General features: G+C 69.4%; 29 protein-coding genes and 2 pseudogenes (1 of these 31 cut by a window edge). 15 read left to right on the top strand and 16 right to left on the bottom strand.

The genetic code is table 11. The features are described from left to right. The 5 genes and pseudogenes from HUA75_RS21690 to HUA75_RS21670 all read left to right on the top strand — a co-directional run. A pseudogene (locus HUA75_RS21690) lies at positions 1-1,752 on the top strand (hypothetical protein); the annotation flags it as partial. Between the two features lie 38 nt (positions 1,753-1,790). Then, positions 1,791-2,663, top strand: a complete 873-nt coding sequence (locus HUA75_RS21685; protein WP_174487437.1) for a peptidylprolyl isomerase — start codon at positions 1,791-1,793, stop codon at positions 2,661-2,663. A gap of 101 nt (positions 2,664-2,764) precedes the next feature. After that, positions 2,765-17,509 carry a nucleic acid/nucleotide deaminase domain-containing protein gene (locus HUA75_RS21680; RefSeq protein WP_174487436.1) on the top strand — a complete coding sequence of 4,915 codons (14,745 nt, stop codon included), beginning with the start codon at positions 2,765-2,767 and terminating at the stop codon, positions 17,507-17,509. Positions 17,510-17,517: 8 nt separating this feature from the next. Further along, positions 17,518-17,865, top strand: a complete 348-nt coding sequence (locus HUA75_RS21675) for a hypothetical protein (protein ID WP_141642552.1) — start codon at positions 17,518-17,520, stop codon at positions 17,863-17,865. Between the two features lie 136 nt (positions 17,866-18,001). Further along, positions 18,002-18,355, top strand: a pseudogene (locus tag HUA75_RS21670) (ISNCY family transposase); the annotation flags it as partial. Here the strand turns inward: HUA75_RS21670 and HUA75_RS47955 are convergent. The 3 genes from HUA75_RS47955 to HUA75_RS21655 form a co-directional block, all read right to left on the bottom strand. Continuing rightward, positions 18,333-18,548, bottom strand: coding sequence for a winged helix-turn-helix domain-containing protein (locus HUA75_RS47955; protein ID WP_141642553.1), 216 nt, complete (start codon positions 18,546-18,548; stop codon positions 18,333-18,335). The pseudogene HUA75_RS21670 and the gene HUA75_RS47955 overlap by 23 nt on opposite strands. An 18-nt stretch (positions 18,549-18,566) precedes the next feature. Continuing rightward, complete coding sequence (locus HUA75_RS21660) at positions 18,567-18,782, bottom strand: helix-turn-helix domain-containing protein (protein WP_141642554.1); 216 nt, start codon at positions 18,780-18,782, stop codon at positions 18,567-18,569. A gap of 739 nt (positions 18,783-19,521) precedes the next feature. Beyond that, positions 19,522-19,896 (bottom strand): DUF423 domain-containing protein, encoded by a 375-nt coding sequence (locus HUA75_RS21655; protein WP_141642555.1) that lies wholly within the window; start codon positions 19,894-19,896, stop codon positions 19,522-19,524. A gap of 94 nt (positions 19,897-19,990) precedes the next feature. On the opposite strand from HUA75_RS21655, the gene HUA75_RS21650 reads away from it, so the two are divergent. Together HUA75_RS21650 and HUA75_RS21645 are read left to right on the top strand one after the other, a co-directional pair. After that, a complete protein-coding gene (locus HUA75_RS21650) occupies positions 19,991-20,602 on the top strand; it encodes an SET domain-containing protein (RefSeq protein ID WP_174487433.1) in 612 nt (203 codons plus the stop codon). A gap of 510 nt (positions 20,603-21,112) precedes the next feature. Beyond that, the gene (locus HUA75_RS21645) at positions 21,113-22,054 is read left to right on the top strand and encodes an acyl-CoA dehydrogenase family protein (protein ID WP_174487432.1); all 942 of its coding nucleotides are present in this window, start codon (positions 21,113-21,115) and stop codon (positions 22,052-22,054) included. A gap of 290 nt (positions 22,055-22,344) precedes the next feature. Here HUA75_RS21645 and HUA75_RS21640 read toward each other — a convergent pair whose 3' ends face one another. Further along, positions 22,345-23,070: a hypothetical protein gene (locus tag HUA75_RS21640; protein ID WP_174487431.1), complete on the bottom strand. Its 726-nt coding sequence runs from the start codon at positions 23,068-23,070 to the stop codon at positions 22,345-22,347. Between the two features lie 208 nt (positions 23,071-23,278). On the opposite strand from HUA75_RS21640, the gene HUA75_RS21635 reads away from it, so the two are divergent. The 3 genes from HUA75_RS21635 to HUA75_RS46870 are packed head-to-tail and all read left to right on the top strand — an operon-like array spanning position 23,279 to position 26,459. Next, positions 23,279-24,082, top strand: a complete 804-nt coding sequence (locus tag HUA75_RS21635; protein WP_141642559.1) for a hypothetical protein — start codon at positions 23,279-23,281, stop codon at positions 24,080-24,082. A 45-nt stretch (positions 24,083-24,127) separates the two neighbouring features. Next, a complete protein-coding gene (locus tag HUA75_RS21630; RefSeq protein ID WP_174476847.1) occupies positions 24,128-25,438 on the top strand; it encodes a M18 family aminopeptidase in 1,311 nt (436 codons plus the stop codon). A gap of 46 nt (positions 25,439-25,484) precedes the next feature. Then, on the top strand, positions 25,485-26,459 hold the full coding sequence (locus tag HUA75_RS46870) for a fused MFS/spermidine synthase (RefSeq protein ID WP_174461770.1): 975 nt from the start codon (positions 25,485-25,487) through the stop codon (positions 26,457-26,459). A gap of 13 nt (positions 26,460-26,472) precedes the next feature. On the opposite strand, the gene mdoH is transcribed toward HUA75_RS46870, so the two are convergent. The 4 genes from mdoH to HUA75_RS21605 all read right to left on the bottom strand — a co-directional run bounded on the left by mdoH (position 26,473) and on the right by HUA75_RS21605 (position 33,227). Next, positions 26,473-28,515, bottom strand: a complete 2,043-nt coding sequence (gene mdoH / locus HUA75_RS21620) for a glucans biosynthesis glucosyltransferase MdoH (RefSeq protein WP_371746164.1) — start codon at positions 28,513-28,515, stop codon at positions 26,473-26,475. Positions 28,516-28,521: 6 nt separating this feature from the next. After that, positions 28,522-29,016, bottom strand: a complete 495-nt coding sequence (locus HUA75_RS21615; protein WP_246137158.1) for a hypothetical protein — start codon at positions 29,014-29,016, stop codon at positions 28,522-28,524. After that, positions 29,013-30,605, bottom strand: a complete 1,593-nt coding sequence (locus HUA75_RS21610) for a glucan biosynthesis protein (protein WP_371746163.1) — start codon at positions 30,603-30,605, stop codon at positions 29,013-29,015. Before HUA75_RS21610 ends, HUA75_RS21615 begins: the two co-directional genes overlap by 4 nt. 330 nt (positions 30,606-30,935) lie before the next feature. Continuing rightward, positions 30,936-33,227: a PAS domain S-box protein gene (locus tag HUA75_RS21605; RefSeq protein WP_174487429.1), complete on the bottom strand. Its 2,292-nt coding sequence runs from the start codon at positions 33,225-33,227 to the stop codon at positions 30,936-30,938. 160 nt (positions 33,228-33,387) lie between these two features. On the opposite strand from HUA75_RS21605, the gene HUA75_RS21600 reads away from it, so the two are divergent. Further along, the gene (locus HUA75_RS21600; RefSeq protein ID WP_174487428.1) at positions 33,388-33,981 is read left to right on the top strand and encodes a DUF2378 family protein; all 594 of its coding nucleotides are present in this window, start codon (positions 33,388-33,390) and stop codon (positions 33,979-33,981) included. A 9-nt stretch (positions 33,982-33,990) separates the two neighbouring features. Here HUA75_RS21600 and HUA75_RS21595 read toward each other — a convergent pair whose 3' ends face one another. After that, on the bottom strand, positions 33,991-35,001 hold the full coding sequence (locus HUA75_RS21595) for a serine protease (RefSeq protein WP_141642567.1): 1,011 nt from the start codon (positions 34,999-35,001) through the stop codon (positions 33,991-33,993). 182 nt (positions 35,002-35,183) lie between these two features. Between HUA75_RS21595 and uvrA the strand changes: the two genes are divergently transcribed. The 3 genes from uvrA (at position 35,184) to HUA75_RS21580 (ending at position 42,367) form a co-directional block, all read left to right on the top strand. Further along, complete coding sequence (uvrA, locus tag HUA75_RS21590; RefSeq protein ID WP_174487427.1) at positions 35,184-40,490, top strand: excinuclease ABC subunit UvrA; 5,307 nt, start codon at positions 35,184-35,186, stop codon at positions 40,488-40,490. A 70-nt stretch (positions 40,491-40,560) separates the two neighbouring features. Next, positions 40,561-41,157, top strand: coding sequence for a glutathione peroxidase (locus HUA75_RS21585; RefSeq protein ID WP_141642569.1), 597 nt, complete (start codon positions 40,561-40,563; stop codon positions 41,155-41,157). 199 nt (positions 41,158-41,356) lie between these two features. Next, complete coding sequence (locus HUA75_RS21580) at positions 41,357-42,367, top strand: DUF5996 family protein (protein ID WP_174487426.1); 1,011 nt, start codon at positions 41,357-41,359, stop codon at positions 42,365-42,367. A 66-nt stretch (positions 42,368-42,433) separates the two neighbouring features. Here HUA75_RS21580 and HUA75_RS21575 read toward each other — a convergent pair whose 3' ends face one another. From HUA75_RS21575 to HUA75_RS21550, 6 genes are all read right to left on the bottom strand, one after another. Continuing rightward, on the bottom strand, positions 42,434-43,540 hold the full coding sequence (locus HUA75_RS21575; RefSeq protein ID WP_371746162.1) for an ADP-ribosylglycohydrolase family protein: 1,107 nt from the start codon (positions 43,538-43,540) through the stop codon (positions 42,434-42,436). A gap of 246 nt (positions 43,541-43,786) precedes the next feature. Then, entirely contained in the window at positions 43,787-44,929 is a 1,143-nt protein-coding gene (locus tag HUA75_RS21570) for a chemotaxis protein (protein ID WP_174487424.1), read from the bottom strand. A gap of 115 nt (positions 44,930-45,044) precedes the next feature. After that, positions 45,045-45,635 (bottom strand): DUF4136 domain-containing protein, encoded by a 591-nt coding sequence (locus HUA75_RS21565; RefSeq protein WP_141642572.1) that lies wholly within the window; start codon positions 45,633-45,635, stop codon positions 45,045-45,047. A gap of 127 nt (positions 45,636-45,762) precedes the next feature. Further along, positions 45,763-46,278, bottom strand: coding sequence for a hypothetical protein (locus HUA75_RS21560; protein ID WP_141642580.1), 516 nt, complete (start codon positions 46,276-46,278; stop codon positions 45,763-45,765). Positions 46,279-46,283: 5 nt separating this feature from the next. Then, positions 46,284-46,811, bottom strand: a complete 528-nt coding sequence (locus HUA75_RS21555) for a zf-HC2 domain-containing protein (RefSeq protein ID WP_174464712.1) — start codon at positions 46,809-46,811, stop codon at positions 46,284-46,286. Beyond that, a complete protein-coding gene (locus HUA75_RS21550) occupies positions 46,811-47,446 on the bottom strand; it encodes an RNA polymerase sigma factor (protein WP_371746161.1) in 636 nt (211 codons plus the stop codon). The genes HUA75_RS21555 and HUA75_RS21550 overlap by 1 nt, the downstream gene beginning before the upstream one ends. 180 nt (positions 47,447-47,626) lie before the next feature. Here HUA75_RS21550 and HUA75_RS21545 point away from each other — a divergent pair, with 180 nt between their 5' ends. Further along, on the top strand, positions 47,627-48,205 hold the full coding sequence (locus HUA75_RS21545; RefSeq protein ID WP_174457236.1) for a TIGR02265 family protein: 579 nt from the start codon (positions 47,627-47,629) through the stop codon (positions 48,203-48,205). A 10-nt stretch (positions 48,206-48,215) separates the two neighbouring features. On the opposite strand, the gene HUA75_RS21540 is transcribed toward HUA75_RS21545, so the two are convergent. Further along, positions 48,216-48,223: the 3' portion of a peroxiredoxin gene (locus HUA75_RS21540; protein ID WP_174461779.1), read on the bottom strand. 469 nt of this gene lie beyond the right edge of the window; only the last 8 of its 477 coding nucleotides appear in the window; its start codon lies beyond the right edge, outside the window — the gene reads right to left on this strand; the stop codon is at positions 48,216-48,218.

Raw genomic sequence — 48,223 nt, 5'->3', positions numbered from 1 at the left:
GCCCAAATCGACGTGAGTGAGAGGGGGTACCTGGGAGGGTACCGGGAGGGGAATGCGCAGAGGGCGGGGCGGACGTTGGGGAATGTGACGAGCGGGCTGGAGAACGCGGGTGGCAGTCACGGAGGCCATGGTGGGCACAACTCCGGTGTCGTCGAGAACATGCCGGTGTACGGGGACTACCGTGAGCCCGCGACGGCCGGCTCGGGAGGAGCGGCGGCGGATAGCACCTACGTAGGTGGAACGGGAGGCGGCTTGCTGAAGTTGAAGGCAGGCAGCCTGAAGCTGGATGGGCGGCTGAGCGCCAGCGGCCAGAGTGGCTGGTTTGGAGGCGCGGGCGGAGGAATCCGGGTGGAGGTGGGGGCCTTTACGGGCACGGGCTCCATCGACGCGAATGGAGGCGAGGGCAACCCGTTCGGTGGTGGTGGTGGACGCGTGGCGGTGTACTACGACACGGCCACCAGCAGCTTCGACTGGAGCAAGGTGCTTGCCCGAGGTGGAAGCAACGGGGGCGTGGGCTCGGTGTACCTGAAGGGCAGTCTGCAGGAGTACGGTGACCTCGTCTTCGACCAGGCCAACTACGCCTTCAACACCGCCTTCGCGAAGTCCACTCCAGTGGAGGGCGGGACGTATGACCGCTTCGCGGTGCGCAGAAACGCCAACATCGAGGTGCAGCAGGACCTCGTCACGCCGTGGCTCCAGGTGGATGGAGGGACGCTGCTGGCACGTGGACAAGTCAGTGGCGCGATACCGGTCTTGGCCGTGCTCAATGGGGGCCAACTGTCACTCAGTCACCCGTGGGCCTTCCCGGAAGGAATCCCCGTGGAGCTTGGGAACAGCTCCAAGTTGAACATCGCGGGAGGCGCTCCGTTGAAGCTGAGCAGCCTGAAGCTGGGCAGCTCTGCGCTGGTGAAGCTGTCGGATGTGACCTTGCTCCAGGCGCCTGCGTTGGAATTGGAAGTCAGCGGCGCGGTCGAGGTGGGCTACGCGGCCCAAATCGACGTGAGTGAGAGGGGGTACCTGGGAGGGTACCGGGAGGGGAATGCGCAGAGGGCGGGGCGGACGTTGGGGAATGTGACGAGCGGGCTGGAGAACGCGGGTGGCAGTCACGGAGGCCATGGTGGGCACAACTCCGGTGTCGTCGAGAACATGCCGGTGTACGGGGACTACCGTGAGCCCGCGACGGCCGGCTCGGGAGGAGCGGCGGCGGATAGCACCTACGTAGGTGGAACGGGAGGCGGCTTGCTGAAGTTGAAGGCAGGCAGCCTGAAGCTGGATGGGCGGCTGAGCGCCAGCGGCCAGAGTGGCTGGTTTGGAGGCGCGGGCGGAGGAATCCGGGTGGAGGTGGGGGCCTTTACGGGCACGGGCTCCATCGACGCGAATGGAGGCGAGGGCAACCCGTTCGGTGGTGGTGGTGGACGCGTGGCGGTGTACTACGACACGGCCACCAGCAGCTTCGACTGGAGCAAGGTGCTTGCCCGAGGTGGAAGCAACGGGGGCGTGGGCTCGGTGTACCTGAAGGGCAGTCTGCAGGAGTACGGTGACCTCGTCTTCGACCAGGCCAACTACGCCTTCAACACCGCCTTCGCGAAGCCTACGACGCTGCTACCTTCTCCCGGAGGACAGCAGGTGTTCAGGAACCTCACGGTCACCAGAAACGCCCAGGTGTTCACCACGGACACCCTCGTCATCACTGGCACGCTGACCGTGTCGCCAGGGTCACGCCTTCAATCACAGAACTACAACCTGCCATGACCCCCCCATCGCGCGACCGGACCGCCTCGATCTCCTCCATGTCTATTCACAGAGCGCTCGCCGTGGGTGTGCTGGTTCTCGCCGTGCAGGCGACAGCGTGTCGCGACCCCGAGGTCGTGGCGCGGGTGGGGCACACCGACCTCCGGAACGAGGACCTCCAGGACTTCACATCACGCCGTGCGCCCGGTGCTGGCGAAATGAACGCCCAGCTCGACGCGCTGATCTCACGGGCCCGGCTCGCCGAGCATGCGACCGGACTCGGCCTCCGAACTCGTCCCGACATCCGCGCGAGGCTCGCCGCAGCCCAGCGAGAAGTCCTGGCACAGGCCGCGCTGGAGGAGGCGCTGCGAGGGGCGACAGACGAGACGGCCTTGCGTGAGCGTTATGCGGCCGGCCGCGACACGCTGGCGCGACGGCAGGTCCAGGTGCGCCATCTCCTGGTGCGCCTGTCACCCGGCGCGGATGACGCGGAGCGAAGGAGGGCACGGGACAGGGCCAGTCTGCTTCATGCCCGCATCACGGGCGGCGAGAGCTTCGAGGCCGTCGCTCGTGAGGCGAGCCAGGACGAGGCCTCCAGCCAGCGCGGAGGGAGCCTCGGGATTGTCCGGGAAGGACAGGTCCACCCCTCCTTCTTCGAGGCTGTCGCCGCGCTTGGCAAGGACGAGCTCAGCAAGCCCTTCGAGACACCCTTCGGTGTCCATGTGGCGCAAGCGCTTGCACCTGTGGAGTCCGTGGTGCCGTCCTTCGATGAGCTTCGTGGGGTGCTTGCCGCGCAGGCCCGGCGTGAGGCCGAGGCCCGTCTGAGCAAGGAATTGGAAGAACGCATCAAAGTGACGCGCTTCCCTGAGGCGCTGGGCTCCCAGGGGAAGTCCGCGCAGGATGCGGCTGTCAAGCGAGGGGATGAGGGATGAGGCGGGGAGTCAGAAGCATCGGGTCGGGGCCTGTTGTCCTCGCGCTCGCGGTCGCCGTGGCGTTCGCTGGCTGTCGCACGAAGTCGGAGCCCCAGGAGCCTGTGCCCCAGTCACCCGGGGCCACCTCGGGCACGGCGCGCGCGAAGCTCTCCGCCGAGGAACTCGAGCCCGCCTGCAATGGCGTGGTTCCCGAGACGGTCAACACGACCTGGCGCCTCGGAGGGCTCACCGTGGCCGGAGGCTCCTCTCGCACGGAGAGCTTTGCGGCGTCCGACGGCGTGGAGGCCCTGGTCGTCATCCAGAACGGCAATGGGCGAGGGACTGGCGAGGCGCAAGCCGCGACGGTATCGCTCAATGGCGTCCCGGTAGGAGCCATCGCCGCGGGACAGCGGTTGAACGTCTCGCGCGTCGCGCTCCAGGTGGCCAACCAGCTCACGGTCGAGGCGCAAGATGGGGGACAGGTGCGTGTCTCGGTCGCGACCCTGGGCTCTCTTCCGTGCGTGATGGCGGATACAGGCTACCTCGCCCCAGGGCACCAGCCGGCTCTGGCTGTGTTCGACTTCGAGCCGAAGGGGGAGGGGACGCTCGGCGTCCTGCTGGTGGACATGGTGGGCGCGACCGCCGATGCCCAGGTCCTCCTGAATGGGGTCAACGTGCTGGCGGGCATCGCCCCAGCGCAACGTCGTGCGTTCGCGACCGCCATTCCCCTGAATGCGACCAACCACCTGGAGGTCTCGGTGCAGGGGGGCGTGGACTCCAACGTTCGCGTCGCTGTCTTCGATGCGGACACCCTCCCTACGGAGCTCTCCATCACCGAGCCGGAGCACGGCGCCTACTTCATCGGATCTCCCGTCGTTGTCGCCGGTCGCTACGGCCGTGACGGCAAGTCGCTGACAATCAATGGCGTTCCGGCCTGGCTCGTTGGCTTCGATGGCTTCAGGTCGGACGTGCCGCTCGTGGACGGAGTGAACTCCATCACCGCCGTCATGGCGGACTCCTGTGGCAACGTCTCCCGCGTCTGTCGAGCCGTCGTGCTGGACACCCATGCTCCAACCCTCACGATCCAGGGCGTGTCCGATGGTGACGTGACGCAGGGCCCGGTCACGGTGGCATGGCAGGCCGCGAGCCCGTACGTGGTCACCACCTCCGCTACGCTCAACGGAGCTCCCTTCCAGAACAACACGACGGTATCCGCGGAGGGGGAGTACGACCTGCTGGTCACCGCCGAGGATCTGGAGGGTCGCGTGGCCATGAAGCGGGTGCGCTTCACCCTCTTGCTGAGAGCGCCACTCATCGAGGTGACGGGCGTCTCCGAAGGGGAGTTCGCGCCGGGCTGGGTGACGCCGTCCATCAAGGTCACCAGCCCCTATCTCGAGGTGCTCAACATCACCTTGAATGGCATGGGGCACGAGAACAACACACCAGTCACCCAGGAGAGGACACACACGCTCTTCGTCGTGGCCAAGGACCGGGCCGCCAACTACGGCTTCGCCACGGTGAACTTCACAATCGACTGGACCTATCCGGTGGTGGCGTTGTCGGGCGTCGTCGATGGGGCCCACGTCAAGGAGCCCGTGGTGGTGAGCTACACCGCCACCGACATCCACATGGCGCCGGAGGGAGTCGAGGCCCTGCTGGATGGCCAGCCCTATCTCGGTGGCGACACCATCGCCGCCGAAGGGCCTCACACGGTGGAGGTCCGCGCTCGCGACAAGGCCAACAACCGGACCACCTCCCGGGTGTCCTTCACCCTCGACTACACGCCTCCGGTGCTCTCGGTGGGAGGTGTTCCCGCGGCAGGCCCCGTGGCCGTGACGGTGACACCGACGTTCAGCGCGACCGACACGAACCTCGGGGTCGTGGGCGCGACGCTGAATGGCGCGCCTTTCAGCTCGGGCACCGAGGTGGTCGAGGACGGTGCCTACTTCCTGGAGGTTCGAGCGGAAGACCTCGCGGGAAACGCGACGACCTCCCTCAAACATTTCGTCATCGACCGCACGGCGCCCATCATCACCGTCTCCGGCGTCCGGGATGGCGAGCAGCGCAGGACTCCGGCGACGATCTCCTGGACCGTGGAGGACGCGCATCCCGGCACGGACAGCGCGACGCTGGATGACGCGCCGTTCACGAGCGGGAGCACCGTCGCGTCGGGGGGAACGCACCTCCTCGTCATCACGGCAACGGACAGCGTCGGAAATACCCGGGTGGAGCAACGAAGCTTCTCCATCGACGTGGGGCCTCCAAGTGTCACCATCCATGCGCCCTCGAACGGCCTGGTCACGCGCGAGGCCCAGGTGGAACTCGAGGTGGAGGTGGTGGATGGCAGTCCAGTCGACCACGTGGAGGTTGGCGGGGAGCTGCTGAGCCAGGGCGCGGATGGTCGTTGGCGGCGCACGATTTCGCTGCTCGAGGGTGTGAACCAGCTCGTGGTCCAGGTGTTGGACACGGCGGGCAACACCACCACTCGAAGCGTGTCGGTCGTCCGTGACTCCACCCCCCCGACGCTCACCCTCACGGGGCCGTCGGAGGGCGCGCGCATTGGGGCGCTCACGGTGACGGTGCATGGGTCCGTCTCGGACGCGACGCCCGTCATCCTCACCATCAACGGAGGCCCGGCGGCGCTGTCCGCGGACGGCACCTTCGAAGTGAATCGGTCCCTCGTCCAGGGCGCGAATACGCTGGAACTCCGAGCGACCGATGCGGCCAGCAATGAAGTCCGCAAGACCTTGCATGTGCGGGCCAACGCAACGCCTCCGACCCTCTCCATCAGCGAGCCCCTCGACGGCCTCGTGACAGAGGAAGCCTCCATTACGGTGCGCGGCACGGCCGTGCCCGCGGATGGCACCGACACCGTCACGGTGGTGGTGGCCGGCGTGCTGGCCACGACGACGTCCGAGGGAGGCTTCTCCCGGAAGGCGCCGCTCTCCCCCGGTGGACAGACCCTCCTGGTCGTCGCGATGGACGGCTACGGCCTTCGCTCCGAGGCCTCGGTCAGCGTCACTCGCGGCGGTGCCTCGACCGATGGAGGCCCGGCTCCGGACGCTGGAGGTGGCGTGGATGCGGGTGGGCCGCCTGGTGGGGACGCAGGCGTCCCGACCCAGGACGCGGGCCACGTGGAGCCCTCGCCTTCCCTGTCGCTCGACCAGCCATCCCCTGGCGCCGTGCTCGGAGGCCCCAGCGTGGCGGTGTCCGGTCAGGTCCGAGGAGGAACCCTCCCGCTGACCGTCACCATCAACGGAGTCAATGCCTCCGTCTCGGTGCGCAGCTTCAGCATGGCGCTCGCGCTCACGGAAGGAGACCACTCGCTCTCCATCGTCGTGACGGACGCGGAGGGGCGCACCGCAAGCACCACCCGAGACCTCGCGGTGGACCGGACCCCGCCGTACCTGACGGTGACCCGTCCCTCGACGAGTCCCGTGACGGTGAATGAGTCGCCGTACCTCATCCAGGGAGAGGTGGGCGATCTCCATCTGGCGGGAGTCTCCGTTGGTGGACAACCCGCGACCATCCTGGGCGGGACCTTCAGTGCCTCCATCGCGCTCCAGTCGGGCGAATCCCGGGTGGATGTGACGGCGATCGACGAGGCCGGGAACACGCGGACCGAGTCGCTTCGCCTGACGGTGGATGGTGCGCCACCTCGGGTGACGATGCTCCTGCCCGTTGATGGCAGCGCTTCTGATTCACCGCTGGTGCTCGTGAGGGCCCGTGTGGAGGCGTTCGCGGAGCTGGCCGAGGTGCTCATCGGCACCGGCCCCGCGTCCGAGGTGTCGCCGGGCGTCTACGAAGCGCAGCTCGCCGTCCCCCTGGGGGAGAGCACGATCCAGGTGACAGCGCGGGATGTGCAGGGACTCATCGGGCGCGGAGCCGTCACGGTGCGCTACCGGGACCCGGCCACGGAGCCCTTGGTGGTCACCGGTGTTCAGCCGGCCGCCGGGGCGGCGGAGGTCAAGCCCGACGCGTTGATCAGCGTCTCCTTCAACAAGGCGGCGACGCTCGAATCGGTGCGCGCGGGCTTCGATGTGCTGTACCAGGGGACCGCGCTCGAGGGAGGACACTCGCTCGCGCCAGGAGGGCAGACAGCGAGCTTCATCGCCCGTTCGCCCTTGCCCGAGGGAGCGGTCCTCCGGGTGCGCGTGCGGAGTGTCGCGGCCGAGGTCGGTCCCGGTCAGGCCAGCGAGTTCGTGAGCGAGCTCACCGTCCGCCGTCCGCTCACGCGGGTGCGCGGGTATGTGATGGACAGCACGTTCCAGCCACTGCCTGGGGTGCGAGTGGTGCTGGAAGGGACGGAGGACTCGGCTCGCACGAGCGCCGATGGAAACTGGTCCCTCCTCTCCTCCGTGTCCGGGCCCCGGGTGCTGCGCTTCGAGGGCGGAGCCAGCGCTGACGGCAAGCCCTTGCCCACCGTTCGTCGCCTGCTGACGGTGACGCCGGAGGCCGAGACGCTGGATGCGCCCCTCGTGTTGACCGAGGTGGACACGGGCAGCGCGACCCGGGTGGACACCTCCGCCGCGCTCCACATGGACTTCGCGAACCGCCACGGAGCCCTGGCGATTGACGGCCCGCCTGGAGCGCTGCTGTTCGAGGACGGGCAGTCCCAGGGCATGTTGACGGCCACCCGGATCGCGCCCATCGCGCTGCCCCTCAAGCTGGAGAGCAACGCGTCTCCCACGGCCGTCTGGCAGGTGGGGCCCGTGGGCGTGCGTGTCCAGAAGCCCGTGCTGCTGACGTTCCCCAACGTCACCCACCTCGAGGCCGGTCGCTATGCCGTGGTGCTGGCGCATGATCCCCGCAGCCACATGCTCGCGAGGATGGGGCTCGCCCGGGTGGCGGACGGAGGAGACTCGGTGGTGGCGGAGTCGCTCCTGGACCTCCGGTCCGTGGAACTCGTGGGCTACATGGCGCTCACCGACGAGCAGGACGCCATCGTCCGGCAGGCGCTGTCCACCCTGGATGGGCAGGGTGGCACGTCGACCGATGGTGGAGTCGAAGGCTCCCTGCCTCGCGTCCCGCTTCCGCTGGGGCCGCCGGTGCCGCTCTGGAAGCGGGCGCTGGATGCGCTGCTGCTCGGCGAGGCGCACGCCCAGGCCTTCGTGGGCCTCTTCCCGTTCCTGGACCAGCACATCCAGGCGATGGTGCCCGCCGTCGTGAGCGGCGCGCTGCGAGCCCAGCAGGACCGCCAGCTCGCTGTCGGGCCCACGCAGGAACTCTCCGAGCTGATCTCCGTGCCTCGGCAGGTGTCGTTCCCCTATTCCCTCCCGGTCTCGCTGCTGGCGTCACGAGTCGCCACGAGCGCCGCCGGAGAGCCCATCGAGGCCTTCATCTCCGCGAAGTCCGGCACGGGGGGAGTGCTGCTGCCTCCCCAGGGTGAGACGTGGAGCGCGACCACGCAGAGCGCCTCGGCTGGCGAGCTGCGTCTCGCGGGCAACGTCGAGCTCTCCCGTGGAACGACGGTCATCACCCTCGGTGGGCGGTTGGGCACCGAGCTGAGGACGTACACCCTGACGGTTCAGGCCTCGCCCGTGGGGGACGCGGGCACGAATGGCTATCGGCTCACCTTCACGCGGGACGAGCAGTCCCTTGCGAGCGGTGTGGCGGTCCAGTCCGTGGTGCGATTCCCCGACATGCGCGTCACCGTCACCGGGCCTGGGCCCACGATGAGTGGCGCCACGGGGCCGACGGGTGAGTACGGCATTCCGGTGATGGTCGCGGGAGGGGAGGCCGAGGGAATCGCCTGCGCGGACGTCCCCCTGGGCCCTCGGCCCATCCTGGGCAGGGATCCCCTGACAGGCGCCGCCGTCGTCCAGTCGATGGTCATGGCGAGCTATCCCACGTGCTCGACTCCGTTCCAGGTGACCTCCGGACGGCAGACCCGCGCGGACATCCTCGTCGACGCCCGGCTCCTCCACGGCGCCCTCCACTTCGTGGACCGCGAGGGACGCTCGCTGCGTCGCGACTGCGCGGCCGGCGGTCACAGCCAGTTCGACACGGATGGTGGCTCGTTCGCCTCCATCGCCGACGAAGACATCACCAAGACGGAGGTCCACTTCTTCAGGGCGGATGACCTGGAGCACCCCATTGCCCAGTTCACGGTGGGCGTCGCCAAGGAGCAGTGTGAGCAGCCTCAACCCGGCCAGCGGCTCGCCCAGGGACACTATGCGCGCGTGCGCGTGGGACCGACGGCGCCCTTCAAGCGAGCCATTCGAGAGCGCTGCCGGGAGCTCAATCCCGCCATCCTGGACGATTCCAGCGCCCCGCCGCCCATCAACCTGGGTGACGCGGACCGGGCGTTCTATGAGACGGAGTGTCGCGACAATCGGAACAACTTCCTCAGGCTGAGCGCCGGGGAGCCCCTGGTCGTCGTGGCCGTCAATCACGCTACGGGCCATACGGGGATGACACGCGCCAGCGTACCCCCCATCTCGAAGTGGAGTCCGGGCCCTGACGGTCGTTGCCTGCTGGATGAGCAGCAAGGCCCGTTGAAGGTGGTGGACTCGGGGCAGGAGGTCTCCCTCTCCCGCTGCTCGGTGCAGGCGCTGGGCATCGACGTGCCCGTGGCGCTCTATCCTCCGGAGATCGACGTCCGGGTATGGCGCAGCGCCGAGGCGGGAGGGGTGCGGCAGGACCAGGCCCCCACGCTGGTGCGCCACGGCGGCGCGGCCACGACGCGGGACACCTACGTTCATGTGGACACGCACTGGCGCGTCCGGACCTCGGCTCCCGAGGAGTGGCGTGCGGAAGACGGAGGGGTGCGACAGACGCCGCTGGATGCGGGCTTCCCGCCGGAGTGGTTCGACGGGGGCGTGTCCCCGTGCCGGGAGGCGTCCCGTGCCGATGGCGGCACGCCCGATGGAGGCGCGCCGTGCCTTCCCGACATGCTGAGGGATGAGGGCGTCTCCGGGCGGATCCTGGAGACCTGCTCCGAGTACGGAGAGGGCGCGAACAGCTCGGCCAAGAAGCTCCTGGCGTGCCGACGCAACCAGGACCTGGAGGATGTGCCCAAGGGCGTTCCCCCGCTCGCGGGGCGGGTGGTGCGGGTGACGAGCTCCGCGGCGGAGGAGCCCGCGGTGGCTCAGTTCGCCGTGGTTCCAGGTCGTGGCTCGGCGGCCCTGCAGGCCGCGATGCGCGTGGTGACTCCGAGCGGCCAGCGCCTGACGCTCGGCAGCCTGCCCAGCGCCAACTACTACCTGCATGTCGTGGGACATGAGGTGTTTCCGCGCGACCTCGATGGCGACGGGGCCCTGACGCCCGCGGAGCGGAACGCGAGGCCACCGGACTTCAGTGAACCGCTGGGCACGCATCCGGCGGGCCTGCCCCAGCGCGCGGTGGGACTGAAGAACGTCTACGCCAGCATGGACCCGGACGGGTTCCGGGTGCTCCGGTACGACCGGGACCGCGAGCACGAGTTCCGGGTCCTGGGGCTCACGAACCCGCATGTCACGGCGACGACTTCCACGGGGACGAGGCCGCTGGAGGGCTCGACCGCGGAGGCGGACTCCGACGACCTGGCCTACTCCTTCCTGAGCGGACTGCTGGAGCCAGAGCGGGAGGGACGCGCGCCGACGCCGGTGGGTGACTACGTCGTACGCTTTGGTGGGGATGCCTTCGGAATCGAGTGTGATGTCAGCATCAAGAGCCAGGCCATCACAGGCAGCTGCGACGGCGAGTTCATCGACGACGTCCTGAGCGCCAATGACCTGCTCTATGTGGAGCTGTACCTCAGCGGCAACGCCGAGAACGTGCTCTATCGCTTCAACCTGATGGGCTTGTCGCCGCGCACGGACCTGCTCAAGGCGGGCAGTGCCTTCACCGCGCGACGCTCGGTCGAGGTGGCCGCCAACGGAGGGGCCGTCAAGGACAGGCCGGTTTCCATCCCGGCCGCGGCCCGCTTCGCGCTGGACCCAGATGTCATCCGCAGGGGAAGGGTGAAGGTCTGCACCTCCGACACTTGTGCGGCCGGCAGCCTCGTGAAACAGGCGGACGTGGAGCTCCTTCCGAATGGCGCGTATCGCGTCCAGGAGTCGGGGGGAGGGTTGGGAGAGGACGCCCTCGAGCAGCTCTCACAGACAGGGCTCAACGGCGCCCGGCACTTCGCGCTGCCCATTCCCGCGCAGTTGGTGCCGATGCCGGGCTCGGGCGGGGAAGCCCGGCGCTTCTTCCTGGTCCAGGAGATTCTCGAGCCCGAGGTCCGTCGTCTCGTTCAAACGCTGGGGCGCCCGCGCGGCGTCTTCGAGGGGCTCAATGCCCGCGCTCCCGGCCAGCTCACCGTCCAGGGAATCAACGTGGCGGATGGACACCTGTCCTTCGAGCACGAGGACTTCTCGGTGCCGCAGCTCGCCGAGGCCGTTCGCTTCTCCCGGACCTACAACAACCAGAGCAGTCTGGTGAGCACCACGGGCGTGGGCTGGACGAACAACCTCGACGGCTTCGTGCAGGAGGAGAAGCTCGGACGCTACGCGGTGGTCGTCGCGGGCCAGTCCTACGACTTCCCGACCTGCGGCAGCGTCAGCGACGCAGAGCGCACCGCCACGGACTGCACCACGGACCGCTCGCATGGACTGACGCTGCGCATCGAGAAGCGGGCCGGGAGTGCCCTCGCGGTCGTACAGACGGCCGAGGGCGCCGTCTATGAGTTTGGGATGCGCGCTCGGGGCCACGCGCTGGAGGAGCGGCGCCGATGGCTGCTCGACCGCTACCATGACGGGCACGGGCGCGGTGATGGGTCGGGCTGGACGGTGCTGACGTACCGGGCTGGCACCAACCTGGTGGAGCGGGTGGAGCGCGCGCCAGGACGGCTCCAGCTCGTCCTCGACTACGAGCCCATCGATCTGGACGACGAGTCCATCGCGAACCGGCTGCGCAATCAGGCACGAAACCAGGGCTTCGCCCTGCTCGCCACGGTGGAGCTGCGCCTCAAGTCGGATGGCTCCGTCATCCACGCGCTGCGGCTCACGCATGACAAGCAAGGCAATCTGCTGAGCGTGGCGCGGACGTCGGCGCTGCCCGCGACCCAGGTGTGGGAGTACGACTACGCGGCGCCGCCCGAGGACCTGAGCGGGAGCAAGCTGTGGTCCGCCTCCAACGAGGTCGCGAAGGCGAAGCTGAAGCTCAGTCCTCCCGAAGGTGGAACGCCTGTCATTCAGTGGGTGGCCACCTATGGGCGGGAGGCGCAGCCAGGAATGTATGCGCACGTGAGCGCGGCGGAGGCTGTCACCTCCGTGGTTGGCACCGGCATGCCAGCGCCGGGGTGGCGCATCCAGGCGACCGACACCGTCAAGCGGACCCTCACGCGTCCGGATGGCGTCACTGTCTCGCTCGACCTCAACGAGTACGGAAACGCCAGCGCCACCACGCTTCCTGGCCTGGGACCGAGCACCGCGGCCTGGGGGAGCGATGTCCGGGGAGGACCCGTGCAGGTGGATCGCACGGTGTCTTCGACGGGACGCGCCTTGAGTCATGCGGTCAATGACCGGATGCAGGTGGATGGCGTGTCACTCAGCGCCGCGCCTCCGGAGAGCCTGCCGGTGCCTGGAGCCGGGAGCGGACGGCTCTGGTCGGTGTCCGCGCGACAGCCGACGACGGGGCGCGCCGTGGAGATGAAGCTGGCCACGGGGCACGGCGAGGCGAACGTGAGCCAGCCGCGCAACGCGGCGGGTGACTCGACGGGGTTGTCGGTTCAAGACCCGCTGCATGGCGTCGTGTTCTCGGCCCAGCAGCTCCCGGATGTGGACGGAGTGGTCCAGCAAGGCGTGGACCCCACTGGCAACACGTTGACCTTCCTCGGGCACGAAGAGCAGGCGCTGGGCCTCCCGGGCTCCGCGGAGGTCTCGCGTGTCCTGACGGGCGCTGGTGGGCTCGACAAGTACACCGTGGAGTACGAGTACGACGTCCTCGGCAATCGCATCTCCGAGCTCAACCGAGCCACGGGGGCGCGTGTGCAGTTGACATATGACGCCGTGGGCCGGCTCCTCTCCCGGACAGTCTCCGGGCGCCCACCCCAGGTGTGGACGTACAGCTACCTGCTGGGGGACGACACGCTGGTCGTCACGGAGAGCGTGGCGCTGGGGCGGTGGTCCCGCAGCCAGTCGCGGACGACGGAACTTCGTGAGGGATTGGTCCGGAACGAGCGCTACACGTATGGGGCCCAGGGCCTCCCGGCCACCATCCAGTACGACACCTACCAGGGGTCGCGGCTCCAGTCGTTCCTGGATGCGCGAGGGCAGCGGCACACCCTGACCTACGATTCCGCTGGACGACAGACGGGCGAGTCGGTGGGCGGGGTCGCGCTCTATTCGTATGTCCTGGATGGAGAAGGGAACATCACCCAGGCGACGGACAGCCGGGGGTTGGTGACCCGAGTGCTGCACGACGCGCTCGGACGCGCGGTCCGGTGGGAGTACGAGTCGAAGGGGGCGGGCGAGCCGTGTCCGGACGGATGTCGGTTCTCCGATGTGGAGACCGTGGTGCTGGATGCTGCGGGGGCGGTGGTTCAGCGGACGTTCGGCACACTGGCGAAGAAGCATGTGCTCGAGTCCACGACGGACGCGATGGGACGAGAGCTCTCCGTCAAGAGCAGCACCACGAGCCACGGTGGGGTCGACTCGAAGGCCTTCCATGACGGCGCGGGCCGGGTGACACGGCGCGTGGACGACGAGCTGGGTCTGGAGGACACGTACGAATACGACGACGTCCTGGGACGGATGACCCGGTCGGTGCGCACCGTGCAGTCCGCGAATGGTGCGCGGACGCTGACCGAGACGCGTGCCTATTCCGATACGTTGGCGGGCACGGGGACCGTGCAGGTGACGCGCGTCCTCAACGGACGGGGGCCGGGGACCACGGGGACGCGTGATGAGGTCCGGACGTATACGGTTGATACGCAGGGACGGGTGCTTGCTCTGACGGAGACCGTCGACGGCCAGCTCGCGCAGCATGCCTGGGATTACGACGCGCTCGGGCGCGAGGTCTCGTATCAGTCCCCTTCGGGGCGGATGACGACGCGCGAGTATGACACCGCGGGCAATCTGCTTGAGGTCGTCGAGCCCGGCGGTGTCACGACTCGCTTCACGCAGGATGCGCAGGGCAATGTCCTGTCACAGGTCGGGCCCCAGGAGCTGGAGTCCTGGGCGATGACGTACGACGGGCTGGGGCGGCTCCAGACGCGCACCCTGGCCTCGACCACGCTCACGGCGATGGCGCAGTGGAGCTACAGCCATCCGGGAGAAGGCGTCGAGGTGGAGAGCCTCCCGGACGGCGCCTCCATTGCTCGCACCTACAATGCGCGAGGGCTGGTGGAGCTGGAGGTCCAGACTGGGACGGGGGGCGAGCGCTCCGTCCGGACCCGGTATGACGGGACCTGGGTGAAGCGGCAGGCGGTGCTCGAAGGCGCGTCGTCACGGATTGTGGACCGAGGCGCGGAAGCGGCCATCGATGATCGCGGCCGGATTCGCAGCGAGGTGGAGACCTGGTCAGCGCCTGACCATGGCTACCAGTACACGACCACGACGAACTGGAGTGGGCGGCAGGCTGTCTCCACCGAGTCGTGGAGCATGGGTGGACAGAGTCTCGGCGGCCGGACCGTGACGGTGGTGGTGGATGGACTCGGCAATGTCATCCGGAAGACCCAGAGTGGGGCGGCGGACCAATGGGACTACTACGCCGACGGCAAGTCGATGCGGATGGTTCCCTTTGGATATGACGCCAGTGCCGCCGCGACGACGTGGACCTACGACACGAGCGGCAGGCTGAAGTCACAGCGCTTTGGTCCGGAGGAGACGAGCTACGCCTATTACGCGGATGGCTTGCTGCGCTCCGTCCAGACTCCAGACAATCGCATCCGGACGCTCAGCTACAACGCGCGTGGGCTCCTGGAGAACGAGACCTATGGGCAGGGGACGGACCTGGAGCGCACGCGGTATGCCGCGTATGACGGGGCGGGCAATGCGACGGACGTGAGGTATGCGGCGGGCACCTCGGCGGAGACGGTCTGGTCCAGGCAGTACGGCCCCCGGGGCGAGCTGGTCCAGGTGACCCAGCCGGGCAACGAACTCTTTACCTACACCTACGACGGGCTGGCGCGGCTGGAGACGGTGACGCCGCCAGCGGGCTCCGTGACAAAGCCGCAGCAGTTCACCTACGACTTCTTAGGGCGAGAGCTGTTGCGCAAGCGTGGCACGGCTGAGTGGACCACCACCTGGACGAACGGAAGCCCGGAGGAGAGCAACGAGCTGGGTGAGCGCGTCGAGCAGGTCCTGGATGGGCGTGGCAGGGTGATTCGGTCTGTCTTCAAGCCGGGCACGCCCACGCAGGACGCCTCGGGTGTGTCGCGGACCTTCAAGGACCTTGAGTCCGTGAGCTACGTGTTCAATGGCTTGGACCAGCTCTGCTCGGCGACGGAGCACCGCGCTGGCATCGACCTGGTCCGGAGCATGAGCTACGACGGGCGGGATCGCCTGGAGGCCGTCACCAGCGGCTCCGAGACAGTCGAGTACGGCTATTACGACAGCAATGCGCTGCTCTCGATTCAAGCCCCGTCCGGGACGGTGAACTACACAGTGGACGGACTCCAGCGGCTCCAGGGCGTCACGCTGGCCAACGGCACGGTCCTCGACGTTGCGTGGGAGCAGGGCGGCGCCCGGCTGATCCGGGTGGGCAACAGCGCGCTGAAGCACTCCTATTGCCATGACGGCCGAGGTCGGCTGACGTCCGTCACGCATGACGCACGGGCGGAGGGCTGCGCCTCGCCCATTGCGTCGCCCCGGCTGCGCTACAGCTACGCCTACGACGAGCGCGGCAACCGGCTCACCGAGCTGCTGGAGCGCTTCGAGTCGGGTGGCCCTGGGATGATCGAGACGACGGAGTATGGCTATGACCCGGCCGACCGACTGACCGGTGTGCGCTACCCCTCCGGCCAGTCCGTGCTCTATCGGATGCACGCGGACGGCGCCCGGTCCGGTGAGAAGCGCAGCACATCGTACACGGGGTCGCTCGGGGCTGGCGGGTTCGATGTGCTCTCAGCGCCGCAGCAGCACCTGTCGTACCACTACGACGCGAATCTGGGCTCCCTGAAGGAGAGCCGGGACCCGCTGAATGGCAACGCGGTGGTGACCCAGTACGCGGTGGATGCGGCGGGCCGGCGCGCGCGTGAGACACGCGGCAGCCTCACGCGGATGTTCCACTTCGACGCGGCGGGGCGGCTCGTCGAGGCGGAGCTGGACGACGGTGTCCAACTCCAGCAGGTGAAGTACCAGTATGACTACTCGGGGCTCCGACGTTCTCGGACGGTGGGGAGCACGACGACGCGTTACCTGTGGAGTGGAGGCTCGCTGATCGAGGAGCAGCTCCCCGGCGCGGGCGGCGCGGTGCTGTACCAGCGCGCGGCGGGCCTCGAGCTCGCAACAGGGAGCACGCGGATTCTCCAGGATGGGCTCGGAAGCGCCGTGGGGCGGCTGGAGGCCGGCGTCCTCACCACGTCGTCATTCGATGCGTGGGGTGGCTACCGAAGCGGCACGCCGCCACCGTCGACGCAGGCGAGCCTCGGGTACACGGGGCACGCGTGGGACGCCGAGGTGGGCCTCAACTATGCCCAGCAGCGCTGGTACGACTCGGCGACCGGGCAGTTCCTGTCCGAGGATCCGCTGGCAGCGGCGACCTATCTGGCCACGCCGACAGAGCTGAACCCGTGGGGCTACGCCCGGACGAACCCGCTGCGGTACGTGGACCCCACGGGCGAGACGGCGTGGCAGCGGATGCTGGGAGAGTCGCTGGAGCGTCAAGCGCAGGAGTGGCTCAAGTGGGCCAAGCCCGGGACTCCGGAGCACAAAGCCGCGATGGAGCGGTACACCGAGGGCCAGAAGTGGCTCCGGAAGGATGAGGAGAGCCGGGACTTACACACGAATGTTGGCCTGCCCATCATGATGGGAGGGAGTGGCGTCGCGATGGCGCCGGTCATTACCACAGTGGGAAGCATCCCTATTGTCGCCAAGATGATGGGGTGGGTCGGCGTCACGACGCTCGCGCTGAGCCAGACGTCGGGGCAGGTGACCGCGCCCATCGTCTACGGGCCGGCGGTCGATGCGGCGGAGTGCGCGACCCGAGAGGGGAGTGGTCCTGACCGGGTGGGTGCCTGCATTCGTACGGGCACGGAGTTGGTGACGCTGGGGATGGCGAAGGCGCCCGATGTGCGTCGCTTCACCCGCCAGCTCGGCAGCGATCTCGCCGACGACTGGCGGAATATCTCCAGGCAGGCGAGCCCCGTGGCGGTGACGCCGGAGGGCGTGCCGATCAGGTTCGACGACGACGCGGCGGACCTCGTCACCAACTCCCAACCGATGCAGATGAGCACCGGGCCCTTCCGGCGTGGGCCCAATGGCGGGCGTGGGGCGCCCGTCAAGATGGCTCCCTCCACGGTGACGGGCCAGGTGGGCTATGGCTCCACGGATCTGGCGCAGGAAGCCATCAGGATGCGAAAGACGATGGGGCTGAACAGCCGCAAGGCCAATGTGGCTGTCTTTGAGTATGAGGATGCCAACGGAGTCCTCCAGTTGACGGCGGTCCCCAACCTCCCGATGGGAAAATTCAGGGAGAAAGACTTCTGGTTCGGCGTTCACTCGGAGGAGGTCGGGCGAAGGGTGCTGGCCGACGCTGGAATCGATCCGGCGAAGGTTCGGCGTGTGTACTCCGAGCGGCAACCTTGTATGCTTCCTGGCAAGACCTGTAGCACGATGCTGGCACGTGAGTTCCCGAACGCGAAGGTAACCTACAGCTTCGATTACGGGGCCACGGTCCAGTCTCGTCACGCGGGCAACGAGGCGATGGACAAGTCGTTGAGTGACATGGGCATCAAGTAGGAGCAGGCATGTTTTTCGATTTCGTGGGTGTCAACTATGAAGAAGACGTCGACATCTGGATCGCGGAAGTAAAGCTAGGGTCGGAGGTTGTCTATCAAGGCAACTACGGCGATCCGGAGATCGCCGCAGTGGGCCGCGAGGTCGCCATCTTGAAGAACGGATGGGCGGCTCAGCGGAACTTCCCTGAGGAGACGCTGGACGCGCTGTGCAAGCGGTTCGCCGCGAGCCTCGAGGACTCGTTCGCGGTGGGAGACGTGACGTGGCACGAGTGGGTCTCGAATATCGGCCTGACGCCCGAGGAGTTCCTGCTGCGGGCCGATGTTCACCTGCCGTCCGAGTCGGGGCGCAGGTCCTAAGAGCCTATTTCGGTAGGGAAGAAATCGGCCCGCCTGCTGCGTTCTAGCAGCAGGCGGGCAGGCGCATAGGTCTGGTGAAGAAGGACGATGGCTGGAGGATGGTACGTTGCGGAGTGGTGGTCATATTGTGACCTGCCCTGCGCTCTTCCACTGCTACGACGTGCCGGACCTGCCCCGCACCGACAATGACCTGGAGCACCTCTTCGGCACCTGCCGCTACCACGAGCGGCGCGCCTGGGGCCGGGTGCGCGCAAGCGCGGGACTCGTCGTGCGCGGAGCCGTGCGGCTGCCAGCCATTGCCTCGGCACTCCTTCTGCCTGCGCTTGACGGCCCCTACCTGGAACCTGGGAACATCAATGACTGGCAGAGACTGCGTTTTCAGCTTGAGCAGCGGCGCGTCCCTCGCATCCTGGGCCGGCGCTTCCGCGCCAACCCGGATGGCTACCTCCGAGACATCGAAGATGGGCTCAGGCCATATTTACCGGCGTAGTTTTTTCATTCAACTCCTGACGGGCCCGCTGCTGGCGAGCCGGGTCGGCGCGAAGGAATCGATAGGTGGGCCGATACGGGCGAACGCCATGGCGGCGGCAGAAATCGCCCATGGCCGTCTCGCCCACGCGAATCCCTGTCTGCCGGTAAAAGAAGGCGGCCAGGGTGGCGTGCGTCCAGTTGGCACGCTTCAACCCACAGGCCCGGGGGCCCTAGCGTTTCCAATCCAGAATGGTAGGCGCCAGGTCCTCGGAAATCAGGGGTGTCTTGCCCGGCGCCCACTGAATCTTCAGCCCTTCCAGGCCCTCAGCGCGGTAACGAGCGAGGAAGCGCTGGATGTTGCGCGGCGTCGTCCCCAGGTCCTCGACAATCTGCTGCTGAGGACGGCTCCGGGCGGTTATCAGCACCGCCTGACACCGCTCGCGCAGACGCCGGTTTCCCGTCGTCCGGAATCATGCTTCCAACTCGCTCCTCTGCCCTTCACTCAGCTTCAGCCGACTCATGTAGGTTCAACACACGACCAGCGACGGATTCATCCGAGCCGTGAATCAGAGTGGTAGCCGCGCCGAGAAGAGACTGGTCGCCGAGGGTTGCGTGGCTTCAGGAAGAGTCAGGCACATCGTCGAGGCGCACGCCCTGGGGATGTCCCCAAGGCACCCCTCCGCCGCTTCCTCGATGCCTCCGACGCCAAGGACTGGAAGTTTGCCTACTGCCTGCTCGCAGCCCCTGCGCGCCCGCTACGCCCCCCGAGCACCTCCGCGAGGACTTCGAGTGCGAACCCCGTCGCCATGCGGTGCCGCCGCACCCACTCTCTCTTCCTGTCCATGTTGACGCTCCGGTGGCTCATCCGCGCACGTCCCTGGGCGCACCCCGCGGTGGAGGTGCTCGTGGATTCGCGTAGATGCACGGGTTAACTGTCCGGGTAGTCGCCCACCCCACCTACCAGCCGCGCTTCTTCCAGCTGTCTTTGGAGTGAAGGGCTCCCCGTCCCGACTGCTCCGACGCGCGAGCCGCTTGGCCGCCCCCCGCTACGAACAGCTTGGGTGACCCGCCTGCGATCCATGGCCCCGGTCGACCACACTGTCCGCCTGCCTCAGCTTCCGTCCCCGCCCCTGCGCGTGCGCCCTCATCTCTGGGCAACACGCGACAGGTCATCCGGGAGGAGGACTAGGGCGTCGCGCGCCAGGCGGCGATGGCGAAGAGGGCCCAGCCTGCGAGGAAGCCCAGGCCGCCCAGGGGCGTCACCGCTCCGAGGACTCGGACGCCGGAGAGTGCGAGTGCGTAGAGGCTGCCGGAGAACAGGACGATGCCCACGAGCATGGCCCAGCCCGCGCCATTCAGGAGCGAGGAGGGGCGCAGCAGGGCCAGCAGTCCCACCGCGAGCAGCCCGAGCGCGTGGTACATGTGATAGCGCGCGCCCGTCTCGAAGATGACGAGGAGGTCGGGAGGGAGCCGGGCCTTGAGCGCGTGCGCGCCGAAGGCTCCCGCGGCCACGGACAGGAAAGCGTTCACCGCACCGAGCACGAGCCACCACCGCATCATCGAACGCCTTTCATCGAGAGTCCGTCTGGTGCACGCTACACCGCCGTTGATGGAGCGTCCTGGCCGACGTGAACTCCAGGCCACTCATACCCGCATGACATCCCCCACCTTCACTCCTTCTTCCAAGCCCATCCCCTTCGAACTGCGCCCGTCGTCCATCCAGGGCACCGGCGCCTTCGCCACCCGCCGCATCCGCAAGGGCGAGCGCATCATCGAGTACGTCGGTGAGCGCATCGCCCAGGCGGAGGCGGACCGTCGCTACAACGACGAGGCCATGGGGCGGCACCACACCTTCCTGTTCAACCTGGACAGCAAGACGGTGCTCGACGCGGGCACCCTGCACAACGAGGCGCGCTACATCAACCACTCGTGTGCCCCCAACTGCGAGGCGCTCATCGACAAGGGGCGCATCTACATCTTCGCCTTGCGCGCACTCGAGGTGGGTGAGGAGCTGGTCTACGACTACGCGTACGAGCGCACCGAGGACATGGGCCCGGACTCCGAGGCCCTCTATGTGTGCCGCTGTAGTGCGCCCCAGTGCCGGGGCACCATCCTGGCGCCGGAGAAGAAGGCCCCCGCCCGGAAGAAGGCCTCGAAGAAGACGAAGTCCGTGTCCAAGTCCCGCTCCGCGAAGAAGCCCGTGAAGGGGAAGAAGACGACGAAGGGCAAGAAGTCCGCGGGCGGCCGCAAGCGCCTGGCGGGGTGAGGTGGGTTGCCCGGGCCTGACGCGCTGTCGTCGGGCCTTGTGGCGAAGTGAGTGCGAGGGCCAGCGACGCCGGCCGGGAGTTGTCGCCCTGGGGCCCGCGAAGGTCACGTGCTGGTGCGGGCCAATCCCAGTTCCCTGGCCCGCCGACTGAGTGCATTCCGAGACACCTCAGCCGCGCCCCTGCGGATTCAGGTCGCCAGCGCATTCGTGGAAGCAGCGAGTGACTCCTGCCACGTCCACGACTCCCGCGAGCCGGATGCTCGGGCTGCGATTGATGCGGTTGTAGATGGAGGTGCGTGGGATGTAATGCCGTGCGCTGGACTCTGCCTGCTCATCATGAGGGTTTGTGCAGCGCATTCCGTACGCAGTCCTGTCTTGAGCGTTGTCTTTGAGAGGGTAAAGGCATGTTGGGTCTGGCGCTGCTGGCTGACTCCAGTCAGGCCGGAGGGCCGCCTCTGGTTGGATTGGTCTGGGCATGCCGCGTGCGTCTGGCTGTCGTATAGTGGCCCGGTGAACGACGTCCTCTCCTTCCTGCTCACTGAGTCCCCCGAGCCCGTCACACTTGACTCCGTCGAGACGTGGTGGCGCCGTCATGTGGAGCTGGTGCCGCGGTTCCAGTCGCCCGCGGACCTCGCGCTCGCGGGAGGCTTTCGCGCGGACCGGCTCGGATTTGCATTCGCCTCCGGGTACCACGCCGCCCACCGCTTCCTGTTCCCCATGCTCCCCGCCGACAAGCCCGTCGCGCTCTGCGCCACGGAGTCGATGGGTGGGCATCCCGCCGCCATCCAGACGCGTCTTGCGCCCACGGCCACGGGCTGGACACTCACAGGGGAGAAAGCCTTTGTCACGCTGGGCTCCAGCGCGAAGCTGCTACTCATCGTCGCCTCCGAGGGACAGGACGATCAGGGCCGCAACCGGCTCAGGTTGGTGTCCGTGGACGCCAGGCGCGCGGGCATCATCGCTACTGAATTGCCCGAGCTCCCCTTCGTGCCCGAGGTCCCTCACGCGGAGCTGCGACTCGAAGACGTGGCGGTATCACCGGACGAAGTACTCCCGGGCGATGGCTACACGCGCTACCTCAAGCCCTTCCGCACCGTGGAGGACTGTCATGTCCATCTCGCACTCCTCGGCTGGCTTCTCCAGCTCGGCCGACGCAGCGGCTGGCCTGACCCCATCCGCGAGGAGTTGCTCGCGCTCGCGGTGATGATGCGCGGGCTTGCCCAGGCGGACCCGTCATCCGTGGCGACGCATGTGGCGCTCGCTGGCGCGCTGGCTCAGGTGAAGCGCACGCTCGTCGAGAGTGAGCCGCTGTGGGCCCAGGTCGATGGTGTGACTCGTGAGCGCTGGGGGCGCGACCGCCGACTGCTCGACGTCGCTGGGAAGGTGCGCGCCAAGCGGCTGGAGGCTGCTCGCGCGAAGCTTGCGGGCCCGGTGCCGGAACAAGGCGACTGACCTCAGGACGCGCGTACAGGCAAAAGGGCGGAAACCGCTCGCGCGAAGCTTGCGGGCCCGGTGCCGGAACAAGGCGACTGACCTCCGGACACGCGTACTGGCGAGACAGTGGAACCCGCTCGCGCGAAATCGTCATGCGTGGCGCCAGAACAAGGCGACTGACCTCAGGAATCGGGCGTGCCGGGACAGGGGACGCCGCTTGCTCGAAGCTCGTCCCTTGAAAGACGAAGGGCCGCGCCCCTGTACGGGGCACGGCCCTGACACGCCTCACGGCGTGAACCCTGGTCTGCTCAGTACCGTCCGCCGCCCACGATGGAGACGAGGGCGGACAGGATGCGGTTCTCCACGCCCCACACGGCCTTGTTCAGGCCCTTGATGCCCGCTCCGCGCAGGTAGTCCGTGAAGTCGTGCAGCGCGGTGGAGCGCTGCGTGCTCTGCCCCTCCGCCGCATACAGCAGCGGCGTGCCCGGCGCGCCCGTCAGACCCAGGTCGGGACAGGCCTCGGACAGCTTCTGCGGATCAATTCCCGTCGCCGCCGACAGCATCGCCACCGTGAACTTGTGCACCGGCAGCTCGCGCGCGTTCGGCACCTTCTTCAGGACCTTCTCCCGGTCCTTCGGATCCGTCGCGAGCTGATCCAACGTCACCTTCGACATCGCGATGAGCTGCTCGTTCGACACCTTCTTGCCGTCCAGGATGGCGCGGCCGAGCAGCGACGCCGGCGTGTCTCCCTTGATGGTGACATCCGCCCCCGGCATGTTCTGCATCCGGTCCCAGATGGCCTGCACCGCCTTGCCCACCTCGGTGTCCGGCCCGCCGCGCCACGCGCCCGGCGTCGGCTGCGCCGCCACGGCCTGCACCGGCGCCGCCAGCTTCGCCTCGAAGGTGCTCAGCTGCGCATGCCCCACCGCGTTGGCCCTCGCCGGGGCCGCCGTCTGCTGCGCCTCCCGCTGCGGCTGGAGCGACGTGGACGGGTTCGACGTGACGACGCGGGGGCGGTTGCTGATGGGATTCATGCTTGGGGGACTCTCCAGAATTCGACGAATCAGGAGGTTATCGCAGGATCTCGGTAAAGGTTGTCGCCCAGCGGAACTCCATCCGTACTCCGGGTGTGACGCGGCATGTCATGGGCTGATCCACCCGAGCCCGGCCCGCTCCGGTCGGCCCCGAGGGCGGCACGCATTCCGCACGACAACCGGCCGGTGAAGCCGTATTCGGGGCGGCATGAAGCGTTTCCCCTCCGAGTTCGCCGACCTCCTCACTCCCAAGGGCCGCCGCATCCTGGAGGGCCGGGACACCTCAGTCTCTGGCGCGTTGCTGGACCCCGCGCGCCGCTTCGTCTCCCTCCAGGGCGTGGTGGACGCGACTCGTGCCGCCGCCTGTCGCAATGCGCTCGACGCGGCGCTCAACGACACCCTGGTGCGCATGGAGGACCCCATCCCCGTGGACTCCATCTCCGGGATGACGATGAACTACATGGAGCTGCTGCCCAAGACGGTCCGCGTGCGCACCGCGCTGCTGGAGAACCGGCGCTCCCGCTCCTGGCGCGCGGCGGAAGCGGTGGGGCTCACCACCATGCTTCGCTCGGACACCTTCGCCGCCTTCGCCGCCTCCGTCAGTGGCCGCGTGCTGCGGCGCAACTGGGGCATCCAGGTGCTCTGCTACGGGCCCGGCGACTACTCCGGCCCTCACAATGACCACCACCCCGAGGAGGCCGAGGCCCGTGCCGGCTACGTGGACATGCACGTAAGCCTCACCATGCCGGGCGTGGACCACCAGTACCTCGTCTATGAGAAGGACGGGCACCTGTCCGAGATGACGCGGGTGAGCACCGTGGGCGGCATCACCGTGTACCGGCTGCCCTTCTGGCACTACACGACGCCGCTGCTCGCCAAGCGCGGCAAGGAGGACCAGTCCCGCCGGTGGGTGCTGCTGGGGACCTTCCTCGACGCCGCCCCCCAGGCCCGGCCGTCCTCCACCGTACCGCCGCCGGGGACAGGGGCCCGTCCGCCCGCTCGGGGGACGTGATTCGGACGTGGCGAGACGCCCGGTAGCGGTTAGCTTCGGGCCGACATGAGCCCCACCGACACCGATGCCCTGGCCGATGACCTGCTCGCGTACATCGATGCCTCGCCCACGCCGTACCACGCGGTGCGGGAGACGGCCCGCCGCCTGGAGCAAGCGGGCTACCGCGCCCTGGACGAGCGCGAGTCCTGGACGCTGAAGCCCGGTGAGCGCGTCTACGTCACCCGGGGCGACACCAGCATCGCCGCCTTCCACCTGGGCACCGCGCCAGTGGACCGGGCGGGCTTCCGGCTGGTCGGCTCCCACACCGACTCGCCCAATCTGCGACTCAAGCCCAACGCCCAGGTCGCCAAGAACGGCTACCAGCAGCTCGGCGTCGAAATCTACGGCGGGGTGCTGCTGCACACCTGGACCGACCGAGACCTGTCGCTCGCCGGCCGCGTCGTGCTGCTCGAGGGCGGAAAGCCCCGGGGCCACCTGGTGGACTTCCGCAAGCCGCTGTTGCGAGTGCCCAACCTGGCCATCCACCTCAACCGAGGCGTGAACACCGAGGGCCTCAAGCTCAACCCGCAGGAGCAGATGGTGCCCGTGCTGGGCCTGGAGAGCGCGGGCGCGGTGGACCTGCGCGCCATGCTGGTGAAGGAGCTGTCGAAGGGCGGCGTGAAGGCGGAGGCGGCCGACATCCTGGGCTACGACTTGTGCCTCTACGACTTGCAGCCGTCCACGCGCTCGGGGGCGCACGAGGAGTTCCTCCATGCGCCGCGCCTGGACAACCTCGCGAGCTGCCATTCGAGCCTGACGGCGCTGCTCACCGGCCCGGCCTCGCGCGAGGCCACCAGCGGCGTCATCCTGTTCGACCACGAGGAGGTGGGAAGCCGCAGCGCGCAGGGCGCCGCGTCCCCCTTCCTGCGCACGCTCCTGGAGCGCCTCACACTGGGGCTCTCGGACGGAAAGCCCGACGCCTTCCACCGCGCCATGGCCCAGTCCTTCCTGGTCAGCGCGGACATGGCGCACGCGGTCCACCCCAACTACGCCTCGCTGCACGAGCCCAAGCACCAGCCGCAGATGGGCGCCGGGCCCGTCATCAAGTCGAACGTGAATCAGTCCTACGCCACCGATGGCGAGTCCTGGGCGTACTTCGCCGCGCTGTGTCGCGAGGCGGGGGTGACTCCGCAGCACTTCGTCACGCGCACGGACCTGGGGTGCGGCAGCACCATTGGCCCCATTACGGCGGGACAGCTCGGCATCCGCACCGTCGACGTGGGCAACCCCATGCTATCCATGCACTCCATCCGGGAGATGGCGTGCGCGTCCGACGTGGCGGCGATGGTGGCCGTGCTCCGTCGCCTCTTCGCGTGACGCAGGGCTGTCAAAAGCGGGCCGGGGAGGTGATAGACCTTTGTGCGTGACTTGGCCGCGCGCGGGAGGTCCCTGGTGGTGCGAGGCGCCCTGGAAGCGGGTTCTCCCCCGCCAGGGCGCACCGCTCGGCCTCTCTCTTCCCGGAGGCAAGGTCGAGCGCTCCCGGCGCTACCTCGCGCGAGTCTTCCGCTGGCTCTCCCAGCCGCGCACCGTGCTGCACGTGGGGCTCGCCGGCTCGCATCGCTGCATCGTCAGCCAGGACGACGAGGGCCGGCGCTACCTCCAGTTCGGCTGGGACAGCGCATACCAGAGCGTGGTGGGGCAGGGCTTCCCGCTGCGGCTGGAGCTCGAATACACGCAAGGCATGATTGGCGGCGTGGCCTTCGTGGCCAATCCCCAGCGCATCCTGATGGTGGGTGTGGGGGGCGGCTCGCTGCCCATGTTCCTGCGCGCCGCGCTGCCCCAGACGCGCATCGACGCGGTGGACAGTGACGGGGAGGTGCTCGAGGTCGCCCGGCGCTACTTCGGCTTCCGCGAGGATGCGCTGCTGCACGCGCACGTGGCGGACGGGCGCCGCTTCATCGAAACGCCGGGGCCCGCCTACGACGTCATCCTCCTGGATGCCTATGGCCCCCGAGGCATGCCCAAGGCGCTGGCGACATGGGAGTTCCTCCAGGCCGCCAAGGCCCGGCTCACGCCCGACGGCGCGGTGGTGAGCAACGTGCACCGTTCTCCCAATCCGCTGTACCCGGCGATGCTCCAGACGTGGCAGGCGAGCTTCGCGCAACTGCACGCCTTCGATTCGCAGACGACGGCCAACCGCGTCTTCGTGGGGCTGACGTCCACGCAAAAGGTCTCGCGAGGGGCGCTGAAGGCCCGTGCCGGTCGGCTGGCCCGCGCCGCGCGCTTCAACCTGCGCGCGCTGATGTCGCGTCGATTCGAGGACCGCGAGGTCCGCCGCGCCTCCTCGGAGGGCCGAGCGCTCGACTCGCTGGACCTCGTGCTGCACGACGAGGACTGACCGCTCCGCCGCGTCAGGACAGCGCGCGCGTGAGGCGCTGCTCGCGCGCCTCGCTCAGCGTGCCCACGTCCAGCAGGGCCGCGACCTTCTCCTGCGCGGAGAGGGGCTCGGCGCCGCCGCCCAGCAGCTTGCGTCGCGCGGACTCCAGGGCCGCGGGCGAGGTGTGTTCGGCGAGTCCCGGCTGCGACTCCAGCAGCGCCAGGTGCAGCGCGTGCATCTTGGCGTCGCCGAGCACCCGCTCGATGGCGTCCGGCACCGGCTCCACCGCGTGCTCCTCGGTGATGGCCTGGGCCCGCTCCACCACCTCGGGAGGCTCCGTCTCCTCCGGCAGGAGCAACAGCCCCCGTCGCGCGGCCCACATCCCCAGCGAGGAGCGCGCCGTCAGCACCGTGAGGGGGACGGCGAGCAGCAGCCCCACCGCCACCGGCATCAGCCACGCCACCAGCGCCGGGGACACCAGCGCGGCCACGGCCAGCATCCCCACGCCCACCGCCATGTGCACGGCGTGACGCCGCGCCGCTTCGGACCACGGCAGGTCCGCGTCCTCGCGCTGCTGGCTGGACCAGTTCACCCGGTACCCCAGGAGCGTGCCGAAGACGAAGTGTGACTGGAACAGCATCATCACCGGCGCCAGGAGCGAGGCCAGCACGCTCTCCACGAGCACGCTGAGCACCAGCTTCACGCGGCCCCCCATCTTCGCCGCCTCACCCCGCTTGAAGAGCGCGAGCATCAGCCCCAGGACCTTGGGCGCGAACAGCATGCCCATGGACACCGCGAACAGGCGCAGCGCGCCGGGCGCGTCGAACGCGAGCACGGGCGACTCCAGCGCGTGCGCGTCCAGGAAGAAGCGGTCATGCAGCGCGGCGACGAGCCCCGACACCAGGAACAGGAGCCACAGCGGCGAGGCGACATAGGACATGACGCCCATCAGGAAGTGGCCCCGGCTGAACGGATGCAGGCCGCCCGCCATGACGAGGCTCAGGTGCTGCAGGTTGCCCTGGCACCAGCGCCTGTCGCGCTGCGCATATGCGAGCAGGTTCGGCGGCGGCTGCTCGTAGCTTCCGCCCAGCTCCGGCACCAGCCACACCGTGTAGCCCGCGCGCCGCATCAGCGCCGCCTCGACGAAGTCGTGGCTGAGGATGTGTCCGCCGAAGGGCTGCTTGCCCGGGAGCACCGGCAACCCGCAGTGGTTGATGAACGCCTCCGTGCGGATGATGGCGTTGTGGCCCCAGTAGTTGGACTCGCCCAGCTGCCACGCCGCCGCGCCCGCGGCCACGACGGGCCCGTACACCCGGCCCGCGAACTGCTGGAGGCGCGCGAAGAGCGTCGTGCGGCCCACGTTCAGCGGCGGTGCCTGGAGGATGCCCGCGCGCGGGTTGAGCTCCATCAGCCGCGCCATCTTCACCAGCGTGCGGCCGTCCATGAGGCTGTCGGCGTCCAGCACCACCGTGAAGTCGTAGCGGCGGCCCCACCGCTCGCAGAAGTCGCCGAGGTTGCCCGCCTTCTTGCCCGTGTTGTCCGTGCGCCGCCGGTAGAAGATGCGTCCCTGGCCGCCCACCCGGCGGCACAACTCCGACCACGCCAGCTCCTCCGCCACCCACGCCTCCGCGCGCGTGGAGTCGCTCAGCACGTAGAAGTCGAAGGCGTCCAGATGCCCGGTGGCGGCCACGGACTCGTACGTCGCCTGCACGTTGGCGAAGACGGAGGCCGGGTCCTCGTTGTGGATGGGCATCACCACCGACGTGCGCGACGCCAGGGGCTGGCCCTCCTCGTCCGGCGTCGGGTAGCGCAGCCCGGGAAGCCGGGGGCCCAGGGCCAGTTGGAGGAAGCCCGCGATGGCCGTCCAGAAGGACAGCGCAATCCAGCCGAAGCACAGCGCGAAGAGCCCCACCAGCACCACTTCGGGCACCGAGGTGCCGTGGGCGCTCAACAGGCGGTGCATCTCCAGCGTCCCCACGAGGGTGGTGATGGCCGCCAGGCCCAGGACTCCGACGCGCCGGAAAGCGGCGCTCTCGGGCGAAAACGAGTGGGCTTCCATCGCGGGGCTCCGGTGCACTCCCGCTCAGCGGGAGATGGAGACGTCGGGCGACACCCCGCGCCACCAGCGGCGCAGCAGCTCACCGAACGGCCACAGCACGAGCTGCTGCTCGGGCATCACCGCGCTGACCTGCGCGGGCGCCGGCACCGGCACCGCCGCGCGCGCCGCCTTCACGAAGTCCTCCGGCGCCGAAGCCCGGGTGAGCAGCCGCGCGCCACGGTTCGCGCCGTCGCACAGGACGAAGGCCGCGCGGCCTCGCGCCAGCAGGCCCGGGCCCGCGTGCTCCATCCCCAGGACGCTCGCGAACCACGTCTCCATGCGCGCGCGCGCCAGCGCCACCGCCGCGGGGGGCTGGGCACCCTGGGCGCCGTAGCCGTCCAGCACCCACGCCGCCAGCGCGGACAGGTCCGCCTCGGTGGTGAAGCCGAAGCCGCGGAAGAAGGTGTCGAGCGCCGCGCGAGAACGCGGGACGGCCCACACGGTGGACGGGACGGAGGGGCAGGCAGTCAGCGTCGTCACGGAATCCACAGGTAGCTCCAGGTCTCGGTGAGAGTCTCCGGGCCGCGCTTGAGGTACGCGCGCAGCTCGGTGGGGACGGCAGGGGAGGCGGGGTGCAGCTCGAAGGTGGCGCGCCAGCCGCCCGAGGGCGTGTGGCGGTTGGCGATGGGGCGCAGGACCTTGCCCGAGCCGGCGCTGACGACGAGCTCCACGGGCGTGGTGCTCTCCTTCAGGTCCGGCACGAGGGAGAAGTCGATGACGAAGCGGCGCATGGGGCGCGCGTCCTTCAGCCTGGCGCCCTTCCAGGAGTCGCCCGCGTCCAGGCGCGTGCTGACGACGGTGGCGCCCGTCACGGGCCACGGCGAGCGCGAGCCCCAGTGCAACTTGTACGCGACGCGCAGCGAATCGCCGGCGGCCAGCGGCTTCTGGGGCACCCAGAAGGCGACGATGTTGTCGTTCGTCTCGTCCGGCGTCGGCAGCTCCACCAGCCGCACCACGCCCGGGCCCCACTCGCCCACCGGCTCCACCCACGCGCTGGGCCGGCGCTCGTAGTGCGCCTCCAGGTCCTCGTAGTGGGCGAACGCCGTGTCGCGCTGCAGGACACCGAAGGCGCGCGGGCTGTCCACCTGGAAGCTGGAGACGTTGATGCGCTCGGGGTTCTGCAGGGGCCGCCAGAGCTGCTCGCCCGTGCGCGTCCAGACGAAGAGGCCGTCCGAGTCGTGAACCTCCGGCCGGAAGTCGTCGTAGTCGCCCCGGTCGTTCTCCCCGAAGAGGTACATGCTCGTCAGCGGCGCCACGCCGAGCTGCTCCACCGGCTTGCGAGCGAAAATCGTGGCCTCCACCTCCATCACCGTGTTCGCCCCGGGGATGACGGTGAAGCGATACGCGCCGGTGACGCTGGGGCTGTCCATCAGCGCGTGCACGACGACGCGGTCCGCGCCGGGAGCGGGCTTCTCCAGCCACAGCTCACGGAAGGCGGGGAACTCCTCGGGGCGCGACGTCGCCGTGTCGAGGGCGAGCCCGCGCGCGGACAGGCCATACAGGTTGCCGTGGCCCAACGCCCGGAAGTAGCTGGCGCCCAGGAACACCACCAACTCGTCGAAGAGGTCCGAGCGGTTCAGCGGATGCGACAGCCGCATGCCCGCGTAGCCATCCGCCTTCTTCAGCGGGCCGGGCTTCACCAGCGGGCCGTAGGTGAACAGCTCCGGCGAGAAGCGCAGCGGCGCCGACTTGCCGCCGGTCACCTCGTACATCGCCACCGGGAACTGGAAGAAGAAGCCGGGGTGGAAGAACTGCGCCTGGAAGGGCAGCCCCGCGTCACGCCACTGCGCCTTCTCCGGACGGAAGCGGATGTCCCGGTACGCGTCGTAGTCCAGCGTCTTGTAGGACTCCGGCAACGTCGACACGGGCTCCACGTACGCCTGCGCCGCCTTCGCCCTCGCCCGCTCCACCACCGTCTCCGACGTGAAGCTCGAGCCGCCCCGAGACTGCGACGTGGACGGGGCGGGGGCCGCCGCGCACGCGGTTCCGGCCGTGGCCACCAGCGCCACGCCCAGCCACCGCACGCACGCCGCGCGCGTCCCACCGTGCTTGTTCCTGTCCGCCGTCACGCCTGATGCCTCCGGGAAAACCGAGGGGGCGAGCGGCTCCTGGTGACTCCCGGACCTCGCTCGACTCCGCCGCCCGCATGGCCTCCACGGTGCGGCGCGTCAGCCCAGAGCAACCCCCGTACCAGCCCATGACGCGGTCGTTCATCCCTGGAATATCTTCAGGAATCGCGCACGCTTACTCGGAGGATTTAGTTTGAGGTCAATGAAGCTGCGGGCTTGCGGGGGCGTCGTGTGACGCAGCCTGGGCAGGGCCGTGGAAGCGCTGGGGAATTGAAGGACAGCCGGCGCGTGAGTCTGTCCGATTCTTCCACAGGTGGACTGTGACCCGGATCAGGCGCGGGCCAATCGTTCCTGCACCAAGGACAGCAGCTCGCGGCCCGCGAAGGGCTTCTCGAGATGCGGGCTGGTGACGGTTTCAAGGAAGGCGCGGGCCTGGGGTGTCACCGCACCGCCGGTGAGGAAGACGACGCGGCGGGCCTGGTCCGGATAGCGCTTCATCAGCGTGGAGTAGAAGTCCATGCCGCTCATGCCGGGCATCATCAAGTCGCAGAAGACGACGTCGTAGTGCTCGCCGGCTTCGATTCGCTCCAGCGCGTCCTGCGCGCGCGTGGCGAGCGTGACGTCGTGGTGGGGGCGCAGCGTGCGGCCGAGCGCCGTGCAGACCAGGGGTTCGTCATCCACCACGAGCAGCCGTCCGCGCTTCTCCGAGGAGGAGGGCGCCTCCAGTGGCGGCGGTGGTGGCAGCGCGCGCGGGCGCTCGGACGGGGGCAGCAGCACCTGGAAGGTGGAGCCTCGGTTGGGGGAGCTGCGCACGCGAATCTCGCCGCCCAGCGCCGTCACCAGGTTGTGGCAGATGGACAGGCCCAGGCCGGTGCCCACGCCGGGCGCCTTGGTGGTGAAGAAGGGGTCGAACAGGCGCGGCAGGTGCTCCGCGGCGATGCCCACGCCCGTGTCCGACACCTCCACCAGCACGCGGCCTCCATCGCCCATGCGCGCGGCGACGCGAATCTCGTGGCGGTCCGGCGAGCCCTCCGGAATGGCCTGCGCGGCGTTGACCAGGAGATTCAGGAACACCTGGCCCAGCCGCGACTCGTTGGCGCGCACGGGCGTGACGTCCTCGAAGAGCTTCACCAGCCGGGCGCGGTGGCGGATCTCCGTGGTCGCCAGGTTCAGCGTGGAGTCGAGCACCTGGCGCACGTCGACGACGGAGTCCTCGAGCGAATCCACCCGACTGAAGGTCTTCAAGTCGCGGACGATGGTGCGCACGCGCTCGGCGCCCTGCTGGGCCTCGGCGAGCGCGGATTGCGCATCCGCCAGGGACTCGGTCACCGTGGCGTCCATGCCGGGAGCGCCGGGGCCGGGCAGGTTGGACAGCTCCTCGCGCGCGAAGGCGAGGTTGGCGGTGAGGTAGGCCAGCGGGTTGTTGATTTCGTGCGCCACGCCCGCGGCGAGCGTGCCCACGGAAGCCATGCGCTCGGCGAGCATCAGCCGCGCCTGCATCTGGTGGCGCTCCGTCAGGTCATGCGCCACGGAGACAATGGAGTCCTCGCCGTCGAAGTGCAGCGGGAAGGTGGTGGACTCCACGTGGAGGATGCCGCCGTCGCGCCGCACCATGCGCCTTTCTGAAAGGGCGTTGCGCCCGGTGCGCAGGGCCTCGTGCATGCGCGCGTCCGCCGAGGCCAGGTCCTCGGGGGGAATCATGTCGGAGATGTGCTTGCCGATGAGCTCGCGCACGTCCGAATAGCCCAGCGCGCGGGCGACCTTCAGGTTGGCGTAGCGCACGCGCGCGTCACGGTCGAACACGGCCACCAGGTCCGGCAGGCTCTGGATGAGGGTGCGGAAGCTCACCTCCGAGCGGCGCACCTCCTCCTCCGCCTGCTTCAGCGGGGTGATGTCCGGGAAGAAGGAGATGACGTGCGGCTCGCCCGCATAGGGCACCAGCCCCATGAACAACAGCGTGTGGCGCACTTCGCCGGTGCTGGTGTGGTACTGCGCGTCCACGCCCCGCACCGAGCCGTGCTGTCGCAGCCGCTCCATGACGTGGGCGCGGTCGAACGGGCGCTCCCACAGGCGCAGCTCCACCGTCGTCTTGCCCAGCATGTCCTCGCGCGAGTAGCCGAAGGCCCGGAAGTAGGCGTCATTGGCCGCCACGACGCGGCCTTCGCCCAGCGTGGTGATGGAGGTGGGCACGGGGCTGACGGAGAGCATGGTGTCGCGCAGCTCGTCGCCAAACGGCACCCCGACTCGCGACTCGCGGCGGGCGGAGCGGCGCTCGGCCATGTCCAGCCGCAGCCGCAACTCCTCCGCGTCCATGGGCCAGGCCAGCACTTCATCCGCGCCGTCCTCCAGCGCGGGCTCCAACCGGTGGAGCGCGCCGCGTCGCCCCACCAACATCACCACCGCCGCGGCGCCACCCGGCAGGCTGCGCAGGGCCCGCACGAGGGGCATTCGCGAGCCCGGCTCGCGCGCATCCAGCACCACCAGGGGACAGGGCTCGGCGCGCCAGGCCGCCGGTACTTCCACGTCACGAGTGACGTGGACCACCGTGTTCCCCCTGGCTTCCAGCAGGGTTTCCAGTGGCGACAGGTCCGCCCCTCCCTGAGCGACTATCAGGACCCGCATGGGACTCCTTGCATGCAAACGACCATCGTTGCACGAGCCCTCGTGTTGTAAAAGTGTGCTGAGGCGCTAGTTTTCCAGGGCAACGAAAGCCGCGCGGACAGCGGGCTGTTAGAGTGGTTCCGGGCCGGTGTGGACCGGCGGATTCGGAGGGGGGAACGCCATGGAGCGGCGGGGCTCGAAGGACGCGGCGGTGGGGGCGCGGAAGGCGCCCTACGTGCCAGTGCAGGTGCCACGGCGCAACTTCGAGGGGCTGTTCGTCCATGCGCTGAAGCCCTCCGGCGCGTTCGCCCAGTCTCTGCGAGACATCGGCTACGACACGGACACGGACGCGTCACAGGAGTACTACCCCCTCACCGTGTGGCGCGCGGCGCTGGGCGTGGCGCGGCGCTTCGCGTGCGCGGGACAACCTCCTGAGGAGGCAAACCGGTCGCTGGGGCACCACTACGTCGAGGGCTTCGCGCAGACGTTGGTGGGGCGCATCTTCGCCACCGCGGCGCCACTGTTGGGTACCGAGCGTTGTCTGACGCGGCTGCCCACGTACCTGAAGGCGGGGCGCGAGGACATGAAGATGGTCCTGGAGCCGGTGCAGGAGCGGGAGTGGTGCGTGCGGGTGGTGGACGGGGACCCGCTGCCGGACTTCGTGGCGGGCGTGGTGGAAGGCGTGCTGCGGCGCACCCGGGTGCGGCCGCGCGTGGACGTGCTGGACCGGCAGCCGGCCGGCTACGCGCTGCGCGTGCGCTGGGAGGATGCGTGAGGCGGCGCGTCAGTTGAGGTAGTCCTTGGGCGGCGGCGCCGAGTGCCTGGCGATGCGGGCGGCTTCTGGACGGATTTTCTGGAGCCAGCGGCCGATGACGTCCAGCAATCCGTCGAAGGTGTCGCGCAGGGCCCAGGCCCGGTCGTCGGAGTCCGGCAAATCATCGCAGCGCGTGAGTCCGTCGCGCAGCGCGCGCTGGGCGCCGGGGAAGGCCTTGCACGAGTCGATGAGTCGCTCGGCGGTGCGGGCATAGAGGCGGTAGCAACCGTCCACGTCGCCCCGGTTGTACGCGGGGGCGCCCGCGTTGATGGCGTGGCCCAGCGTGGTGGCGATGGACTCCAGCGCATCCGTCGTCGCGCCTTCCAGCACGCTCAACGGATGTTGCGGCACCTTTCTCACGCGTCCGGCCCTGCGGCGAGGCGCCTCCAGCGCGGACAGGGGCGAGGCGGCCGAGCCCCGCAGGAGCGGCGCGATGTAGCGCGTGGGGATGACGAGGCCCAGGGAGCGGCCGTTGGCCAGCGCCGCGGTGGCCACGCCGACCACCGCGCCGCGCATGTCCAGCACCGGCCCGCCGGAGGACTCCTCCGGAAGCGTGCGCGTCAGCTCCAGCAAGGTGAGCCAGTCGCCGAGCACCTGGACCGCCCGCACTTGCTGGGAGCGAACCTCCGGTGCGGGGCCGGCGCCGGCTCGCAGGACGTAGACGGTGTCTCCCTCAGCGGGCAGGGGTGCGGGCGCCAGACCGAGAGGCGGCGCCAGGTCCGTCACCGGTAGACGGAGGATGGCCAAATCACGGCGGTCATCCATCGCCGCCACCTGGTCCACCTCCGCGCGCGTCCCATCCGCCATCACCGCGTGGATGAGGCGTGCTCCCGCCACGGCATGCAGGCTGGTGACGAGGTGTCCCTGGCCGGTGGCGACGAAGGCAGAGGCCGTGTGGCCATCGACTTCCAGCAACACCAGGGAGGGCGAGGCTTGGACCAGCGCGTCACGGGGGGGAGAACTGTTGCTTCCCTCGGCCATGGAGAGCCTCCTGCATCGCGGGGCATCTGGGCACCTGGGCCGGGCGCCGCCCCCGCGCGCTCATTGTACCCCAGTTGTAGCAAGCCGCTCGCCCTTCACCCAACCAGGGGGGGCATTCGTTGACGCGTTGGTTCACTTGTCTGTGGCGTTGAAGTGTCAGGTCGTTAAACCTCCGACCCGAAATGCACAAGACCCACCTCGTAGGCGCCCGAACGCACAACCTGAAGGACCTCTCCGTGGACCTCGCGGAAGGGGAGCTGGTCTGCATCACCGGAGTCTCGGGGGCGGGCAAGTCGAGTCTGGCGCTCGACACGCTGTATGCCGAGGGTCAGCGGCGCTTCGTGGAGAGCTTCAGCCCTTACGCCCGGCAGTTCCTGGAGCGGCTGGAGCGGCCGCCCATGGAGGCGCTGGAGCCGGTGGCCGCGGGTGTGGCGGTGGACCGGCGCGCGCCGGTGAAGAGCTCGCGCTCGACGGTGGCGACACTGGCGGACGTGGAGCCGTACCTGTCCGCGCTCTTCACGCGCGAGGCGATGCCGGTGTGCCCGGACTGCGGCGTGGAGGCGGTGCGCACGGATGCGCGCGTCGCGGCGTCGGCCCTGCTGCGCGAGTCGCCGGAGGCCCAGGCCCTCATCGCCTTCCCGCTGCGCATCGCGGACACGGCCTCGTTCCTGGACGTGCGCGCCCGGTTGCTGAAGGACGGCTACCACCGGCTGGTGGTGCAGGGCGAGGTGCGGGAGCTGGAGTCGCTCAAGCCCTCGGAGGCGACGGACTCCGCGGGCGTGGCGCGGGTGCTGGTGGACCGGGTGAAGCTGTCTGCCTCGCAGCTGTCGCGCGTGACGCAGGCGATGGAGGACGCGTGGGCTCGCTCGGAGGGCGAGGCGGTGGTGCTGGGGGTCGGCGCCGAGCCGAAGCGGGTGCGCAGGGGGCTGGTGTGTCCGAAGTGCGCGCGTGAGTTCGAGGCCGCGCGGCCGGGCCTGTTCAGCTACCAGTCGCCAGTGGGCGCGTGCGCGCCGTGTCGAGGCTTCGGGCGCACCATCGGCATCGACTGGGACAAGGTGATTCCCAACCCGGCGCTGAGTCTCTCGGAGGGGGCCATCCGTCCCTGGTCCGGCGCGTCGACGGAGTGGGAGCGGGGCATGCTCCAGCGCTGGTGCCGCGCGAAGGGGATTCCCATGGACGCGCCCTGGGCGTCGCTGACGCCTGCGCAGCGGGAGTCGGTGCTGGAGGGGGCGGGTGACTACGACGAAGGGCGCGCCTATCCGGGCGTGCGCGCGTGGTTCCGGTGGATGGAGGGGCGCACGTACAAGATGCACGTGCGCGTGCTGCTGGCGCGCTACCGCGCGTATTCGCTGTGCCAGAGCTGTGGCGGCGCGCGGCTCAACGAGCAGGCGCGCGCGTACCGCGTGGGCGGGTTGGACCTGCCGGGCTGGCACGGGCTGGAGCTGACGGAGGCGCTGGCTCGGCTGGAGGCGCTGGGCACGACGACGGGGCAGGGCGAGCTGGCGCGGCGTGAGCTGTCCGGGCGCCTGAGCTACCTGCGGCGCGTGGGGCTGGGCTACCTGACGTTGGACCGGCAGGCGCGCACGCTGTCCGGAGGCGAGGCGCAGCGCGTATCGCTGACGGCGGCGCTGGGGACGTCACTTACCGGCTCGCTGTTCGTCCTGGATGAGCCCACCGTGGGCCTGCATCCCGGGGACGTGCCGCCGTTGACGGAGGCCATCGCGGAGCTGGCGGAGCGGGGCAACATCGCGCTCGTGATTGAGCATGACCCGCTGGTCATCCGCTCCGCGCATCGCGTGCTGGAGCTGGGCCCCGGCGCGGGCCGTGAAGGTGGACGGCTGTGCTTCGATGGTCCGCCGGAGGCGCTGGCGAAGCGCAAGGACCTGCCCACCGGTCGGCTCCTCGCGGGGAGCGATGAGGCGCGGAGGACGCCTCGCGTGAAGACGGGCTCCCTCGAGGTGCGGGGCGCGCGGGAGCACAACCTGAAGGCGCTGTCGGTGAGCGTGCCGCTGGGCGTGCTGTGCGCGGTGACGGGGCCGAGCGGCTCCGGCAAGAGCACGCTGGTGGACGAGGTGCTCTACCGGCACCTGGCCCGGCGGCTGGGCGTGAAGGACGTGGAGGCCCCGGGCGTGGTGGACGCGCTGGAGGGGGCCGAGGCGGTGAAGGCCATCACCTTCGTGGACCAGTCTCCGTTGGGGCGCACGTCGCGTGGCAATGCCGCCACGTACACCAAGGCGTGGGACAGGCTGCGCGAGCGCTTCGCCGCGGAGCCCGACGCGCAGGTGCGCGGACTGACGCCGGCCCACTTCTCCTTCAACGTGGACAAGGGGCGCTGCGAGGCGTGCTCGGGCGAGGGCTACGAGACGGTGGAGATGCAGTTCCTCGCGGACGTGGCCCTGCTGTGCGCGGTGTGCCGGGGCCGGCGCTTCAAGGAAGAGGTGCTCGCCGTCCGCCACCAGGGCTTCAGCGTGGCGCAGGTGCTGGAGATGACGGTGTCCGAGGTGCTCCAGCACTTCGGGAGCGACGCGGCCCTCCAGCGCACGCTGGGGCCGGTGGCGCGGCTGGGCCTGGGCTACCTGCCCCTGGGGCAGCCCCTGTCCACGTTGTCGGGTGGAGAGGCGCAGCGGCTGAAGCTGGCGCGTGCGCTGGCCACCGAGTCGAAGGGCTCGCTGTTCCTCATCGACGAGCCGAGCGCGGGCCTGCACGCGGAGGACGTGCGCCACGTCATCGACGCGCTTCATGCGCTGGTGGACCGAGGCGCCAGCGTCATCGTCGTGGACCATGACGTGTCGGTGATGAAGGCGTCGGACTGGGTCATCGACCTGGGGCCGGTGGGCGGCAAGGACGGCGGCCGGCTGGTGGCTGAAGGCACTCCCGCGGACGTGGCGCGTGGCGAGGGCGCGACGGCGGAGGCGCTGCGAGGTGAGCGCAAGCCGTTGGGCCGTTCGGTGAAGCCGCGCAAGCCGGGCAAGGACGTCGCGCCGGCCATCGAGGTGGAGCACGCGCGCGAGCACAACCTGCAGGACGTGTCGTGCAAGATTCCGCTCGGGAAGATGACCGTCGTCACCGGGCCGAGCGGCTCGGGCAAGAGCTCGCTGGCCTTCGACGTGGTGTTCGCGGAGGGACAGCGGCGCTTCCTGGAGACGCTCAGCCCCTACGCGCGGCAGTTCCTGCCCACCATGCCCCGGCCGGACGTGGAGCGCGTCAGCTCCATTCCGCCCACCGTGGCGCTGGAGCAACGCACCTCTCGCGCGGGTGGCACGAGCACCGTGGCCACCGTCACCGAGGTGGCCCACTACCTGCGCCTGCTGTTCGCCAAGCTGGGGGAGCCGCACTGCCCTCGCGACGACACGGCCATCACCTCCATCTCTCCGGAGCTCCTGTTCGCGCAGCTCTCCGCGATGAAGGGCGAGGCGACGGTGCTGGCTCCCGCGGTGCGCTCGCGCAAGGGCACGTACCTGGATGTCTTCACGGCGGCGGCGCGCGGGGGCATCACCACCGCCATCGTCGACGGGCAGCTCGCCTCCACGGATGACCCGCCGCGACTGGCGAAGACGCGCGAGCACGACATCGACCTCGTCATGTACGAGGGCAAGGTCTCCAAGCTGCCGCGCGACGTGTTCGACAAGGCGCTGGGCTGGGGACAGGGCGCGCTGAAGCTGCGCACCTCGAAGGGTGAGACGCTGCTGTCCACCGAGCGCACCTGTCCCCAGTGCGGCACCGCCGTGCCGGAGCTGGACCCGCGCTGGTTCTCCTTCAACACGAAGCAGGGGCGCTGCGACTCGTGCGAGGGCACGGGTGTGCAGGGCGGACCTGCGGCTCAGGCCGAGGGCGAGACGGCGCCGTGCCGCGCGTGCGGTGGCAGCCGGTTGGACCCCATCCCTCGCGGCGTGCGGCTGGAAGGGGCGCGCTACCACGAGGTGGTGAAGCAGTCCGTGGCCTCGGCGCTGGAGCGCGTGAAGGGCTGGAAGTTCAAGGGGGACCGCGCGCTCCTGGGCGAGCCGTCCCGACAGGAGCTCCTGCGGCGCATGGAGTTCCTGGAGCGAGTGGGCCTGGGCTACCTGTCCCTGGACCGCAACGCGGCCACGCTGTCGGGCGGAGAGATGCAGCGACTGCGCTTGTCCGCGCAGCTCGGCGCGGGCCTCACCGGGGCGATGTACGTGCTGGATGAGCCCACCATCGGCCTGCATCCGCGTGACACCCACCGCTTGCTCGACAACCTGCGCGCGCTGGTGAACACGGGCTCCACGGTGCTGGTGGTGGAGCACGACTCGGACACCATCCGCGCGGCGGACCATCTGCTCGACCTGGGACCCACCGGTGGCCGTGGCGGCGGACGCATCCTCGCGGAAGGCCCGCCGGACGTGGTGCTGCAGAGCGACTCTCCCACGGCCGTCGCGCTGCGCGAGGCGCAGGTGCGGCCTCCTTCAGGACGCGGAGAGCCGAAGCACTGGCTGGAGCTGAAGGGCGCGCGCGCCAACAACCTGAAGCGCGTGGACCTGCGGCTGCCCGTGGGCCGGCTCAACGTCGTCAGCGGCGTGTCCGGCTCCGGCAAGAGCACGCTGATTCGCCAGGTGCTCTACCCGGCGCTGCGCGAGGCGCTGGAGCTGGTCTCCTCGAAGCCGGGCCCCTTCGATTCGCTGAAGGGCGTGGACCCGGTGAAGCGGGTGATGTCGGTGGACCAGTCGCCCATCGGCCGCACGCCGCGCTCGGTGCCGGCGACGTTCCTGGGCATCTGGGACGAGCTGCGCCGGGCCTTCGCCGCCACGCCCGAGGCGAAGATTCGGGGCTTCTCCGCCGCGCGCTTCTCCTTCAACACCGCCGCCGGTGGACGGTGCACCGCGTGCGAGGGGCAGGGCTCCATCTCCCATGAGATGTCCTTCCTCCCGGACGTGGTGACGCCGTGCGAGGCCTGCGGCGGCGCGCGCTTCGACGCGGCCACGCTGGAGATTCGCTACCACGGCCTGTCCATCGGCGACGTGCTGCGGCTGTCCGCCGACGAGGCGAAGGACGTCTTCCGCTCCATCCCCAAGGTGGCCGCGCCGCTGCAATGCCTGTCGGATTTGGGCGTGGGCTACCTCCAGCTCGGACAAGGCTCCAACACCCTGTCCGGCGGCGAGGCGCAGCGGCTCAAGCTGGCGTCCGAGCTGACGGCCTCCTCACGGCACGAGCCCACGCTGTACGTGCTCGACGAGCCGACGACGGGCCTGCACCTGGGCGACGTGGAGAAGCTCATCACCTTCCTGGGGCGACTGGTGGACCGGGGCGACACGCTGGTGGTCATCGAGCACCACCCGTCCGTCATCGGCGCGGCGGACCACGTCGTGGAGCTGGGGCCGGAGGGCGGCGATGACGGCGGCCTCATCGTCGCGGAGGGCACGCCTCGCGAGGTGGCGAAGGTGAAGACGGCCACCGGGCGGGTGCTCAAGTCCCTCTTCTCGGGCGAGGACCGTCACGCATCGCGTCGCGGCGCGACGGGGAGCCGGTGAGGGTGGGATGTCGAAGACAGGACAGAAGGTCGTGAAACGGGAGCGGGGCTTCGGCATTCTTGGCGGCCCCATGAGAACCCTCCATGTACTGACCGTCGCCACGGCGCTCATCGTCACCCCGGCATTCGCCGGGGATTCGGCGACGAAGCCCACCACTCCCGCGAAGTCCCAGCCCCCGAGCGAGAAGAAGCCCATGTCCCTGCATGACCTGTCCGCGAACCGTCTCGATGGCAAGGCCGAGAAGCTCTCCGATTTCCAGGGCAAGGTCCTGGTCGTGGTGAACACCGCGTCGGAGTGTGGCTACACGCCGCAGTACGCGGGCCTGGAGAAGCTCTTCCAGGACTACAAGGACAAGGGCGTCGTCGTGCTGGGCTTCCCGTCCAATGACTTCGGCGGGCAGGAGCCGGGCAGCTCGGAGGACATCAAGAAGTTCTGCGAGCTGCGCTTCAAGGTCAGCTTCCCCATGTTCGAGAAGGTGAAGACGAAGGGCGACGGCCAGTCCCCGGTCTACGCCTTCCTCGCGAAGAACCACGACGCGCCGAAGTGGAACTTCCACAAGTACGTCGTGGGCAAGGACGGCCAGGTGAAGGCGGGCTTCCCCAGCAAGGTGACGCCGGAGAGCGACGAGCTGCGCAAGGCCGTCGACGCAGCGCTCGCCCAGCCGTAGCGGACGCCTGAGCACTCGCCGGCCCGGAGCGAGCATCCGCCCGGGCCGGTGGCGGGTCGTCCGTCGGGAGCCCGAGGGCTCGCGAGGACTGACGCTCCGTCCTCCGTCCTCCCTGCATGCGGCCCGTGAGGCCACCGTGGCATGTGGGCCATGAGGGGCTCACCGTGGTGGTGGACGTGGCCCTTGAGGAGGGAGCCGCATGGCCATCGCGTCGATACCCGGACTGGGAACGAAGGAGGAGGCGTGGCCGGCGCTTCCATTCGCGGAGTGGAAGGACACCTATGCCACGCTGCACCGGTACACCCAGGTGCTCGGCAAGGTGCGGCTGACGCTGACGCCACCGGAGAACCACTGGTGGAATGTGTCGTTCCGCGTGACGGCGCGGGGGCTGACGACAGGGCTCATCCCCTATGGGAATGGCGGCTTCGAGGTGGACTTCGACTTCCTCGCCAGCGAGCTGCGCTTCCTGACGAGTCAGGGGGACGTGCGCGTCATGGAGCTGACGTCCCGACCGGTGGCGGAGTTCTACCGGGATGTCATGGCCACGCTGCGCTCGCTGGGCATCGAGACCCGCATCTGGGAGCAGCCGGTGGAGATACCCGACGACACCACGCCGTTCAGTCAGGACCGGCACCACGAAACCTATGTGGCCGAGCACGCGCAGCGCTGGTGGCGGGCGCTGCTCCAGGCGGACCTCATCCTGAAGGAGTTCCGGGCCCGCTTCACCGGCAAGTGCAGCCCGGTGCAGTTCTTCTGGGGGAGCTTCGACCTGGCGGTGACGCGCTTCGGTGGCCGGCCCGCGCCGGTGCGTGAAGGCGCGGATGCGGTGACGGCCGAGGCCTACTGCGAGGAGGTCTGCAGCGCGGGCTTCTGGCCCGGCAGCGAGGCCCTGGGCGGCGCGGCGTTCTATTGCTACGCGGCACCGGAGCCGACGGGCTTCGCCGCCGCGCGCGTGGAGCCGGCGGAGGCGGGATACGACGCGGGCCTCAAGGAGTTCCTGCTGCCCTACGAGTCGGTGCGCCACGCGAAGGACCCCAAGGCGTTCCTGCTCGACTTCTTCCAGACGAGCTACGACGCCTGCGCGAACCTGGGGAAGTGGGACCGGGACCGGCTGGAGCGGCCGCTCATCATTCCCGACAGCTTGAAGGCGGCTCGCGGCTCCGTCAGTGCCACGGAGGCCGAGCAGCCCACCGCCGACAGTCACTCGTGAGGGCGTGGCTCCGTGGCCGTTGCGTGATGCACCCGTGAGCGCCACGGCGGAGATGCGCCGTGGCGTTCAGTACGGTGGCAGCAAGCGACGGAAGCCGTGTGCGAGCACGATGGCGAGGACTCCCAGGTTGCGCGGGAGCAGTCCGGGCCAGAAGAGGGCGAGCGGGCCCGTCCTCTCGGCAGGGGGTTCGCCTGAGGGGAACTGCCGCGCCAGGCGTTCAGCGAGCGTCCGCATCCACTGAGTTGAGCGAGGCCACTCGGCGACGCCGTCCAGCCATGCCTGGGGAATGGCGCCCGCGCCGACGGTGGCTCCGAGCATGCCTCCCACGATGGCGCCCACCGTGTCCGTGTCTCCGCCGAGCAGGATGACTTCCTCCACCGCGCGGGGGAGGTCGTCCGGGTGGCGCAGCCACGCATAGAGGGCCACGGGCACGGTGTGCATGACGTAGCCCGTGACTCCACGTCCCAACCCGAGGACCTCGGCGAGCTCCGTCAGGGAGGCACCGCGCGCCAGTTGGGCGCTCAGCGTGTCGAGCACCGCGTGAAAGTCAGCGGTGGTGGTGGCTTCGCGCAGCATGCGCAGCGCGGCCTGCGAGTCCTTCACGCCCTCGGGCCCATGGAGGGCGCCGTACGCGGCGGCTCGTGCGACGAGGCGCGCTCCGTCCTCGGCCCGGGGATCTCGATGGGTCAGCCGTGTGGAGGCCCGCACGAAGGCATCGAGCCGCTCTGGCTGCGCGGCGAGACAGGCTCCCAACAGGGGTGCTCGCATCGCCGGGCCGTTGCCCGCGGAGACGACGCCGCTGTGCTCGGGCGGGAAGCCGCACCACAACTTCATGATGGCGCGCACGGTCGCCCAGCCGATGCCCGCGGGCAGGGCCAGGAACCACCCCCGCAGTCTCCACCCGAGGTTGCGAGCAAAGCGCGGCGCGTCCTCGGGTTGCGCGAGCAGGGCCTGTCCCGTCATGCACGCGTGCTCCGTGTCATCGCTGGCGAAGCCCCGGCCCAGCACCAGCCGGTGTCGCAGCGGCGCGCCTCCAAACATGCGGTGTGCCCGTCGGGGGCCGAGCCCTTCCCGGGGCAGACCCAGGGCGTCTCCCACGAGGGTTCCGAGCAGTGCACCGGTGATGAGGTCCTGACGTGAGCGCGAGTCCATGTCCGGGACGAATGCAATCACGGAGCCCGCCCCGCGCCGAGAGTGTTCACAGTCTTGGCGCGAAGGGCGCCTGACAGATTGGCAAAGCTCGTCGGGAGGTGGCGTCAGGATGTCGGGGCCGCGCGCGAGTCGCTGCCGCCGCGCGACGCTCAGTCCATGCGCCGACGCCACGCTGGCAGGGCGCGTCGAGAGATGGCGTCAGGAGTTCGAGGCCGCACGCGAGTCGATGCCGCCTCGCGACGCTCAGCCCATGCCCCGTCGCCATGCTCAGCCCATCCGTCGACGCCACGCACGCGTGAGCAGGATCGCGACGGCGACCACACCCACCACGCCCAGAAGCGTCAGCCCGAGCAGCCACAGGAAGATGCGGTCCACCAGCATGGCGGCGCGCTGGAAGGTGTGGTCCACCAACCCGTAGCCGATCTGCTCGCCCTGCTGGAGTGTCTCCACGCGTTCGGTGTGAAGCGCCGCGAGAATCGCCTGCCGCTCGCCTCGCACGTCCCCCATGAGCGCCTGTCGCTCCGACTCGATGAACCGCTGGAGAGCCTCCCTGCCCGCGTCGAGAGCGCTCAGCACCGCCGTCCTCTCGCGGGCCACCATCGCGGGAGTCCCCGCCGCCAGCGCGCCCAACTGGTCCAGCGTGTCCACCACGCGGTCCAGGTCCCGCATCGCCTCCTTCGCGGGCAGCGTCCTCAGGACCTCCTGCGCCATCGACTCCACCTGCCAGCGGGCCTGTCGGGGGAGGGACGCGGCGTAGAGGTCCACGCGCGCGGTGATGTCGCGCACGTCTTCGACGAGTGCCCCCGCCGTCCCCCTCGCCCCCATCCCGGACAGAGACGTCACGTCCGCCAGCAATCCCACGGTGGACACCCGCGCGACGAGCGAGCCCACCAGCGGGTTCTTCGCGGCCCACTCATGGACGAGACGGTGCGCGGGCGACACGTCCGCATGGCCGGACACGTCCTTCCACAGCGCCTCCACTTCGGCCTCCTGCTCGCGCAACATGCGCTCGGCCTTGGCTGTCACCTCGGGTGACGCCCCCGCGGAGACGGCCCACTGCGGAAGCGCGAGCTCGAGCTGCGCGAGCAGGGCCCACGCATCCACCAGGGCCGCCACGGGGTCGGGCTGGAGCAACGCGGCCTGCATCGCCGGCACGGAGTTGATCTTGAAGGTGGTCATCGCCTCGCGCACGGAGGCCGAGCCCGAGCGCGCGGCGATTTCATCCGAAGAGACCTCCAGCAACCCGGAGAAGCGGCGCGCCATGTCCCGCACCCGCGTACGCAACGCCCCGACGGACAGGTCCGAGCGGCCCACGCGGCGCACCAACTCCGAGCGCGGCGCCGAGACGGTGCAACCGCCAAGGCAGGCGAGCAGCAAGATGCAGCCAGCGAGTCGGCGGACGCGAGACATGGAGCGCAGGCAACCTGGGCATGTCCGCCCGCGCCGACGAGTGTTCCCGAGGACACGCCCGTGTCCGACGCCTGACGCTCCCATACGTCAACGGCGTCGGACACGGGCCCGCACGTCACTTCTTCCCGGGCTTGGGCGGGAAGCGCTCCAGGATTTCCTTCACGGACTTGTCGATGTTCGACTGCCGCTTCTCCGCCTTGGCGTTGTCGTCAATCTCCGCCTGCGCCTGCCCGCGCCAGACGAGCTTCTTGGACTCGGCGTCCACGATGTCCAGCAGGAGGGTGCCCTGCTCGTACTCGCGCACATACGTCTCGGGCGCGGACATGGCGACGGTCCCACCGCCGTAGAACGGGTCCCACATCGAGTTGTACGGATAGCCGTAGTAGGAGTTGACGGTGTCCGCTTCAATCTTGTTGTCGATGGCCCCATGCCAGCCGATGAGGAAGTTGGGGTTCGCCCCCGCATCCACCTTCTGGTAGCCGTGCGACTGCAGATACGCGTCGGCCGCGTGCTGCACCTGGCCACCGACGATGGGATTGTAGACGCGCTTGTCGGTCCCCTCCGGCTGCGGGAGCCACGCGTAGGTCTTGTATCCGTCGATCTGCTGGACGGCGCTGGGGTCGTAGTTGCTGCTCACGTCGATGCTCGCGCAGGCCGTGAAGGCCAGGCCCAGCAGCAGGGGTGCGAGTCGGGGCAGTAGACGCATGGAAGCCTCCTCGGTGGCGGCGCGACACGCGCCGTTGGCTCCCTGACGGTAGGCACGGGCGCTCATCGCCCCCGGGGACGGATGCCCGTCCGTCCCCGACTCCAGTCTCATTCCCGGGGGAGGGGCCTCAGTCTTCGCCCCGCGAGTCCCCCGGCAGCTCGTTCTTCCAGAAGCGCTTGGTCTTCACTCCGCCGCCGCGCGCGAGGGCGAGCGCCAGCTTCGCCCGCTTCTCCGGAGCAAGCTCCTTGGCCAGCGCCTGGTACATCTCCCGGTCCAGCGCGGCGATGCGCTCGCGCGCCTCGAACGCACGCTGCGCGGCGGCGTCCACCTGGGCCAGCGCCGCGCTGTCGCCCCGCGCCGCCTGATGCAGCGTGCGAGCCGCGTCGCGAACCTGCTCCCGCAGAGGCCGCCGCTTCTCGTCGAAGCGCCGCAACGTCTCTTCCATCTTCAACGCCTGCGCGTTGTCCAGCTCCAGCGCGTCCGACAGCGTCAGCACCTGCCGCAGCCGCATCCGCTTCTCCGCGCGCTCCATCCGCTCGGCCTCGCGAGGCTGCTGCTCCGCGCCCTCCTTGTTGCCGGGCCGGGCCAGCGCCAGCCAGGGCACCAGCACCACCGTCACCGCCACCCACGACTTGCGAGTCATCGTCTTCACAGCGTCTCCCCCAGCAGCGCTTCCTCGTCCCAGCTCTCGACGTCGTCGAGCGCTTCCTCGTCTTCCCACTCGGAGCTGGCCTCCAGCGGCTCCAGCCCCGCCCAGGCCTCGAAGTCCGCCAGCGCCCGCGCTTCCACCGCGCGCTCCTCGGATGGCAGCTCCTGGGGCTCCGGCGGGGTGTTCCAGTCCCAGGGGCGCGGGATGCCTGGCACCAGGACCATCACCGCCACCGCCGCTGCCGCCGCCACCAACGAGCCCACGGTGCGTCGTCGCAGCGCCTGGCTCATGCGCTCCCGCTTCCATGTGTCCAGCGCGCGCTGGGGCAGCGCTTCCTGCGCGTGTTTCTCCGCCGCCGTCGGCGCGGGCAACGTCAAGAGCGACAGGACCTCCACCGACGCGGCGAAGGCCTCGCGGCACCCCGCGCACGACTCCAGATGGTGGAGCAGGGCCACGGTCTCCGACGCCTCCAGCGCCCCCGCGGCGTGGAGATCCACCCGCGCTTCCTGGTCAGGGCATGCAGCCATCAACGCATCTCCTCGGGCTCGCCCACCCGCGCCTTCAGGCGCTTCACCGCATGGTGGAACTGCACCTTCGCATTGTTCTCGGTGATGCCGAGCGTCTCCGCGATGTCCTTGAACGCCAACCCGGCGTCCACGCGCAGCGTCAACACCTCGCGCTGACGCCTGGGCAGCGTCAGCACCGCCTCGCGCACCTCGCGCGCTCTCTCCGCCCGCTCCAGGCCGTCCTGCGCGGACTCGCCAGGGGCCTCCGCCACCTCGTCGTTCGCGGCCTCCACCAGCACCGGCCGCCACCGCTGGCCGTGCCGCGCGTGGTTCTTCGCCAGGTTGAGGGCGATGCGCACCAGCCACGCACGGAACGGCGCCGGGCCCAGGGGCGTGAAGCGCGCGAACACCCGGCGAGAGGCCTCCAGCGCGCGCAGGAAGGCGGCCTGCGTCAGGTCCGCCGCGTCCTCGGGCCGGGTCGTGTAGCGGCGCACCAGCGAGAAGACGAGCGCCCGGTGCCGCGTCACCAGCACCTCGAAGGCCGCCTCCTCGCCGTCCAGGAAGACACGGCAGAGCACCTCGTCCGGCGCCCGCTCCAGGGCCAGCCGGCGAGACGGCATCGCCACCACCCGGCCGCCTGTCTCCCTGATGCTCACGACGCCTTCAACCCCCGAGCCGCCCCCAGGTTATTTTTCGACGCGTTTCCGTCATCGCATCAATTCAGGAATCTCAGGAAATGACAGCGATTTGGCCGACACTCGGTTGTGACGTCGGGTTGCCCTGTTCGCTCGGCCGCTGTCAGAATGGCCGCGGTTGGTGCAACCCACGGACTTCTCATGGTTCTGGAAGGCTCGGGCTCTCGCATCAAGGGGGGCGTGCTCATATCCCGCTTGAACATGCTGCGCCGGCACGGCGGGCAGGTTCGGGTGGACGAGGTCCTCGGGCGGCTGCCCCCGTCGGACCAGGCATTGCTTCGCAAGTCGATATTGCCGGTGGCCTGGTATCCGCTGGAGCTGAACCTGCGGCTGGACTCGGCCATCGCGGAGGTGCTGTCGCCGGATGACGAGGGCCGGGCCTTCATCGACATGGGCCGCGCGTCCGCGGACGAGTCGCTCCACGGTCCGCAGCATGCCTTCGTGAGGGCGGGGGACCCGCACTTCCTGTTGAGCCAGGCGGCGCGCATCTACCGGTTCTATTACGCGGTGGGCTCGCGCACGTACGACTGGACGGGGCCCCGGTCCGCGGTGCTGCGCACCTTCAGCGCGGAGAACGTCACGGAGGCTGACTGCCTCACCATCATCGGCTGGCACGAGCGAGCCATCGAGCTGTCGGGCGGTCAGTCGCCGCGAATCACCCACCCGATGTGCCGCGCCCGGGGCGCATCCCATTGCGAGTACTACTGCCTCTGGGACTGAAGCCCGGGGTTCAGGCGG

Source organism: Myxococcus sp. CA040A, from assembly GCF_013336725.1.
In the GTDB taxonomy this organism is placed as follows: domain Bacteria; phylum Myxococcota; class Myxococcia; order Myxococcales; family Myxococcaceae; genus Myxococcus; species Myxococcus llanfairpwllgwyngyllgogerychwyrndrobwllllantysiliogogogochensis.
The sequence above is the reverse complement of the archived record's forward strand: the minus strand, read 5'-3'. Positions and strand labels throughout refer to the sequence as shown.

What these genes read in the sequence shown, in the direction of transcription:
- HUA75_RS21635 (WP_141642559.1), top strand. Translation starts at nt 23,279, where the DNA reads ATGAAGCGTTTCCCCTCCGAGTTCGCCGACCTCCTCACTCCCAAGGGC.
- HUA75_RS21605 (WP_174487429.1), bottom strand. Translation starts at nt 33,227, where the DNA reads ATGCGGGTCCTGATAGTCGCTCAGGGAGGGGCGGACCTGTCGCCACTG.
- HUA75_RS21655 (WP_141642555.1), bottom strand. Translation starts at nt 19,896, where the DNA reads ATGATGCGGTGGTGGCTCGTGCTCGGTGCGGTGAACGCTTTCCTGTCC.
- HUA75_RS21595 (WP_141642567.1), bottom strand. Translation starts at nt 35,001, where the DNA reads ATGGCCGAGGGAAGCAACAGTTCTCCCCCCCGTGACGCGCTGGTCCAA.
- HUA75_RS21600 (WP_174487428.1), top strand. Translation starts at nt 33,388, where the DNA reads ATGGAGCGGCGGGGCTCGAAGGACGCGGCGGTGGGGGCGCGGAAGGCG.
- HUA75_RS21585 (WP_141642569.1), top strand. Translation starts at nt 40,561, where the DNA reads ATGAGAACCCTCCATGTACTGACCGTCGCCACGGCGCTCATCGTCACC.
- HUA75_RS21675 (WP_141642552.1), top strand. Translation starts at nt 17,518, where the DNA reads ATGTTTTTCGATTTCGTGGGTGTCAACTATGAAGAAGACGTCGACATC.
- uvrA (WP_174487427.1), top strand. Translation starts at nt 35,184, where the DNA reads ATGCACAAGACCCACCTCGTAGGCGCCCGAACGCACAACCTGAAGGAC.
- HUA75_RS21545 (WP_174457236.1), top strand. Translation starts at nt 47,627, where the DNA reads ATGGTTCTGGAAGGCTCGGGCTCTCGCATCAAGGGGGGCGTGCTCATA.
- HUA75_RS21640 (WP_174487431.1), bottom strand. Translation starts at nt 23,070, where the DNA reads ATGAATCCCATCAGCAACCGCCCCCGCGTCGTCACGTCGAACCCGTCC.
- HUA75_RS21560 (WP_141642580.1), bottom strand. Translation starts at nt 46,278, where the DNA reads ATGACTCGCAAGTCGTGGGTGGCGGTGACGGTGGTGCTGGTGCCCTGG.
- HUA75_RS21685 (WP_174487437.1), top strand. Translation starts at nt 1,791, where the DNA reads ATGTCTATTCACAGAGCGCTCGCCGTGGGTGTGCTGGTTCTCGCCGTG.
- HUA75_RS21650 (WP_174487433.1), top strand. Translation starts at nt 19,991, where the DNA reads ATGACATCCCCCACCTTCACTCCTTCTTCCAAGCCCATCCCCTTCGAA.
- HUA75_RS21565 (WP_141642572.1), bottom strand. Translation starts at nt 45,635, where the DNA reads ATGCGTCTACTGCCCCGACTCGCACCCCTGCTGCTGGGCCTGGCCTTC.
- HUA75_RS21555 (WP_174464712.1), bottom strand. Translation starts at nt 46,811, where the DNA reads ATGGCTGCATGCCCTGACCAGGAAGCGCGGGTGGATCTCCACGCCGCG.
- HUA75_RS21570 (WP_174487424.1), bottom strand. Translation starts at nt 44,929, where the DNA reads ATGTCTCGCGTCCGCCGACTCGCTGGCTGCATCTTGCTGCTCGCCTGC.
- HUA75_RS21580 (WP_174487426.1), top strand. Translation starts at nt 41,357, where the DNA reads ATGGCCATCGCGTCGATACCCGGACTGGGAACGAAGGAGGAGGCGTGG.
- HUA75_RS21630 (WP_174476847.1), top strand. Translation starts at nt 24,128, where the DNA reads ATGAGCCCCACCGACACCGATGCCCTGGCCGATGACCTGCTCGCGTAC.